This is a genomic window from Streptomyces sp. NPDC058796 (genome assembly GCF_042745235.1).
GTDB lineage: Bacteria > Actinomycetota > Actinomycetes > Streptomycetales > Streptomycetaceae > Streptomyces.
Genome location: NZ_JBHYOP010000021.1, coordinates 1 through 49805, shown reverse-complemented (window position 1 = coordinate 49805; position 49805 = coordinate 1). Strand labels below are relative to the sequence as shown.

45 protein-coding genes and 10 pseudogenes are annotated in these 49805 nt (G+C 69.7%); 21 read left to right on the top strand and 34 right to left on the bottom strand.

Going from position 1 to position 49805, the window contains the following annotated elements:
• Positions 1–91: 91 nt before the first annotated feature.
• Positions 92–502: an IS5 family transposase gene (locus ACFW47_RS33785; protein WP_386308127.1), complete on the bottom strand. Its 411-nt coding sequence runs from the start codon at positions 500–502 to the stop codon at positions 92–94.
• Between the two features lie 1004 nt (positions 503–1506).
• Here ACFW47_RS33785 and ACFW47_RS33780 point away from each other — a divergent pair.
• Positions 1507–1761: a hypothetical protein gene (locus tag ACFW47_RS33780; protein ID WP_386288045.1), complete on the top strand. Its 255-nt coding sequence runs from the start codon at positions 1507–1509 to the stop codon at positions 1759–1761.
• Here the strand turns inward: ACFW47_RS33780 and ACFW47_RS33775 are convergent.
• The 5 genes and pseudogenes from ACFW47_RS33775 to ACFW47_RS33755 all read right to left on the bottom strand — a co-directional run bounded on the left by ACFW47_RS33775 (position 1758) and on the right by ACFW47_RS33755 (position 4878).
• Positions 1758–2234 carry an ABC-three component system protein gene (locus ACFW47_RS33775; RefSeq protein WP_386288046.1) on the bottom strand — a complete coding sequence of 159 codons (477 nt, stop codon included), beginning with the start codon at positions 2232–2234 and terminating at the stop codon, positions 1758–1760. The genes ACFW47_RS33780 and ACFW47_RS33775 overlap by 4 nt on opposite strands.
• A gap of 363 nt (positions 2235–2597) precedes the next feature.
• Positions 2598–2765 carry a hypothetical protein gene (locus ACFW47_RS33770; protein ID WP_386288049.1) on the bottom strand — a complete coding sequence of 56 codons (168 nt, stop codon included), beginning with the start codon at positions 2763–2765 and terminating at the stop codon, positions 2598–2600.
• A 6-nt stretch (positions 2766–2771) separates the two neighbouring features.
• Positions 2772–2924: pseudogene (locus ACFW47_RS33765) on the bottom strand (hypothetical protein); the annotation flags it as partial.
• Between the two features lie 765 nt (positions 2925–3689).
• On the bottom strand, positions 3690–4148 hold the full coding sequence (locus tag ACFW47_RS33760; RefSeq protein ID WP_386288051.1) for a DUF4383 domain-containing protein: 459 nt from the start codon (positions 4146–4148) through the stop codon (positions 3690–3692).
• A gap of 160 nt (positions 4149–4308) precedes the next feature.
• Positions 4309–4878, bottom strand: a complete 570-nt coding sequence (locus tag ACFW47_RS33755; RefSeq protein ID WP_386288053.1) for a hypothetical protein — start codon at positions 4876–4878, stop codon at positions 4309–4311.
• Positions 4879–5332: 454 nt separating this feature from the next.
• On the opposite strand from ACFW47_RS33755, the pseudogene ACFW47_RS33750 reads away from it, so the two are divergent.
• Positions 5333–5789 (top strand): annotated as a pseudogene (locus tag ACFW47_RS33750) (ATP-binding protein); the annotation flags it as partial.
• A gap of 837 nt (positions 5790–6626) precedes the next feature.
• Here the strand turns inward: ACFW47_RS33750 and ACFW47_RS33745 are convergent.
• The 3 genes from ACFW47_RS33745 to ACFW47_RS33735 are packed head-to-tail and all read right to left on the bottom strand — an operon-like array spanning position 6627 to position 9054.
• Positions 6627–6905, bottom strand: coding sequence for an STAS domain-containing protein (locus ACFW47_RS33745; RefSeq protein ID WP_386308126.1), 279 nt, complete (start codon positions 6903–6905; stop codon positions 6627–6629).
• A 50-nt stretch (positions 6906–6955) separates the two neighbouring features.
• Positions 6956–8251 carry a PP2C family protein-serine/threonine phosphatase gene (locus ACFW47_RS33740; RefSeq protein ID WP_386308125.1) on the bottom strand — a complete coding sequence of 432 codons (1296 nt, stop codon included), beginning with the start codon at positions 8249–8251 and terminating at the stop codon, positions 6956–6958.
• Complete coding sequence (locus ACFW47_RS33735; protein ID WP_386308124.1) at positions 8251–9054, bottom strand: alpha/beta fold hydrolase; 804 nt, start codon at positions 9052–9054, stop codon at positions 8251–8253. Before ACFW47_RS33735 ends, ACFW47_RS33740 begins: the two co-directional genes overlap by 1 nt.
• Positions 9055–9063: 9 nt before the next feature.
• Here ACFW47_RS33735 and ACFW47_RS33730 point away from each other — a divergent pair.
• Positions 9064–9518 (top strand): annotated as a pseudogene (locus tag ACFW47_RS33730) (GTP-binding protein); the annotation flags it as partial.
• Here the strand turns inward: ACFW47_RS33730 and ACFW47_RS33725 are convergent.
• Positions 9514–9820 (bottom strand): annotated as a pseudogene (locus ACFW47_RS33725) (hypothetical protein); the annotation flags it as partial. The pseudogenes ACFW47_RS33730 and ACFW47_RS33725 sit on opposite strands and share 5 nt — an antisense overlap.
• A gap of 306 nt (positions 9821–10126) precedes the next feature.
• Between ACFW47_RS33725 and ACFW47_RS33720 the strand changes: the two are divergent.
• Positions 10127–10282 carry a hypothetical protein gene (locus ACFW47_RS33720; protein ID WP_386288066.1) on the top strand — a complete coding sequence of 52 codons (156 nt, stop codon included), beginning with the start codon at positions 10127–10129 and terminating at the stop codon, positions 10280–10282.
• A gap of 100 nt (positions 10283–10382) precedes the next feature.
• Here the strand turns inward: ACFW47_RS33720 and ACFW47_RS33715 are convergent, their stop codons facing one another.
• The 5 genes and pseudogenes from ACFW47_RS33715 to ACFW47_RS33695 all read right to left on the bottom strand — a co-directional run bounded on the left by ACFW47_RS33715 (position 10383) and on the right by ACFW47_RS33695 (position 13761).
• Complete coding sequence (locus ACFW47_RS33715) at positions 10383–11009, bottom strand: hypothetical protein (protein WP_386308123.1); 627 nt, start codon at positions 11007–11009, stop codon at positions 10383–10385.
• Positions 11010–11445: 436 nt separating this feature from the next.
• The gene (locus tag ACFW47_RS33710) at positions 11446–12249 is read right to left on the bottom strand and encodes an SAM-dependent methyltransferase (protein ID WP_386288070.1); all 804 of its coding nucleotides are present in this window, start codon (positions 12247–12249) and stop codon (positions 11446–11448) included.
• A 411-nt stretch (positions 12250–12660) separates the two neighbouring features.
• Positions 12661–12840 (bottom strand): annotated as a pseudogene (locus ACFW47_RS33705) (ABC transporter ATP-binding protein); the annotation flags it as partial.
• Positions 12822–13042: pseudogene (locus ACFW47_RS33700) on the bottom strand (nuclear transport factor 2 family protein); the annotation flags it as partial. The pseudogenes ACFW47_RS33700 and ACFW47_RS33705, both read right to left, overlap by 19 nt.
• A gap of 137 nt (positions 13043–13179) precedes the next feature.
• Positions 13180–13761: a TetR/AcrR family transcriptional regulator gene (locus tag ACFW47_RS33695; protein ID WP_386288072.1), complete on the bottom strand. Its 582-nt coding sequence runs from the start codon at positions 13759–13761 to the stop codon at positions 13180–13182.
• Positions 13762–13858: 97 nt separating this feature from the next.
• Here ACFW47_RS33695 and ACFW47_RS33690 point away from each other — a divergent pair, with 97 nt between their 5' ends.
• From ACFW47_RS33690 to ACFW47_RS33670, 5 genes are all read left to right on the top strand, one after another.
• Positions 13859–14296 (top strand): VOC family protein, encoded by a 438-nt coding sequence (locus ACFW47_RS33690; protein WP_386288074.1) that lies wholly within the window; start codon positions 13859–13861, stop codon positions 14294–14296.
• Between the two features lie 894 nt (positions 14297–15190).
• Positions 15191–16633 (top strand): wax ester/triacylglycerol synthase domain-containing protein, encoded by a 1443-nt coding sequence (locus ACFW47_RS33685; RefSeq protein ID WP_386288076.1) that lies wholly within the window; start codon positions 15191–15193, stop codon positions 16631–16633.
• 25 nt (positions 16634–16658) lie between these two features.
• Positions 16659–16934 carry an acyl carrier protein gene (locus ACFW47_RS33680; protein ID WP_386288078.1) on the top strand — a complete coding sequence of 92 codons (276 nt, stop codon included), beginning with the start codon at positions 16659–16661 and terminating at the stop codon, positions 16932–16934.
• A complete protein-coding gene (locus tag ACFW47_RS33675) occupies positions 16931–18139 on the top strand; it encodes a beta-ketoacyl-[acyl-carrier-protein] synthase family protein (protein ID WP_386308122.1) in 1209 nt (402 codons plus the stop codon). Before ACFW47_RS33680 ends, ACFW47_RS33675 begins: the two co-directional genes overlap by 4 nt.
• 57 nt (positions 18140–18196) lie before the next feature.
• Positions 18197–19450, top strand: a complete 1254-nt coding sequence (locus ACFW47_RS33670) for a wax ester/triacylglycerol synthase domain-containing protein (protein ID WP_386308121.1) — start codon at positions 18197–18199, stop codon at positions 19448–19450.
• Here ACFW47_RS33670 and ACFW47_RS33665 read toward each other — a convergent pair.
• Together ACFW47_RS33665 and ACFW47_RS33660 are read right to left on the bottom strand one after the other, a co-directional pair.
• Positions 19438–20637 (bottom strand): MBL fold metallo-hydrolase, encoded by a 1200-nt coding sequence (locus ACFW47_RS33665; RefSeq protein WP_386308120.1) that lies wholly within the window; start codon positions 20635–20637, stop codon positions 19438–19440. The two genes, ACFW47_RS33670 and ACFW47_RS33665, sit on opposite strands and share 13 nt — an antisense overlap.
• 741 nt (positions 20638–21378) lie before the next feature.
• Positions 21379–21762, bottom strand: coding sequence for an STAS domain-containing protein (locus ACFW47_RS33660; RefSeq protein ID WP_386288085.1), 384 nt, complete (start codon positions 21760–21762; stop codon positions 21379–21381).
• Positions 21763–22012: 250 nt separating this feature from the next.
• On the opposite strand from ACFW47_RS33660, the gene ACFW47_RS33655 reads away from it, so the two are divergent.
• Both ACFW47_RS33655 and ACFW47_RS33650 read left to right on the top strand, forming a co-directional pair.
• Complete coding sequence (locus ACFW47_RS33655; protein WP_386288087.1) at positions 22013–22372, top strand: helix-turn-helix transcriptional regulator; 360 nt, start codon at positions 22013–22015, stop codon at positions 22370–22372.
• Between the two features lie 268 nt (positions 22373–22640).
• Positions 22641–22790: pseudogene (locus ACFW47_RS33650) on the top strand (transposase); the annotation flags it as partial.
• Positions 22791–24062: 1272 nt separating this feature from the next.
• Here the strand turns inward: ACFW47_RS33650 and ACFW47_RS33645 are convergent.
• From ACFW47_RS33645 to ACFW47_RS33625, 5 genes and pseudogenes are all read right to left on the bottom strand, one after another.
• Positions 24063–24746 carry a hypothetical protein gene (locus ACFW47_RS33645; RefSeq protein WP_386308119.1) on the bottom strand — a complete coding sequence of 228 codons (684 nt, stop codon included), beginning with the start codon at positions 24744–24746 and terminating at the stop codon, positions 24063–24065.
• 291 nt (positions 24747–25037) lie between these two features.
• Positions 25038–26252 (bottom strand): phosphatidylserine/phosphatidylglycerophosphate/cardiolipin synthase family protein, encoded by a 1215-nt coding sequence (locus tag ACFW47_RS33640; RefSeq protein WP_386308118.1) that lies wholly within the window; start codon positions 26250–26252, stop codon positions 25038–25040.
• 130 nt (positions 26253–26382) lie between these two features.
• Positions 26383–26880 carry a hemerythrin domain-containing protein gene (locus ACFW47_RS33635; RefSeq protein WP_386308117.1) on the bottom strand — a complete coding sequence of 166 codons (498 nt, stop codon included), beginning with the start codon at positions 26878–26880 and terminating at the stop codon, positions 26383–26385.
• A 235-nt stretch (positions 26881–27115) separates the two neighbouring features.
• Complete coding sequence (locus tag ACFW47_RS33630; protein ID WP_386308116.1) at positions 27116–27490, bottom strand: ATP-binding protein; 375 nt, start codon at positions 27488–27490, stop codon at positions 27116–27118.
• A 184-nt stretch (positions 27491–27674) separates the two neighbouring features.
• Positions 27675–28016, bottom strand: a pseudogene (locus ACFW47_RS33625) (flavin-binding oxidoreductase); the annotation flags it as partial.
• A 28-nt stretch (positions 28017–28044) separates the two neighbouring features.
• Here ACFW47_RS33625 and ACFW47_RS33620 point away from each other — a divergent pair.
• Positions 28045–28354 (top strand): annotated as a pseudogene (locus tag ACFW47_RS33620) (NAD-binding lipoprotein); the annotation flags it as partial.
• Between the two features lie 88 nt (positions 28355–28442).
• Here the strand turns inward: ACFW47_RS33620 and ACFW47_RS33615 are convergent.
• The 5 genes from ACFW47_RS33615 to ACFW47_RS33595 all read right to left on the bottom strand — a co-directional run bounded on the left by ACFW47_RS33615 (position 28443) and on the right by ACFW47_RS33595 (position 32362).
• Entirely contained in the window at positions 28443–28979 is a 537-nt protein-coding gene (locus ACFW47_RS33615; protein ID WP_386308115.1) for a GNAT family N-acetyltransferase, read from the bottom strand.
• Between the two features lie 409 nt (positions 28980–29388).
• Positions 29389–29583: a sulfurtransferase TusA family protein gene (locus tag ACFW47_RS33610; protein WP_386308114.1), complete on the bottom strand. Its 195-nt coding sequence runs from the start codon at positions 29581–29583 to the stop codon at positions 29389–29391.
• Positions 29580–30842 carry an MFS transporter gene (locus ACFW47_RS33605; RefSeq protein WP_386308113.1) on the bottom strand — a complete coding sequence of 421 codons (1263 nt, stop codon included), beginning with the start codon at positions 30840–30842 and terminating at the stop codon, positions 29580–29582. The genes ACFW47_RS33610 and ACFW47_RS33605 overlap by 4 nt, the downstream gene beginning before the upstream one ends.
• A complete protein-coding gene (locus ACFW47_RS33600) occupies positions 30839–31441 on the bottom strand; it encodes an aminotransferase class V-fold PLP-dependent enzyme (RefSeq protein ID WP_386308128.1) in 603 nt (200 codons plus the stop codon). The genes ACFW47_RS33605 and ACFW47_RS33600 overlap by 4 nt, the downstream gene beginning before the upstream one ends.
• Positions 31442–31684: 243 nt before the next feature.
• Entirely contained in the window at positions 31685–32362 is a 678-nt protein-coding gene (locus ACFW47_RS33595) for an ArsR/SmtB family transcription factor (RefSeq protein ID WP_386288107.1), read from the bottom strand.
• On the opposite strand from ACFW47_RS33595, the pseudogene ACFW47_RS33590 reads away from it, so the two are divergent.
• Positions 32340–32969 (top strand): annotated as a pseudogene (locus ACFW47_RS33590) (hypothetical protein); the annotation flags it as partial. The gene ACFW47_RS33595 and the pseudogene ACFW47_RS33590 sit on opposite strands and share 23 nt — an antisense overlap.
• A gap of 56 nt (positions 32970–33025) precedes the next feature.
• Here ACFW47_RS33590 and ACFW47_RS33585 read toward each other — a convergent pair.
• Positions 33026–34759, bottom strand: coding sequence for a SpoIIE family protein phosphatase (locus tag ACFW47_RS33585; RefSeq protein ID WP_386288109.1), 1734 nt, complete (start codon positions 34757–34759; stop codon positions 33026–33028).
• Between the two features lie 288 nt (positions 34760–35047).
• Between ACFW47_RS33585 and ACFW47_RS33580 the strand changes: the two genes are divergently transcribed.
• Entirely contained in the window at positions 35048–35461 is a 414-nt protein-coding gene (locus ACFW47_RS33580; RefSeq protein ID WP_386308112.1) for an FtsX-like permease family protein, read from the top strand.
• 170 nt (positions 35462–35631) lie between these two features.
• On the opposite strand, the gene ACFW47_RS33575 is transcribed toward ACFW47_RS33580, so the two are convergent.
• Positions 35632–36612, bottom strand: a complete 981-nt coding sequence (locus tag ACFW47_RS33575) for a GlxA family transcriptional regulator (RefSeq protein ID WP_386308111.1) — start codon at positions 36610–36612, stop codon at positions 35632–35634.
• A 53-nt stretch (positions 36613–36665) separates the two neighbouring features.
• Between ACFW47_RS33575 and ACFW47_RS33570 the strand changes: the two genes are divergently transcribed.
• The 5 genes from ACFW47_RS33570 to ACFW47_RS33550 all read left to right on the top strand — a co-directional run bounded on the left by ACFW47_RS33570 (position 36666) and on the right by ACFW47_RS33550 (position 41323).
• Positions 36666–37319 (top strand): HD domain-containing protein, encoded by a 654-nt coding sequence (locus ACFW47_RS33570; protein WP_386288116.1) that lies wholly within the window; start codon positions 36666–36668, stop codon positions 37317–37319.
• 2 nt (positions 37320–37321) lie between these two features.
• Positions 37322–37966: a DJ-1/PfpI family protein gene (locus ACFW47_RS33565; protein ID WP_386308110.1), complete on the top strand. Its 645-nt coding sequence runs from the start codon at positions 37322–37324 to the stop codon at positions 37964–37966.
• Positions 37963–38694, top strand: coding sequence for a DJ-1/PfpI family protein (locus ACFW47_RS33560; RefSeq protein WP_386308109.1), 732 nt, complete (start codon positions 37963–37965; stop codon positions 38692–38694). The genes ACFW47_RS33565 and ACFW47_RS33560 overlap by 4 nt, the downstream gene beginning before the upstream one ends.
• 793 nt (positions 38695–39487) lie before the next feature.
• A complete protein-coding gene (locus ACFW47_RS33555) occupies positions 39488–40735 on the top strand; it encodes a cation:proton antiporter (RefSeq protein ID WP_386288122.1) in 1248 nt (415 codons plus the stop codon).
• A gap of 33 nt (positions 40736–40768) precedes the next feature.
• Entirely contained in the window at positions 40769–41323 is a 555-nt protein-coding gene (locus tag ACFW47_RS33550) for a hypothetical protein (protein WP_386308108.1), read from the top strand.
• Between the two features lie 172 nt (positions 41324–41495).
• Here ACFW47_RS33550 and ACFW47_RS33545 read toward each other — a convergent pair whose 3' ends face one another.
• Together ACFW47_RS33545 and ACFW47_RS33540 are read right to left on the bottom strand one after the other, a co-directional pair.
• Positions 41496–42197, bottom strand: coding sequence for a hypothetical protein (locus ACFW47_RS33545; RefSeq protein ID WP_386288125.1), 702 nt, complete (start codon positions 42195–42197; stop codon positions 41496–41498).
• 81 nt (positions 42198–42278) lie between these two features.
• Entirely contained in the window at positions 42279–42785 is a 507-nt protein-coding gene (locus ACFW47_RS33540; protein WP_386288127.1) for a MarR family winged helix-turn-helix transcriptional regulator, read from the bottom strand.
• 123 nt (positions 42786–42908) lie between these two features.
• Here ACFW47_RS33540 and ACFW47_RS33535 point away from each other — a divergent pair, with 123 nt between their 5' ends.
• The gene (locus ACFW47_RS33535; protein ID WP_386308107.1) at positions 42909–43427 is read left to right on the top strand and encodes a nitroreductase family deazaflavin-dependent oxidoreductase; all 519 of its coding nucleotides are present in this window, start codon (positions 42909–42911) and stop codon (positions 43425–43427) included.
• A 763-nt stretch (positions 43428–44190) separates the two neighbouring features.
• Here ACFW47_RS33535 and ACFW47_RS33530 read toward each other — a convergent pair.
• The 3 genes from ACFW47_RS33530 to ACFW47_RS33520 all read right to left on the bottom strand — a co-directional run bounded on the left by ACFW47_RS33530 (position 44191) and on the right by ACFW47_RS33520 (position 48514).
• The gene (locus tag ACFW47_RS33530; protein WP_386308106.1) at positions 44191–46536 is read right to left on the bottom strand and encodes an FdhF/YdeP family oxidoreductase; all 2346 of its coding nucleotides are present in this window, start codon (positions 46534–46536) and stop codon (positions 44191–44193) included.
• Between the two features lie 164 nt (positions 46537–46700).
• The gene (locus ACFW47_RS33525) at positions 46701–47834 is read right to left on the bottom strand and encodes an aromatic ring-hydroxylating dioxygenase subunit alpha (RefSeq protein WP_386288131.1); all 1134 of its coding nucleotides are present in this window, start codon (positions 47832–47834) and stop codon (positions 46701–46703) included.
• 53 nt (positions 47835–47887) lie between these two features.
• Entirely contained in the window at positions 47888–48514 is a 627-nt protein-coding gene (locus tag ACFW47_RS33520) for a sarcosine oxidase subunit gamma (protein ID WP_386308105.1), read from the bottom strand.
• Positions 48515–48797: 283 nt separating this feature from the next.
• On the opposite strand from ACFW47_RS33520, the gene purU reads away from it, so the two are divergent.
• Positions 48798–49670, top strand: a complete 873-nt coding sequence (purU, locus tag ACFW47_RS33515) for a formyltetrahydrofolate deformylase (protein ID WP_386308104.1) — start codon at positions 48798–48800, stop codon at positions 49668–49670.
• The last annotated feature ends 135 nt before the right edge of the window (positions 49671–49805 follow it).

Here is a 49805-nt window from a genome sequence, read left to right as displayed (position 1 = left end):
GGGAGAGACGCGACGACATCCACGAAGCATTCCTCGGCCTCGCCGTCTGCCTGATCACCCACCGCCACGTCCAACGCCTTTGTTAGGACCTTTAAGCCTTGTCCGCGATGACCTGGTCGGGCCTGCACCGCGGCCGGCCCGGGCCGGTGCGGGGAACACGGATCCGTTCCAGCAGAGGACGTGCGCAGACACTCTCGTGGCGTTGGCCGGGCGTCACCAGGATCGCGAGCGGACGGCCCTTGCCGTCACAGGCGAGGGTGATGCCGCCCCCTTTTCGACCGGTGGCGGCGGCGTGCTGGTGGGCGCGGACGATGGTGGAATCGATCTGGACCAGCCAGTCGATTTCGCCGGCCGCGTCGGCGTGGGCCTGGATCTGCTGCAGGGCTTGGGTGAACACTCTGTCGAGGGCGTAACGGCGGAAGCGGGTGTACACGGTCTTCCACGGCCCATAGCGTTCCGGCAGGTCACGCCAGGAGACCCCGGTGCGGATCTTGTAGACCATCCCGTTGTGACCTGCCGGTCCTCCGCGCGAGGCCGCCCGGTCGCGGCCCGGGGTATCAGCGGAGCGAGTAACTCCCACTCCTGGTCAGTGCCACCTTCGGTGAATGGCGCCGCGAGGCCGGTTCCGGGTGCACCGGCTCTGCCGGTGCCGGCCGAGACATCCGTTTCCGGTCTCTGTCAAATGTCCCGGGGCAGCGGCCGGGGAGGGGGTAGACGGATGTCATGGACGGCACGCGACTGCGGCAGGACGAGCGGAGAGCACGGGAGGCCCGTGCCCGAGGGGCTATGCGTATCTGGCAGTGGGCCAGATGGGCGGCACTTCTCCTCGCGGTGAGCTGGTTGGTCAGTTGGGCCGTGCATCTCAGCTGGGGCGAACGTGGGTGGGACCTGTGGTGGCCCCTGGTCAGCACGGTCATCTGGACGGCATGGGCCGTGTACGGCTTCGTGACCTGTCGCCGTATCAGGACCACGACCCTGCCGGCCATCACGGGCCGGACGCCTGCCTGACCGACGGCGGTCGACGGGCCCTGTCGGACGACGGTCCGACAGGGCCCGTGGGCAGCCATCAGCCGAGGCCGAGGAGTCCGAACAGCAGCTGGAGAAGGCCGTACTGGTCGTTCTGCATGGCAGGCACCCCCTTTCGGGATCAGCGAAGGGTCGGGCTGTGACTCCTACCAGGAAGGCCGCACTTTGATGTTCGTCCACACGGGGGAAGACGACGGCCCCCGCCGCCCGAGTCCGCGAGAGCGGGCAGCGAGACATGAACCTGGCGGCGCTCACAGCGGCAGCCAAGAGGTGACGCGGACGGGCCTGGCCCATCAACAGCCATGTTCTGCCGTGGTGATGAGCTGGAATCGATGTTTTGTTCACGCGTTCTGGACCGGGGATCGAGCCCTGGGAGGGCAGCAGCCTCCGGCCCGGATGCAGAAATGGGCGGCCCGCCACCTCCTGGGCACTGGCCTCTGCGCGGCTGCGCCTTCACGCTCTTCTACATGGCCCTGTCCGATGAACAGGAGGCCGACGGCTTTCTGTTCGCTGTGCGCCCCCGCCGAGACCGCCAACGCGACCGTCTACCAGCGCATCGTGACCGCGTTCAACGATCACCCCGAGAAGGTGTTTCGCGTCCATGACCTGCACGAGCCCCTCGGCCTGCCCACCGACGAGCCCTCGATCAACGTCACCCGCCTCCGCCTGGGACGACTCGTCCGCCAGGAACTCCTCGAACAGCCCGGACGCGGCCGCTATCAGAAACGGACTTAACGCTCTCTGAGGTCGATGACTTCCACGACGGGGGCGAGGATGTTGTGTGGGTTGGGCTGGTGCGCTGCGGCGGCGTCCAGGCGGTCGTGTCCGCAGCTGTAGTCGCGGTCCTCGATGTCGACCACGGCGTTGTACAGGTTCGTTTCGATCTTCTTGTAGGTGGCCTCGGGGACGCTCTCGCAGGCGAAGACCCGCAATGCGTCTGCGTGGAAGAACGCCTCTCGCTGCCGGGCCAAGTCCCGGTTGGTCCGCTCATGCTCGCGAGCGTGGGCAAGGGTCTGGAGGCTGAGGCCGTACTTCTCGTTGTAGACGTCCAGGAGCTTTTGCACGTACACGGCCTCGTCAGCCCTCTGCTCTGCGGGCGCCGGATCGGCCTCTGGACGCGGCCTGAGCTGTTCCGGAAAGCGCCGCACGTGGTGCGGGGTCGTCGCGTGCAGCTCCAAGATGTTGTCGATGTCCGCGGCCTCGAACATCGAAAAGTCCGTCTACCGAGCGAGGTCCCCGACAGCCTGCCGGACGGGCGGGTCAAGATCGGTCCCGAGTTTGGAGTCCGCCTTGTCCCAGGCTTCGAGGAAGTCCTTCTTCAGTCTTGGAGGATGGAGGAGGAGCCGATCCAGGGTCTGGCCGATTATCGGTGCCACGAAGACGTACCGAGTAGGCAGCTCGTACCCGCGCAACACTTTCGCCGTGAAGATCTTGACCATCTCGGGCCACGCATCGCTCTGCGTCAGCGCCTTGCTGTAGTGCTTGCACTGGTAGCAGTGCCACTCCCCGGCAGTGCCTTGTCAGACAGGCCGCGACGTCCGCTCCTCGGTCTCCTGCCCCGCCCATTCTCTTCACCCGGAGATAGGGTCGCCCGTTCCATAGGTCGAATGCGCCCGGACCCATTCGACGGTGAAGTCCTCCCAGTCGTCGGCCTTGTAGACATGGGCCAGGACCGTCTCCACGCGGCCCAGCGCGTCGTAGGTGTAGGTCGATTCCCCGAGCGGCGCCGGCGGCTTCACCTTGATCAGGTTGCCGTGGTCGTCGTAGGTGAAGGAGGTGACCTTGCCGTTCCCGTCCTCCGCCGTGCAGCGCTGGCCCTCGAAACCGCCGCACGTCGGGGCGTCCTTGTTGTAGGTGTACTCGCGGGTCGCGCCCGCGCCCGTGGTGGTGACCGACAGGGTGTTGCCGTTGGTGTCGTACTTGAAGGTGTCCTTGCGGCCGTCTCGATGGACAAGAACGACACGTACCGCGCGCCGAAGCGCTCGCGCAGATTATGCGCCACGATGTCCAGTGAGCGCACCGGCGCGGCATCCTCCGCCGCCGCCAGCACAGCCGCCAGCCCGATCCGGTCCCGCACCTGCAGGGCTTCCACCATGTGAATGCTGCTTCCACCGACACGGCAGGCATCGCCACTACAACCCTCGCCTCACTCGCATGTGCGCCGGGTGGAGAGCCGATCGACCTCCTTTACCCCGGACGCGAGCCCTCATCCGTCTTCACAGCCCGCGGCCGTACGGATACATCACGCACTGCATGGCCCTGCCCCCGGCCGTCGCCTCGCAGCCAGCCCCGCTCTGCCGGCCCAGAACCATGCATCGGCCAGGGGACCGGGGTCGGTGCGGGAAGACAAGCCTGCCGACGAAAACGGGTGAGGCGGCTGCCCTGTCCGGGGCAGCCGCCCCACCCATGCAGCAGATCTCAAGGGGGTGCGGAAGGCTGTGACGGCGTCCAGGCCCCGGGGTGGTGAACGCGTGCTTCGTGGGCGAAAGCACGTGCCGCACCCGGCAGAGGTAACGAAGCCTGAAGTGATCGGACACCCTGGTGCACTCCCCTGGCGCATCCGCATGATGCTGCGCGGCCACTGCCGCCACCGCGCCCCATGCCAGCGGCTATGACGGGTGGCCGAACTGGGTCGTAAGGGCGTGATCAGGTGCCCGTACCGGTCAGTGAGCATTCCGTGTCGGGGCGGGCCTGCGGGTGAGCAGCGCGCCCAGCGCGATCATTCCCAGGCCGAGCACGAGGTGGAGCCAGTTGTCGGCGGTGTTGAGCGGGACGAAGTTCGCGGCGCTGTCGTGGTCGATGATCAGCCCGTACAGCCACAGGACCAGATAGATGACACCGCCGGCCAGGAGGTACAGCCGTGCTTGCGCAGCGGTGCGCGCCAGTGCCAGCCCGGCGACGCCGAAGGCCAGGTGCACGAGGTTGTGCAGGACGGACACCTGGAAGATGCCCAGTAGCTTGGCCTCGGAGTGGTGCGCGGCGAACTCCATGGTGTCGTAGTTCGTGGTGATGCCCGGAATGAAGCCGAGGACACCGACCAGAAGGAAGACCGCGCCCACGACCATCGCGGCCTGCTGTACCGGAGTTCGGGCTGTGCGGGCGGCACGTGCATGTGTGGACATGGCAACTCCCTGTTTCACTGTCGGAGGCAGGCCCCGGCGGTCCGCCTTTAGCCCTCCCTGAGTGCCCCCAGCCGTCGCAGACATGTCACGACAGCCGCCCAAGAGCGCGCAGGTGCAGGCGTTGACGCTGCCGGTCGCCTCCCCTGCGTACTGCGGGCCCTTACGACATCAGGTGCGTTGCGGAGCGTGCCCGCTCCCACATGCCGGGCATCTGCTCGCTCGGCCGCTGCTGTTCGCCGTGCAGAGCGTTCAGTGTGATCAGGCATCCGGTCAGGGCTGGCACCGCCCACTGCGCCAGGTGCAGCTGCCGCCGCGCCTTGTCCACGTCGATCGGGTGCTTGGCCGCCTTCTCGGCGTCATCGGGGTCGGTGGAGGAGGCCAGCTCGATCTTCTTGCCCAGGACGCGGGCCCAGGCGGTGGCCGCCAGAGCCGCGGCGGTGACGACGGTCTTGGCCGTGGTGGAGGCGGCCACGCCCTGCTGGGTGGCGACCCGGTGCGCGTTCACGGCGAGCAGTCCGCCGCCGCCGAAGAGGTGCGCGCCGATCGCGGCGGCGTTGGCCGGCGCCCACTTCGCCCAGCCCGATGAAGAGATCCGGTCCCGGGTCGCCTCGCTGCCACCTTCGTCCTCGGCCGCACCGTTGAGGCCGACCGCCCCCATCAGCGAGCCACCGAACCAGGCCGCCAGACCAAGATCGTGCAGACTGCGGATGGCGGTATTGCGTTCAGACATAGCGGAGCTCCTTCAGGGGCGCAGGCTTGGCCGACGTGGACAGTGCCTCCCACCCTTCCCAGCCTCCGCAGACCCCGCCACCACAGCAGTCCAGATGGGTGCAACCCAAGACGACGATCATTCAGTTCCGCTGTCACATCCACGGCGAGGACGGCTGCACCAGTTGCGGCGGCGCCCGCCAGCGCTGCCGGGCGCCGCCGGGACAGTCATTCAGGCGAAGGACCTCACGACGTCCGTGATGATCGCGCTCGTGCAGGCCCTCGTTGCACACGGCACCACGTGCGTGACCATCCGCCCCCGCGGATACGTGAGCGCCGGGAAACGTGACGTTTCTGCACGAGTGGCGCCTTGCCCACCTGCCGCCGGACACCAGGCCGCTGCCCTCGGTGACCTATGACCAGTTGCTCCGACGCCGTCGCGTCAGCAGCAGCGCCCACCGAGAGGAAGAAGCCCAGTGACCCTGCCCCGCCAGCGAGGCTTGACCGAGCAGGCCGTCGACGCCCCCATCGACACCGCCTGCCGCATGCTGCGGCTGCCGTCGATCCGCAACGAGTTCTCCGACATCGCCGACCGGGCGATCAAGGACCAGATGACCTACCGCGGCTTCCTCGCCGAACTGCTGATGGCCGAGTGCGACGACCGGGCCCGTCGCCGCTCGGAACGCAGGGTCAAGGCGGCCGGCTTCCCGCGGGAGAAGTCGCTGCGGACTTTCGACTTCGACGCCAACCCCAACATCGACCCGGCCACCATCCACACCCTCACCTCCTGCGAGTGGATCAGGAAAAGGGCAGCCGCTCTGCCTGATCGGCGACTCCGGCACCGGCAAGTCCCACATGCTCATCGCCCTGGGCACCGAGGCCGCCATGAAGGGCTACCGCGTCCGCTACACGCTGGCGACGAAGCTGGTCAACGGTGCATTGGTCGCAGTGCACCCAATGGCCCCCGGACGTAGACATCGAAGCCCGCAAAGCCCGCTCGGACGAGACGCCGCCTGGAAGCGGGATCTGGTTCGTCCGGTCCGAAACCACAACCATCCGCGACTTTGCCGATCTGAGATGAGAGGCCGATCTCAGTCAGCACGCGGTGTGTGCAGACACCTGCCTGACCGGCCAGCGAGGTCCCGGAGGAGGCACCGTCTACGGCTGGTGGCAAGGTTCTACCAGCCGCCTACTGGTGAAGAGGCAGTGTTCTGACCTTGCACTATTCGGTCCTTGAGCCGGTTCGTGATCATGAGAGCCGGATGCCGCCCGCGGAAGGTCGGCGGACTGCTTCATCGGCTGGCCGCGTTGCCAACAGACCCCCTAGCCACCTACGGGAGGTGACGTGCCCAAGGGCTCTGGCAGAGAAAGTGGCTGTGTGTGTGGTTGGCCGAGCAACGGACACGGGGCGGCCCAGAGCGAAGAAGCCCGAAGGCCACAGGCACACTGCAGGGAACCGCAGGGAGAAGTCCGATGTCACGGGCCGTCCGGGAAGAGCGCACCGTCCAGCAACGGCATCCTCCCGGACCAGAAGCAGGTCCTGCCCTGCCCCGGCTGCGGAGCCCAGTTCATCCGACCCGCGGTCAGCCCACGCAGTGCCTGTTCACCCCGCTGCCACGGCAGGAACGTTCGTGCGCAACAAGCCGAGCTGGCTCTCTACGAGAACCCGGACGCCATCGAAGACGACAGCACGGAACCAGGTGAGCCGACCGGGTTCGCCCCTACGATTCAGCATCTGCCTGGCGAGCTGTCGCCCAGTGCTCCTCGAACTCACTCCGGCTGATGGTGGCGCCCGGCACTCCGCGCGACTCGTTCGAGTCCGACCAGCCGCAGCACGCGCAGGGTGTGGCCGGGGACGGCCGCGAGTGCTACGTCGGCCTGGGCGGTGTGAGCGTGGTTGTGGGCGGCGATCGCGGCGGTGATACCGCTGGAGTCGCAGAACTCAAGGCCGGCCAAGTCCAGCACGAAGCGCTGGCCAGGCTTGAGGGTGAGTGCGGTGATCAGTGCACGCAGTTCGCCGGCGGTGGTGTAGTCGAGGTCGCCGCTCATCTCCAGGACAGGTCCGGTTGGAGCGTGACGGGTGCTGGTCTACAGCGGGTTCATGCGGTGGCTTCGGTCCGGGCGGTGAGAACGGGGACGCCGAGGGCGAGGAGGGCGGTGTCGTCGTCGAGGCCGTCACCGAGGTCGTCCAGTAGGCCGGTGAGTGCCTGGATCACGTCCTGGGCGGGGCGGCCGGCGTAGGCGGTAGCGAATTCGAGCAGAGCCTCTTCTCCGTAGAGGGCGGTGCGGTCATCGCCGGTACGGGCCTCGGTCAGGCCGTCGGTGTAGAGCAGCAGCGTGTCCCCGGGTTCCAGCACGGTCGTGGCGGCAGTGAAGGTTGCGGCGGGCAGGACGCCGACGAGGAGGCCGCCGGGAGTAGGGAGGTATTCAGTCTTCCCGTTGCCGCGCAGGACAAGGGCCGGAGGGTGGCCGCCGGAGGCGAGACGGACGGTGACCCGCCCCGTGGCGGGGTCGGGGTCCAGGGTGCCGTAGATCGTGGTGCAGTAGCGCGGGTCACCGCCGGTGTAGCGCTCATGGAGCACCTTGTTGAGAGTCTGAAGGGCGGAGACGGGATCGGGGTCGTGCACGGCGGCGGCGCGCAGGGTGTAGCGGGTCAGTGAGGTGACCGCGGCGGCTTGAGGCCCTTTGCCGCACACGTCGCCGAGAAAGAAGGCGCAGCGATCGGCGTCGAGGGGAAAGACGTCGTAGAAGTCGCCGCCGAGCCGGTCCGGGGAGGCAGTGCGGTAGTGGGCAGCCGCCTCCAGTCCCGGCATCGACGGCAGGGTGGCGGGCAGCAGCGACTGCTGCAGCACGGCCAGTGCGTCCTGCAGCCGGACGCGGTCCGCCTCCGCCTCCTTGCGCGCCTCCTCGGCCGCTTTGCGGGCTCTCAGGAGTTCCTGCTCGTAGGCGCGGCGGTCGCGGGCGTCGAAGACGGTGGTGCGGATCAGCTGGGGTTCTCCGCTCCTGCCGTGTTTGACAACGGAGGAGACCAGGACCGGCATGCGCCCGCCGCCGGCCTGTTTGATCTCCAGGGCGATGCCGCTGATCTCGCCCTGCATCCGCAGCAGTGGCGCGAAGTGTGTCTCGTGGTAGAGCTTGCCGCCCACGGTCAGCAGGTCGGTGAACCGCATCCGGCCCACCACAGCCTCACCCTCCAGACCGATCCAGTCCAGCAACGTGGTGTTGATCTTGGCGATGGTGCCGTCCATCAACGTGGACAGGTATCCGCAGGGCGCGCTCTCGTAGAGTTCCTCGACGCTGTCCTCCAGCAGCGAGGCGAACGCCGAGGCTGGTCCTTCCTCGCTGTTCTCGTTGTCTGCGTCGTGTGGGCCGGACTCCTGCCCGGTGCGGCACATCACCGCAGGCGCGCCAGGAAGTCGGTGATCGCTTCGTTGGTGGCCTCGGGCGCGGAAAGGTGTGGGCAGTGCCCGGTCGCCTCGAGTGTCACCAGTTTCGAGCCGGGGATCGCCTGGTGGACGAAGGCGCCGACCTCACGTGGGGCGATGACGTCCTGGGTGCAGTCCAGGATCAGCGTCGGCACCGCCACCGCCTTCAGGTCGTCCCGCGAGTCCGACAGGAACGTGGTCCGGGCGAAGACGCGGGCCATGTCCGGGTCGGTGGCGCAGAAGCTGTTCTTCAGTTCCTCACCGAGTTCGGGCCTGTCCGCGTTGCCCATGATCACCGGAGCCATGGCCGCCGACCATCCCAGGTAGTTCGACTCCAGAGAGGTCAGGAGTTCGGCGATGTCCTCGGCGCTGAATCCGCCCCGGTAGCCGTCGTCATCGATGTACCGCGGGGACGGAGCGACCATCACCAGCGCCCCGAAACGCTCCGGCGCCATACCAGCCGCCAGCACGCCGATCATCGCGCTGACCGAATGCCCCACAAACACCGCATTCCGCAGATCGAGCGCCTCACAAACCTCGACCACATCCTTCGCGTAACCGTCCAGCGAGGCATAGCGGTCCTCCGAAAACGCGGACAGGTCCGAGCGGCCCGCACCGACGTAATCGAACAGCACCACCCGGTAGTCATCGACCAGGGCGGGCACGGTCAGACGCCACATGTTCTGGTCACAGCCGAACCCATGAGCCAGCACCACCGCCCGCCCCGTCGGATTACCGGTGACCGTGACATTGTTCCTGCGTTCGATATCCATCCCCCCACTCTCTCAGGCTCTGTCCACTCCCCGGCACGGCCACGAGCAACCTGCCCGCACACCGCCATCCGGGACGGCATCTCTGCCGACCTCGAAGCGGTCGAGGAACTCGGGCAGACCCCGCACCCGCTCGACCTGATCCTCATCGAGTCCGGCGGAGACGATCTCACCTCGACCTTCTCCCGCGGCCCCGTCGACACCCAGGTCTTCGTCATCGACGTGGCCAGCGGCGACGACATCCCCGCACGGGCGGCCCCCGGCATCACCACCGCCGACCGCCTCGTCGTCAACAAGACCGACCTGGCCCCCTATGCCGGCGTCGACCCGGACACCATGGGTCCGACATCCGCGAGCAGCGCAAGGACCTGCCGTACGCCTTCACCAGCCTCACCTCGCCCGACGGCGTCCAGCCGGTCGCCGACTGGGTCACCGGCTGCCTTGCCGCCTGGCACGCCGAACGATGAAGGGCAGCTCGGGCAGCCCCAGGACGGGTGCGACGAAAACGTTGGCTTCCTCCCACGTGGTCGCCCACACCAGCTCGAAGGGGAGCGCGTTCAATGCCTGGCCGTGAGCCGGGTTGAGCCATACCCGCAGCGGTTCCACCGGCTTGCTCGGCAACCCCCACTCAGCCAGCCGACGCCGCCGGCGGCCTCCCAGCAAGGCGCACAAGCCGGTGCGTCCGATAACCCTCCGGCCGTCGATGCGGCTTCGCGGCATACGGATCCAATGGCCCGTCCACATCCACCAACAGCACTGGGCGCACCAGCCCACCCCTTCCCCCATTCTGCATCGCACGGTACCGCTCGCCCCCCAGGTCGGCCTCCGTGCGGACGAGGGGCTGGTGACCGACTTCGCCCAGGACGAGAACCGTGCGCCGTCGGCGCCCGGGAAGTCTCCGACTGCATAGACGCCGCAGAGCCGGGCACGAGGACGTCGTCGCACAGTACCTGCGACAGGTAGACGCCCATCAGGACAAGCCGGTCCTCGGACGCCTCTCCAGGACCCCCCGTGCGCCTTCGCAGTGGCGAGCGGAGAGACCGGCCGAAGAAGAAAACGAAGGTGGCAACCCGACATGCTCATACTCGGCGTCATTCTGCTTCTCATCGGCATACTGGTCGGCGTTCCGATCCTGACCACCATCGGCGGCATCCTCCTTGTCGTCGGCGCCGTCCTGTGGATCCTCGGCGCCACTGGCCGGGCCGTCGGCGGACGAAAGCATTACTTCTGACCTGCTGTCTCCATGCCTGCACATGGGCGTGGGGCCCATCGCGCAACCCGTCGCGATGGGCCCCACGTGAGCGTTGCCTCGGAGATCATCCACGCTGCCGTTACCTGCGCCGACACACCTGCAGGCCGTTCCCTGTGGGCCTTCGCTTCTCGTCAAGAGTTGCTGGGGGCTCTTGGCGTGCCTGAGCATGTAGGGCACGCCCCACGGCCTCCATCCGCCGTCGTTGCCGACGCATGGACAGAGGATTGATCAGCATCAAGCCTCCCACAAGAAGGCTGAAGCAGGCGTACCCGTAGTTGTGGGCGAACAGCTGGGCCACCGCGTTCGCGAGCCACAGCAGCGCCGCAGCTCCCAGGAGCCACCACACCCTGCGACGGCTCTGCACGCTCAGCACGCGGCGCTGTCGCGTCGCGATGCCGATCGCGGCCGGCCGCTCGGCGGGGTCTTTCGGCAACTTTCCACGCTGGATCTGGCGGCCGACCCGCATGTATCGACTCGCGCTCAGCCCGAACCTCGCCGCCCGGCGACGAGTCCACCACCAAGCCCCGGCAGTCGCCACCATCGCCAGCACGAACACGACGGCGGCGAAGGACCGTCCTGCGGCGACGTCCAGTTCCTCTTCTCCTGCGACAGCTCCCGCCATGAAATCCGACAGCGCCGCCACCAGCAGTACGGCGAAGAGGCTCCCCGCCGCAGCCACACGCGCCTTACCGACCGACCCGCTCATGCCCACCCTCCCTTGCCCCGTCCCTGTGATCGACCGACTAGCCTCGATACCTCTCGGCACCCGCAGCACGGGCGCATGGGCGCGAAACCAGCCGGTGCGGGACGTTCGGAGCCCGGCCGGTGATCGCCGACGCGAGGCCGTCTGCCCGAGGTGGCCGTGCGAAGGTTCAGGTACGCGGGCTGCCACCGAGCACGGGCCTTGCCCACGACCTCCGATGCGAGGTCCCCGACGGCATCCCCGTCGAGACGGTCTGCCAGGGCCAGAAACCCCGGAAAACGTACGGCCGCGCAGTCCGGGCAGGCGGCCCACCCGCCCGCAGCCGGGTGCTGAGCGTGATCATGGACGAGCGGCGCGCCTGCCGACCGCGCCTTCCTTCAGCCGTGCCTCTCGTCGGCGGCACGGTCGCATGCGCGGGACTGACGAGCGGCAGGCCGGGTCACTTCTTGACCGCGACACCGCAGACGGAGACGTCGACCATGCCCTCCTCGGGCTGGTCGGCGTCCGGTCGCCAGGTGACCGTGGGCACGACCCCCGGCTCCACCAGCTCCAGCCCGGTGAAGAAGGACGCGATCTGCTGAGGCGACCGCAGGCGGTAGGTATTGGCCGACTGCGCGTTGTAGGCCCCGACCGCCGTGTTGAGCGCCTCGTTGGTGTTCGTGCCGTCGCTCAGGGCCAGGTAGCTGCCCGAGGGCAGGGCCGACATCAGCGTGCTCACCAGCTCGGCGGGGCGTTCGGCGTCGGAGACCTGCCCGACGATGCCCAGCATGGTCAGGGCGACCGGGCGGCCGAAATCCAGGGTTCTGGCGGCCTCGGCCAGGATGTGTCGCGGGTCCCGGACGTCGGCGTCGACGTAGGCGCAGGCGCCCTCGGAGGTGCTGGTGAGCAGGGCCTGCGCGTGCACCAGGACGAGGGGGTCGTTGTCGACGTACACGACGCGGCTCTCCGGCGCGACGCGCTGGGCCAGTTCGTGCGTGTTGTCGGCGGTGGGCAGGCCGGTGCCGATGTCGAGGAACTGGCGCACACCGGCCTCGCCGGCGAGGAAGCGCACGGCGCGCCCCAGGAACCGCCGCTGCTGCCGCGCGACGGCGGCGAACTCCGGGAAAGTTTTGAGGATCATCTCACCCGCCTCGCTGTCGACGGGGTAGTTGTCCTTGCCTTCGAGCAGGTAGTTCCAGACACGGGCGGAGTGAGGGCGATCGGTCTGCAGCCTGGCCCTGACGTCTTCACGTGGGTGAGTCACAGGGAAAGCTTCACACAGAGGCGCGGCTCCGTAGTGACTTAGCGGAAATCGGAGTCGGCTTCCCGGACTGTGGATGCCGGCGGGGCCACGACGGCCCGGCCGGTCGGGCACGACGGCGGCATCGCCGAGGATGTCCGAACGGTGTGGTCCCGGGGAGCGGCGCCATGACCACCGCCGATCAGTGGCCGCGCCGCGGGGCGGCGCAGGAGGCCAAGGGCGACGGCAGGCCGTACGGCCACAAGGGCCGGGTCGCCGACGCCCGGCCCGGCGACCTGCGAGCGGGCGTGCGGTGTTCCGGGCGATCAGCACAGAAGCTTGTAACCGGGCCGGCCGGGCCGACGCCGCGGCACCGGCCCGGCTCGGCCGCCGGCGCGTGCGTCCGTACTTTCATCCGGCCTGGGCGAGGGCGGCTCATTGCTCCCGCCGCCTGCGTGGTCCGGTGACGTCGGCGATGGGGGCCGACAGCAGGAGAGTGCGGGTGTAGGGGTGTTCCGGTGTGCGGGTGAGCGTGTCGGCATCGCCGGACTCGACGATCTCCCCGCGGTGGATCACACAGACGCGGTGGCTCATGAAGCGGACGACCGACAGGTCCTGCCGGTCCCCGCCGGGCAGCGCCGGATGTCCAGCACGAACCCTTCCACCGCCTCGATGCCCTCACTCCAGCCCAACGGGCCTCAGAGAACCACGTTCGAGGTAAGGGCCTGGGAAGCAGCCCAGTCACCCAGCCGTCGTCCGAGGCATCGAACGCGGAGATGAACGTGTCGATCGCGGACTGCGCAGTCTCTTCATGCATGCACCGGTGACATCAGTCCGCTCGCGACTCGCTCGTCCTGCGAGCCGGACGGAGCCGACGTTGGCGCCGGTAGTGATCCTCTCCTCGGACTACCGCCTTCACCGCACCAGCTCGGAAGGCCGAGCGTCCGCGTGAGATCAGGCCGAGGTGCGCAGCCCCGCCAGGAGCCGGTCGAGTGTCTGCTCCGCGGCCTGCGTGTCCCCGCCCCGGGCGATCCAGAGTGCGGCCTCGTTCATCGCCCCGGAGAGCAACCGGGCCAGAGGTTCCACGGGCTGGTCAGCGATGATCCCGGCTGCGGCGAGCGCCGTCAGGGCCTCCGCGAGGTGCCGGGCGGAGGACTCTTCGTCCAGGGTCCGCCACTCGTCCCAGCCCAGCACGGTCGGCGCGTCGACAAGCAGTACCTGTCGCACCGCCGGGTCCGCCCCCGCGGCCAGGAAGGCCCGGCAGCCGGCCCGGAGCTGCTCCCACAGGTCCTCGTGGTCTTCGGCTGCGGTCGCGACCCGCTCGCCCAGTTCTTGCTGCACCTCGCGGACGACGGCCCGGAAGAGCCCGGCTTTGTTGTCGAAGTGGTGATAGGCGGCCCCCTTGGTGACCCCGGCGGCCTGCGCCACCTCCGCCAGCACCACGTGGTGGTACCCGTCGTTGGCGAACCGCCGCCGCCCTTCGGCCAGCAGCGCGTGCCGCGTGGCCGCCCGCTGCTCCGCCCGGCTGACTGCCATCGAGCGCACCGCCCTTCCCGTTCCGCGTACCGAGGGTACGCTAGCGCTACGATTCACATACCTTGGGTATGTGAAATGCTACTGGAGGACCTCCGTCATGACGAATTCACCCACGACCAAACTCAGCGGCTTCTACCCGGTGCTCGCCAGCCGGGACGTGGCAGCCTCCCGCGACTTCTACACCCGCCACCTCGGCTTCGACGCGACCTTCGAGTCGGACTGGTACGTCAGTCTCCGCCGGCCCGACACCCCCCAGTACGAGCTGGCCCTCCTCGACCACACCCACCCGACCATCCCCGAGGGCCACCGGGCCGCGCTCCAGGGCGGTCTGCTGCTGAACTTCGAGGTGGACGACGTCGACTCCGAGCACCAGCGGCTAGTGGGTGAGGCCGGCCTGACCGAATTGCTGCCACTGCGGACGGAAGAGTTCGGCCAGCGCCACTTCATCATCGCCGCCCCGGACGGTGTGCTGATAGACGTCATCACCGTCATCCCGCCCAGCGAGGAGTTCGCCGCCCAGTACACCAACACCTGACACCCAGGCCAAGGGACCTTGGACACCGGAACAACTCGCGGCCCCTGGGGCCTGAGCTGTCCCGATTCTCGTGGCACCTGGTGATCGTGTTTTGGACGGAGTGCGGGGCGGTCTCCTGCTGTCGCGACCAGCCGCACAACGGAAAGGTCAGGACCTCTGAGCCTCCAGGTGTTCAGCCTGCGCAGATCCCGCTACTGCGGACTCGCCAAGACCGACCCGACTGCAACACCACTTCGCCGGCGCCGCCGTCAACCTCTCCCGCCTCGATGCCCGGCTCACCGGCAGACCCTCGCTCGCACCCGCGCCTCACCCTTCGCAGCACTCCGCCCCGCTGGATGACATCCAGCGGGGCGGACTTACCAACAGCGTCCGTCTCCGGAAGGGGGCACCCTTTCGTTTCCCCCCGGGGCGTCCCCGTGTTCCTCACGGGGAGACGGGGAGCAGGTCACCGAGGCGGCGCGCGGTTCATTCCTGTGGGGGACTGCGCAGCGTCGGAGGCTTCGACACGATGCTCATATGATCAAACGCGTACTTGGCCGTGACAGCCCTGGCCATCTACTCCACGATCCTGACTCTGGGCGCGCATCGGCCCCTGGGCGCTTCGTCTGATCGGCATGCCGGCCTGCTTGCCGAGCGGGCTCCCTCGGCCTGCACCGTCAACACGTGGCCGCGCGGGCCCTGGTCGCTGGACGGCGCACCTGGAGACGGTGATCCCCCTGGGACCATTGCAGACCCGCGGAACGGTCCGTCTGGCGCGCACGGACTATGCGCGCGCCTTCACCCAGACCGAGACGGGCCACGCCCCTCAAGGCCACGCCAGGGACTTGGCCGACGCGTTCGGGCGGGAACTGGCGTTGCTCGCGCACGGCGTGCCCGCGTTCAGCGCCCGGCACGATGACCGGCCCGCCACCGGTCTCGGACATCGGCCCGGACGATGCCCCATGGACGTTCCTGACCGACCGGGAGAGCCATGAGTTTCACCTCTACACCGCCCGGCACCAGGGAAATGTACCGACGGAAGACAGACAGGCGGTGCAGCACATGAGGTTGTCCCTCGCCGACGAGATACTCCTGCGCAACGGATACTCCGGCGTCACAGGCCTGGCGGCAGTCTTCACCGGGGAGCCACCTGCGCCGGAGGAAGTCCGGCGGCGGGCAGTCGAACGCTGGACGGCCCTGCCACGGTTGAACCAGGTGCTCCACTTCACGCCCGGCGCCGGGGAGGACGGGCGCCGGCCGCTGCGGCGGCGCCGCGCGCACTGGACCGTCCCGGGACCTTTCCGCCCTCAGGAGCACGTTCTCACCGCGGACTGTGAGTTGGACGAGCTGTGGGCGCAAGTCGTGAACCGCCCGCTACCCGAAGGTGCGCCGCTCTGGCGGCTGTTCCTCGTCCCGGGCAAAGCGGAAGGCGGCTTCGCGCTGGCACTGGTGGCCCAGCACGTGCTGCTGGACGGGCACTCCCTCGGCGTTGCGATGCGCGTACTGATGGACGGCGCCGATCCTGTGCGGACCACCGGCCACGTGCCACGACCCCGCCTCCCGCTCGGCGCTGTGGCCAGGGAACTCAAGGCGCTGACCCTTCCCGGGCAGGCCCTCCCCACGCCCTCGCCGCACCGGACGGCACCCTCGGTCGCCGTCCGCACGCTGCCGGTTGCCACTCTGCGCGCCGCGAGCCGGCACCCCCATGGCACACGCGGCGCCACCCCGAACGAACTGCTGACCAGCGCGGTGGCCGGAGCGCTGCGCACGCTTCTCGGCCCCCCGAAGGACTGGCCGTCCACCCGGCCCGTCTACACGTGTGTACCGTGCGACCTGCGCACGCGGGAAAATCAGGACGAATTGGGCAACGTCGTCACGGCCGTGCGCGTCGCGCTGCCCCTCGGCCTCGCCGACCCCGTGGCCCGCCTGCGGGTCTGCCAGGGCGCACTCCAAGCGGTGCCCGAACGAGCCGCCGTCCACGCCGCGCTGTCGCCCCTGGCTGAGAACGTTCGACGGATGGCCCCCTGGGCGGGCGAACTGACCGGTACAGGAGGCCGACCGTCCTACATGGCGACCGTGACGACCAGCGCGAAGTGGCGTGCCAGTTCGACCACCTTCCACGGCCGCAAGCTACGGCACATGGCGGGCCTGCCCCCGTTGTCCCATCCGGGCGGTGCCAGCTTTTTGCTGCTGCAAGCTCCTGACGCGTGCGCGCTCACCGCCGTGTGCCATCTCCTGCCCGGCAGTGCCCACCGGTTCGCCGACGCCGTCGCTCAGGAGATCCAAACCTTGGCACAGATGGCAGAGCCAGGCCACCACGCCGGCCACACGGGTTCGAACCGACCAGGCCCCTCATGACGGCCCCGGAGCAAGGGAAGACACCATGAACACATCACAGCTGGACCACTGGGACGAGCTGCGCGCCCTGTGCGCGAACTGCATGTCCGTGCCGGTGGAGGACGTCGTACCGCAAGCCCGGCTCGTGGCCGACCTCGGAGCCGACAGTTTGGACATCACCGAGCTACGGGCTGCCTCGGAGGAACACTTCGACGTGTCGTTCAAGGGCGTCGATCCCGCCTCGGTACGCACGGTCGGTGACCTGGCCGAGCTCATCGGGAGGCTGCGCACCGCCCGTGCCTCGGGTGTGGTCACCGGATGACACACGAGAACGCCGTCGCGGTCACGGGCCTCGGTGTCCGCTGCGGGGCAGGGACGAGCGTGGGCGCCCTGTGGGAGAACCTGCTCACCTCCCGCTGCCCGGCCCAGATGCACGCCTTCGACGCCGAAGGCACCGTCGTAGCCCCCGCATGCCCCATGCCCGAGTTCACACCGGAGGGCTACCTCACCGCGAAAGAAGCGCGGCGGACGGACCGTTCCGTGCAGTTGGCCGTGTGCGCCGCCATGGACGCCGTCGCGGATGCCGGAGGCCTTCATGTCCCCGCGGGCCGCAGGGCGGTCGTCACCGGCACCGGCTACGGCGGAGTGATCGCCCAGGAGTCCGGCATCGGGCGGCCCGACGTGCTGTACGTGCCCCGGGCCATGCCCAACGCCGGCGCACACTGGCTCAGCGTCAAACTCGACGCCACCGGCCCCACCCTGACCCTCTCCACGGCCTGCGCCTCCGGCAGCCACGCGGTGGGTGAGGCGATGGATCTGATCCGGGCCAGGCGCGCGGACGTCGTCATCGCGGGCGGTCACGAAAGCCCGATGACCGCGACGACCGCGCTCTCCTTCGGACGATCCGGTGCCATGATCACCGAGTGCGACGACCCCGCCCGCGCCTTGTGCCCCTTCGGCACGGACCGACAGGGATTCCTGCTCGCCGAGGCCGCGGCATTCCTGGTGCTCGAGCGGCTGGATGACGCCCGCCGCCGCGGCGCCCGGATCTACGCCGCCCTCACCGGATACGGGAGCACCTCCGATGCCCATCACCTCACGGCGCCGCACCCCGAGGGCGCCGGTGCACGAGCGTGCATGGAACAGGCGCTCGCCGACGCCGGCACCCCCGCCGACGCCGTCACGCACATCAACGCGCACGGCACCGGTACCGCGTTGAACGATGTGGCCGAGGCCCGCGCCCTCACCGCCCTGTTCGGCCCTGCCGCCGTCCCGGTGACCGCCTGCAAGTCGGTCACCGGGCACTCCCTCGGGGCGGCGGGGGCCCTGGAAGCCGTGATCACCTGCCTGTCACTCCACGAGGAGATCGTGCCGCCGACCGCGAACACCGTGCACCTCGATCCACAGTGCGATGTGGACCTCGTGACCGCCCGGCCACGCAAACTGCCCGCCGGACCGGCCCTCAGCACCAGCTTCGCCTTCGGAGGCCACAACGCCTGCCTCGTCTTCGACACCCCTCGGCCCTGACTCGCCGTCCGAGTTCAAGACGACGACCCTACCCGTCACCAGCACAGGGAGATCTGCATGCGGCTGTCAGGGAAAGAGGCAAGCTTCCTGCGCCCGGGGCTGCCCGGAACAATGGGATGCGCCACGCTGTACACGGGCAAGCCGTTCGACCTGCCCGAACTCCGCTCCCGTGTCGGTGAGCGGTGGGGTGTGCTGGAGCGGATGCATCAGATCCTGGAGCCGCCTTCCCGACCCACGGCGCTGTCCGGCCACCGCTGGGCGTACGCCGGGCCGTTCGATCCGGCCGCACACGTCACCGCCTGTACCCAGGAACTGCGCTCGCTCTTGGCCGCGGCGGCAGTACGACGGCTGCCTGCCGACCGGCCCCCCTGGCAGCTCCTGGTATCCCAAGCCGCACCGACCGGTGAACACTCCCTGGTACTGCTGGCCCACCACGCACTTCTCGACGGCGGCTCCCTGGCCATCCTCCTTCGCCTCCTCATGGACGAGGCCAGCGTCCGCACCCATGCACCGAAACCCGCCCAGATGCCGCCGCGGCCCCGCGTCCCGGTCACCGACCTGCTCGAAGAGTGGCACGCCAGCAGCGGCCGGGGACAGCGCCTGCCGCCAGCACCTGGCGAATGCCGGCCCTCCCTCACCGTCACCCGACTCGACCCCACCGTGATGCGCTCGGCACGGCGTCAGCCCCCAACCGGCCGGGGCGCAACGTTGAACGAGCTACTCCTCAGCGCCCTGGCCGGTGCCTTCCCTTCCTGCTACGGCACCCTCTCATCCCGGCCGGCCGGCTCCGCTCCCCTGTACGCGAGAGTGCCCGTGGACCTGCGCAGCACCAACGAGGCCCACAGGCTCGGCAACCTCAGCACCGCCGTCCGCCTCCCGCTACCCGTGGACACCGACTCCCCCGCCGACCGCCTGCGAACCTGCCAGCGCCTGCTGTCGGCCGTGAACCGGCGATGCCAAGCCCACCGCGCGGCCCTGCCCGTCCTGGACGGCATCTCCCGCGCGGCACCCTGGCTGACCACAGCACTGACCAGGCACATGATCCAGCCCGACATGAGCACAGCGGTATGCACCGCGGGCAAGTGGCGAGGCGGCCCGAGCCACCTGCACGGCCGCCGCCTGATCGGCGCCACAGCCCTGCCTCCCCTCCCTCCACCGGGCACCGTCAACCTCGACCTCGTCCAGTACGCGGACATCTACACCCTCACCGTCGTCAGCCACCTCCGCCCCGATGACTCCCAACTGATCGCCGACGCCGTGACAGGAGAGCTCACAACGCTGGCCGCAATGAGCACCTCTCACATCGAATGAACGGTTGAGTCGGCAAGCTCGGATTCCCTCGTCCCGGCCACGCCCTCGACAACCCGGGGACGCCGCCACGGGTGCGCGATCGGACCCGACACCGACCGCCACCACGCCTCCGTAGGCAGCTTCCCCGCCGGCTCGAACGGCTCACCCGGCCGCGGGAACGCCACCGCCTGACCGGCCTCCCCGGCCGCGTCCTCCGTCCACTCCCCCGGCTCCGCCCACGCGTGCGGCGCCAGGTTGAACGTCCCCCAGTGGATCGGCAGCAAGGCACCGTGCGGCCGACCGCCCTGAAGGTCGAGGTGGGCACGGACCCCCTCCTCGGGGGTCATATGGTTGTCCGGCCAGAACTCGGCATACGCCCCGAGCTGGATCATCGTGGCGTCGAACGGACCGTGCGCGGCACCGACCTCCCGGAAGCCGTCGAAGTAGCCGGTGTCCCCGCTGTGGTAGACGCGGTGTTCCTCCCCGACCACGACCCAGGACGCCCAGAGGGCGTGCTGGGTGTTGCGCAGCCCCCGTCCGCAGAAGCGGCGGGCCGGGGTGGCGGTGAGCGTGAGACCGCCGACGTGGGCCGACTCGTGCCAGTCCAGCTCGCACAGCCGGTCAGCGGGGACACCCCAGTGCTCCAGGTGGGCGCCCACCCCGAGCGGCACGGCGAATACGGTACCCGTCCCGGCCAGCGCCTTGACCGTCGGCATGTCCAGGTGGTCGTAGTGGTCGTGGGAGATGATGACGACGTCGACGGGGCCGAGAGCGTCCAGGGGCAACGGGACGGGGTGCATACGCCTGGGGCCGACGAAGGGGAACGGGGAGCAGCGATCGCCCCACACGGGGTCGAACAGCACCCGCTGCCCGTCGATCTCAGCGAGCACGCTGGAATGACCCATCCAGGTCAGACGCAGACCGGTGGCAGATGGCCGGGCAAGATCGGCGAGGGTGGTGGCGTGCACCGAGACCGGGCCCTGCGGGGCCCGCAGGAGCCGCGCCTCCTTGTTGACGTAGGCCCTGGCGAGCTCGACAGCCGAGCCGGAGGGCCAAGTCCGAGCTCTGCCCCCGGGATTCTGAAAGGCCCCGTCACGGAAGTGGGGCGATCTGCGAATGCGCGCCATACGCTCGCCGTACGGGTCCACGCCGAAGGCCGCGGGCCGCGGCACGCTGAACCCCGGACTCGGGAAACGGAGAGCGGCCACGGTACCTCCAGGTGAAGTGGTTCAGGCTCTTACTGAGTTGGGTACTGCCGAACGAGCGGGGCAACTGAGGCTGTCGTACTTACCGAGCATTTCCACAGAGGCCACCGGTCGGGTGACGGGGCGACCTTCCGCAACGCACGAAGCTCCTGTGCCGTTGAGGAAGGTGTTCGACGTCTCAACTCATCAGCACAGAAGCCTCGTTGGTTCCCCATTCTGCTCCACTCGACGTCCCGACACGCCCTGGTCGAGTGAGTAACCAGGCACATCGTCACCCGTGAGGGTGACCGCCACTGCAAGCTGTCACCTCACCAGCATGCTCTCGTCGGCCTGGTCTCCCTCCACCGACACGACACACTCGCGCAGATCGCCACCCGTCTCGGCATACCCGTCAGCACAGCCCACACCCACCCCACCACCGTCGTCGCCCATCCGGACCCCCGGACGCCCGGGCTGCTGCAGGTTCCGCGGGAGACGGGTCCGAGCATTTCGGCTCATGGAAGGGCGCCCACAACCGGCTGCGGAAGTGGGCCGTCGACGGCACCTGAAAGAAGGTCTTCACCGCCTTGCTGGCCCAGGCTGACGCCGAAGGCGACCTCGACTGGGTCGTCGCGGTCGATTCCACTCAAAGGGGCCGCCCGGCCGGCGAGCCGCAAGCGGCGCGGTCGGCTCGGCGGCCGTTCCCCGGCCTTCGACCGCGAGGCCTACTTCATCTGGTCGGCGAGGTGATACGAAGGAAACGGCCTAGTCGGCAGCGGCCTCCTCCACCGTCGCCCGCAGCGTCAGGACGGTGTCGACGCCCGCGATCTGCAAGAGCCGCAGCATCTGCCGCGTCGGCGCGGCCACCCGGAAGTCGGTCGCCTGATGAGTGATGATCAGCAGATTCAACAGGGCAGAGTCTGCGAAGGCGATGCCCGAAGCGTCCAGAACCACCTTCGGATACTCCTTGGCCGCGGCTTGTAGCGCGCCGGCCAGCGGCCCGATCGAGTACATGTCGTACGCGCCCCGCGCGCTGACGACCCAGGCGCCACGTGTTTCGTACTGCGCGTACGTGGGCTGGTCCAGGGCCGGGAGCCAACTCTGGCCGACATGGCCCGAGCAATCTGCGACCCCTTCATCCAAAGACACCTCGGGTCCCTCCTATGTCTCACACCGGACGGAACACGTCTCGTTTAGCGCGAAAAGTATGTCATGTATCAGCTGTCACGCAAAGAAGGTCCCCCAAGCTTCGGCGAGCACCCGGCCCGTACAGCCGGAACCCGGCGTCGGCCCGCCATGGGGCGCCTCACGCCGCCGCCGCGCCCCACCTGCCACCCATTGCCCGACACTTATGTCACGTATAGAGTGTCACGCAAAAGCAGTCCCTAGAATGTGGTGCATGGTCGAAGTGCCTGAATCTCACTCCGGATGGACGTTCGTCACCAACCACGCGCGCGTGCTGGCAGCCATCGCCGACAATCCGAATGTGCGAATCCGCGACATCGCCGCTCACTGCAGACTCACCGAGCGGGCCGTACAGCGGATCATCTCCGACCTGGAACAGGACGGTTACCTCTCCCACACCCGTGACGGACGCAGCAACACGTACCGCATCGAACCGGACAAGGTGCTGCGGCACCCTGCGGAAGCCGGCCTCACCGTGGCCGCTCTGCTGTCGCTGCTCGTGCGCGACGAGACCGACCACGGACGCCATGGCGGCTCCGCCTCCCGCCCCGCTCCCGCCAGCACCCCTCAGTAGGCGGATGCTGCTGCGTGCACGATCCCTGACCGGGCGGCGGGCTCGGTCTCGACCGAGGGCGGCATGGCGGGGCCTTCGATCAGTCGGCGTTACTGCCCCGCTCCTCGAAGGCCCGGCGGGCCGCCGCGCCCAAGTCCTCGGTGAGCCCCGCGTCCTCCCGCAGATCCAGGACACTGCCACAATGCTCGCGCAGCCTCCCGTCCCCGGCGGCCGTACCGCAGGCGACGCGCACTCGGCTGTGGCTCGGGTCTCGATCTTCTCCCTCACGAAGTACCGGGCGATTGTAAAGCTGTGGGAAAACGCGTGGGAGGAGTTTCCCTCCGTTCCTGCGGTTCGCACCGAGACCCGCCGCACCGTCTGCACCACCAACGCGATCGAGTCGGTGAACGCCCGAATCCGCCGGGCGGTCAAGGCGCGGGCGCTTCCCCGATGAGCAGGCGCCCTGAACGCCTTCGACTCGCCTTCGACGGCTGACTCTCAGCAGCCCGCCAGCAACCCAACCACTCTGGTCCACCGCTCGTTTGACAGACCCCGCCACCGACTTGCCCATCAAGCCGCAGGCACCGTGGTGGCATACCGTGTGCACGTTGGAACGACCGTCCGCATGCCCGAAATCTGAGTGATGCACCGGTCAGACAGCCGCCGAGAAAGGCCCATCCAGTTCGCTGGTCGCGGCAGGCACCACAGGGGTACGTCATCTGGATCCCGCATGTGGCGCGGGCCGGCCGCAAAGGCGGCAGCCGTGATCACGCGAGCTCGTGACAACCCAGAAATCGGGGCGAGGTTGTAAGCGGCCGATCCGTGCGGCTACGTGGAGCCCGTCGAGACGGTGTCCGGGATCTACACCCCTCTCGGCGATCGCCCCGGGATGGGCCTGCCCCTGGCCGCTGGGCGGGCAGGGGTCTGCCGGGTCCTGGCGCACGTGGTCGGTGCCGACGGCAGCACGTCCGAGATCCGCCCCGGCGTACTGGTATACGGCATTTCAGTGATCCTCGTGGATATGCGAAATCCTCGACCTGACCTGCCGTGTGGGGGCGCTCCGGGACGCGGGTCGTGCAGGGGCCTCGGCCAGCGGGAGAGCTCAGTGGACAGGGCCACGCCGTCGTCGACGTCCTCGGTCCGCCATCCGTGGATGCCTCGCAGTAGGCAGTCCAGCGGGCCGTCGATCAGTCGGCGTAGCGCGCCAGTCGGGACGCGGTCGGGGTGATCGTGGTCGGCGTTATGCACCCCGGTGGCCTAGCAGCTGCTCGTCATCACGGTCCACCGTTCAGCCTGGCAGCCGCCACTGACCGCCCGGTGCGGTCGCGTCACCGTCGGAAGGCCCGTTCTGACGGATGTACCCGGACGAGCTGATGTCGTCGTACGGGAGTCCCGACGAGGCCCGTACGGGGCTGGCCACCGGACCACTGGGCCAGCCGCCTTGAGGATTCGGGCTTACCCCAGTACCGGCCGACGTTGTCCAGGAGGTACGAGAGCAGCTTGAACCCGGTGGGCGAGAGCTGTACGTAAGGAGACGGTGCCCGCCAGATCCTCAGAGGTGGTGACGGTGGCGTCCGGAACCGCCTTGAGCACCGCGGACTCCACCGTACCGAGCTGCTGCGGCCGTGCGATCGTCCCGCCGGTGGTGAAGGACGGCGAGGGCCGGAGTGCCCGGGAACCGGGGGGACGGACCGGCTCCCGCCGCCTCCGGTCAGAGCTCGTTGCCCCAGCAGTACCGGGCGATCGTCTCGACCAGCACCTTCTTGCGGCGCTGGTCCTCGGCGTCGAGCAGCGGCCGGGCCGCGACGTCCGCGAAGCCCCGGGACGGGGTGACGGCCGCGTCCTCCAGGTCGACGAACGCCTCCAGCGGATCGATGCGGGACATCACCGTGCCGATGTCCTCCAGCTCCGGCCGGGTCGCGTCGACCACGCCCAGGCAGAAGTCCCGCCCCTGGAGCAGCGCCCGCACGAGGTCGGTCTCGGCGACGGTGCCCTGGTCGAACGGCAGCACCCAGCGGTCGGCCGGGATCGCGGCGTACATCCGCTCGGCGCGGGCCCGGTCCACCGCGTCCGGGGCCGCCCAGCCGGGCGCCACCCCGACACGTACGCTCTCGGGGCGCTCGTCCAGGCGTACCGCCGCCGCGTCGACGGCGAGAGCGTCCTCGAAGGCGAGGGCGCCGCCGGGAGCCGGTTCGGTGCCTGTCTGGCCGAGCAGGAGCGGGCTGTTGAGCTGGATCAGGCGGACGCCGCCTGCGACCAGCAGGGCGATCTCCGCCTGGATGATATCGGCGAGAGCCTCGCCCAGTTCGCGGGCGGAGGAGACGCCGAGATCCGGCTGGTACGTGGTGGCCGCGAGGTACGCGGGCAAGGGCAGGGAGGCCTTCGGGGCGATCACCGTCTGCTCGGGCGAGCCGGCCGGCCCAGTCGGCGAGCAGTGGGCCGTCGGCCTTGGGCAGCGACTCGTTTTCCGCCGGCCGCGACTGACGGTTTCCCATATCCAGACATACGAGCAGAGTCCGGCAGCCTCCTCATGATCAACAGCTTTCGCCAGACCCGGTAAGAGCCGGGAACCGACCCTGCGGCCGGTTCAAGACGCCGGGTGCCGCTGATCTGGGCGAAGCGAACCCGATCAGCGTCGCCTCGACAGCTTGATCGCCGCACGGAGTTGTTCGCCGTCGGTGGGTCGTCACAGGTAGCGGCGAATGGGCTGGACAGCGTATTCACGGGTGCGTTGGAGCAGGGAGCGTCTTCTCCAGCGGCCGGCCCGCATGGATCGGCTCGCCGCCAGGTCGGCGTCGAAGTGGGCGTCGAGGGTCGCGGTGAACTCTTCGTCCAGGACGGCCAGCATGACTTCCTCGTCATGGGCGAGCGAGCGCCGGTTGAAGTTGGTCGAGCCGACGAGAGCCGCCGTGCGGTCCACGGTGATGACCTTGGCGTGCATCATCGTCGGCTGGTACTGGTGCAGTTTCACCCCGCACGCGAGCAGGTCCTCGTAGTGGTGCTGCCCGGCCAGCTGGCAGACCCGCTTGTCGATGTGCGGGCCGGGCAGCAGGATCTCCACCTCGACGCCCCGCCGCGCGGCGGCGCACAGCAGCTCGACGAAGTAGGTGTCCGGCGAGAAGTAGGCGGTGACCAGCCGAAAGCGTTCCTCGGCCGATTCGGCCATGACCCGGATCAGCGTCTGCATGTCCTGCCAGCCGAAACTGGCCGAACCGCGGACCACCTGCACCACGGCATCGCCCTGCGGGCGGTGACCCGTGAACCGGTCGCGGTCGTCGAAGAGGTCATCGTGACACTCGGCCCAGTTCTGCGCGAACGCCGCCGCGATGCCGTCCACGGCCGGCCCGCGCACCTGCACATGGGTGTCCCGCCACTCGCGCGGATTGCGGGCGTTCCCACACCACTCCTCGGCGATGCCGACACCGCCGGTGAAGGCCACCTCCTCGTCCACGACAAGCACCTTGCGGTGGCAGCGGTGGTTCTGCTTGAGGGGCGACAGGTACAGCGGCTTGCGGAACCAGGCCACGTTCACTCCTGCCCGGTCCATCTCCTCCAGCAGGTCCTTGTCGATCAGCCGGCTGCCGAAGCCGTCCAGCAGCAGCCGCACCCTGACCCCGTCCCGAGCTCGTTGTGCCAGTGCGTGCGCGAACTCGCGGGCTATGGCGCCTTTCCAGTAGACGAAGGTCATCATGTCGACCGTGTGCTCGGCCGAGCGGATGGCGTCGAGCATGGCCGGGAAGATCTCGTCGCCGTTGCGGAGGGCTACCAACGCATTCCCTTCGGTGGCCGCGATACCGATCAGACGCTCCAGGCGGCGCCGTATCCGCACGGCCCGCTCACCGACAGCCCCTCCACCGCGTGAGCCGTACGCGGTATCCGGTATGTGCTCGGTACGGGTCATTCTTTTCCTTCCGGGCTCGACGAGAGGCAGAAGCACGCCCACTGCCGCCTGCTTGCAACTCCGACGTCACCGATCGCTGACCACGCGGTGGGGGCCTACCGTGCTCTCGGCGCAGTGGGTGAAGCGCGGGTCAGTCGTTGGCGGCGGTGACCAGCTTGCGCACGTTCTCGACATTGCCGCAGCCGGACTCCAGATACTGCGCGCGCGCCTTTTGGAACTTCCGTCCCAGTTCCCTGCGGCGGTCATCGACGACGGTCTCCCGGGCATCGTTGAGGAGTGTGCGTTCCTCCTCGTCAGCGTGGTGGTTGACCGCCGTGACCAGCTCTTCGAGCTTATCCTCCCACTCGTCGGAAGCCGTGTCCTCCACCTCCAGCAGTGCCAGCAGCGCTTCATTCGCTTCATGGTGCTCGTGGACGCTGTGGTCGACGTCCTCGCCCTCGACGTTCTTGTACCGACGCAGGGCGGGGTACACCTCGCCCTCCTCGGCCGAGGCGTGTGCGATGAGCAAGTCCGCGAACTCCTTCAGGGCCGCGGCACGATCCGCTTCGACATTGCGCATGGTGCGGAAGAGTTCCTCCATGCGGCGGTGGTCCCGCAGGATGAGCTCGACGACATCAGTGGTCGGCACGGGAATTCTCCTTGCTGCGTGTGACGGTGATCCGGTCTCGCGGATACCCGGGTTTCCGCAGATGAGACGCGTCGGCTTTCGTCCGCTGCGTGCGTGCGGCCGCCTTCATCGTCCCGGGCAGAGCCGGCGGACCACCCCTCCTCGAAGGCCCGCGTCTGGCCGTGTGCGGAGCGACGGTTCACCTGCTGACGACCGACGGTTCCCGGGGTGGTGCTCGCTTCCGCCGGTGCACGCGTCAGTCTGCGTCGTCCGAGGTGGGCGACGGACAGAAACAGGCAGTCACCGACTTGCCGTGAGGGCACGGGCGCACTTCCCAGGCATCGGCCAGGGCGTCGACGAGGAACATGCCGCGTCCGCCGAGGCGGTCGCGGCTGGGCTCGCGGGGGCTGGGCAGGGCGACGCTGTCGTCGTGCACGGTGATGTGCAGGCACTGGCCGTCCCAGGCCATCACGAGCCGGGCGCTGGAGTGGGCGTGGATGTGAGCGTTGGTGACCAGTTCGGAGACGGTCAGCAGGACGTCATCCACCGTCCGCGACTGGCTGTCCGACCAGCCGAGGGCCCTCAGATGCTCGCGTGCCCAGTCGCGTGCCGCCTTCGGCTCGGTATTCATGGGCAGCGAGCGCGCCCAGCCCACCGCCCGCACTGACGACTCGTCCACTGTGATTCCTCCCTGCCCCGCGCTCGCCGAGTACAGACGGCTGCACGCCTTCGTACCGGGTCCGGTCCTACTGCCACGCCTTCCCCCGTTCAGCGGTGGCATAGCCGACGCACGGCTTCCGTGTGTCCCGCTGCTGCCTCCTGGGCGAGCGGTCGAACCGACCATTCTTGCGCACGCGTTCCAGCAGGGCGTCCGGCAGTACGGCCGCCGTGCCGCTCTCCAGCTCGTAGAAGGGCGTGTCCGGGCTGATGAGGCAGGAGCCGATGAAGCTGTGGATGAAGGGCGGAGGGAGGCGCGAAGTGAGGTTCTCCAGGGTGCCGATCAGGTCGATGGCCCGTTCGTCCAGGCCGGTGTACTCGGTGAGGAAGCAGAACTTCGACCAGTCGCCGAGCCCCTGTACCACGCGGGCCCAGCCCCGTGGCCGCTCGGGGAGCCGCCTGTCGATCCGCTTGCCGTTGCGGTCGACGTGACTCAACTCGCAAAAGGCCACCGGGCGCTAACTGCCGGTCGTCACCGAGCTGATCGACGACCGCAACCGGGCACTGGCCCCCATCAGCCCCGGGGCCGACGTGATCATCAGCGGCAGGCTCATCGGCCTGCTCATGTCCCAGATCTCCCAGAACCGGCACCAGGCAGCGGTGTTCGAAGAACTGTTCTCCACCGAAGGGGCCGGGGTCCGCCTGCGGCCGGCGAACTGACTACGTGCTGCCGGGGAGCGAGACGTCCTTCGCCACGGTCGTGGCCGCGGCACGCCGTCGCGGAGAATGCGCCATCGGTTACCGCAGCCACGATGACTCGACGACGAGCCCCCGCTACTGACGGACGGGGTGTGCCCTCGCCGCCATCACCAAGGCTCGGCCACCGTTGGCGCGGCGTCGTGCGGACCGCGGCCGGGCACCGCGCTCTATTCCTGGTACTGCGTCAGGTCGATCCCGAACACCTTCAGGTCGTAGCCGTGGACCGGGTGCTGTATCACGGCACCTCCCGCCTCCATGCCAAGCTTGTCGACCACGGCCGCGGAGGCGCTGTCACCCGTGTGCAGTACTGCGATCACCCGCTCGAGACCCCGGTCCTGCAAGGCGAACTCCAAAGCGGCGTGCGCCGCTTCGGAGGCGTATCCCTGGCCCCAGAACACCCGCCCGAGCCGCCAACTGATCGCGACCTGACCGGCTACCTCGTCCGGCTCGGCGGCCACGGACAGGCCCACCGCACCCGCCAGTTCACCTGATCCCAGTAGCTCGACCGCGAACACGCCGAATCCCTCGTCGTCCCACTCCTCCTCCCACGCCTCGATGTCCCCGGCGGTCTGCCCCGTCGAGCGCGGCCTGCCGTCACCGACGTTCTGCATCACCGCCGGATCGGCGTGGATCTCGGACAGTGGAACGAGGTCGTCATCCAACCATCGGCGCAGAAGGAGACGAGGCGTGCGGATCTCGGTCATGCTCCCATCCTGCCGATGCGGCGACCGGAGCGCGAACTGCGGCATCGTACCCAGGTATCACCGTAGCGATCCGGCTGACTGGTGACTGGCCTGTCCACGCATGAACACCGTAATCGGTACGTGGGACGGAGGGCTCCTTGCACTCCGTCTGCCCGGCGTGCGCGGCCATGCTCTCACTCGCCTGCTGGCTGCTCGTGTTGGCGGCATCGGCCGTCGTCGCTCATGGGCTCACACTGGGTTGGCTGCGGGCACCGCGCGGCGTGTGGCTGTGGTGAGGAAGGCAGCGGACCCGGTGCTGACGAGCCTGTTGCCGCTTGTCCTGGTGAGCGGTCAGGCGGAGCGGCGGCGATGTCGTCGCCCACCTCCAGCAAGGTCAGCCATGGTCCGTACGCCAGGACCGTTGGTGCCTTCAGTGGCCGGTCACGTGGCACCAGGCGGGCAGGCCGAGCGGGGCTGCCGGGTCGGTGGCGACGACGTGGACCACGGCACCAGGCTCGGCACCGTCGATCTCTTTACGCAGGCGCAGTAGGAGGGTGACGCAGAGCAGGCCGGTGGCGTCGACGGTGATGCCAGGCGCGGGGATGTCGGGGCCGGTGTGGTTCATCGTCGGTAGGCGGTGGCGGCGATGGCCGGCAGGAGGGCGAAAGAGAGAGCTCCGCCGGTGAGGGCGAGGGCGGGGTAGCTGGTGGCGGCGACCATGATGCCGGAGGCCATGCCGCCGGTGGCGCCGGCGATGGCGATGGAGACGTCGACCAGGCCCTGGGTCTTGGCACGGGTGGCGAGCGGCACGGTGTCGGTGATGATCGCGGTGCCGGCGACGAGGCCGAAGTTCCAGCCCAGCCCCAGCAGGGCCAGGGCCAGTGCGAGGAGGCCGACGGAGTCGCCGGGCGCGAGCGCGGCGAAGATTCCTGCGGCCAGCAGCGTGATGCCGGATGCGATGGCGATCTTCATGCGGCCGTAGCGGTCGACGAGCCAGCCGGTCAGGGGTGAGGGCAGGTACATGGCGCCGATGTGGATGCCGATGACGAGGCCGGAGGCGGAGGTCGAGTGGCCGTGGTCGTGCATGTGGACCGGTGTCATCGTCATGATCGCGACCATGACGAGCTGGGTGAGGACCATGACCAGGGCGCCGAGGACCACGCCTCCGCGGCCCTGCCCGGCACCGGCCTCGGCGACGGCCGGGTTGGCTGCGGCGTCGGCTGCCTTGGCCTGGGCAATGGTGCGGGCCAGCAGAAGCGGGTCGGGTCGCAGCCAGAGGGCGAGGACAAGCGCGGCCAGGGCGTAGGCGGCGCCGGAGACCATGAAGAGTCCGGCGAGGTGGGGGATGCCGAGCTGTTCGGCGAGGGTGCCGGCGGGGGCGGCGAGGTTGGGGCCTGCGACGCCACCGAGGGTGGTGGCGACCAGGACGGTGGAGACCGCGCGGGCGCGGTGGCCGGCCGGGGAGAGGTCAGCCCCGGCATAGCGGGCCTGGAGGTTGGTGGCGGTGCCCGCGCCGTAGACGAACAGGGCGATGAACAGCAGGACAGGGTTGTCCAGGACGGCGGCGGTGATGACGCCGGCCGAGCCGATGGCGCCGGTGAGGTAGCCGGTGGCAAGGCCGGGACGGCGGCCGCGGGCCTGGGAGATGCGGCCGACGGTGACGGCGGCGAGGGCGGAGCCGGCGGTGAACAGGGCGCTGGGCAGTCCGGCGAGGCTGGTGGTGCCGAGCATGTCCTCGGCTAGGAGAGCGCCGACGGTGACGCCGGCGGCGAGACCTGCGCCGCTGAGGATCTGGGAGGCGACCAGGACGCGGAGGATCCGGGGCTGGGCCTGGGCGGGGTCGGGTATGGAGGCCGTCGTGCTGGTGGGCGCAGTGCTGGTCATGTCTCTCTTCCGAAACGGGCGGTGAGCGGCGCGGGACCGGCCGGGCGGGCCCGACCGGTCCCGGTAGGGGGGTGGCCGTGGCACCGGCCCGGCGCCGGATGAAGGGCGCCATGGTCCGGTTCACGGGGTGGGTTCAGTCGGCGTCGAGGGATTGGACGAGGTCGGCGATCAGGTCGTCGGCGTCTTCGAGGCCGACGGACGCGACGGCCGGGGCGACGTTCTCCGTGCCGGCCCGCAGGCCGCACTCTGCCCTCCGCCGTAGCGACCGGCTCCAGCCGTACCTCGTCGCGCACGTACGGGGCGGCGGCGCCCTTGGGCGCGTACATCTTGAGTCCCACGACCGTGAGCACGTCTACGCCCAGTCCGCCGACATCGAGGGGGATCTTGCCGACGGTCCGGGCGGCTTCGCAGTGGGACGGCGCCCCGCGCTCACGGGCGAGTGCGGCGAGCTCCGCGACCGGCTGGAGGGCGCCGGTCTCGTTGTTCGCTGCCATCACGGAAATCAGCACCGTGTCCGCGGTGAAGGCTGCGGCAAGGGCGGTCGTTTCGACGAGCCCGTCGCCGTCGACCGGTAGCACGGTCACCCGCGCACCGTGCAGCCGCTCCGGGGCCGGGCACGTCCCGAGGACAGCAGAGTGCTCGGTGACCTGACCTCGAGCCTCGGCCAGGGCCCGCCGTGGCGGCGCAGGGGTGGTCGCTGGAGCGGTTGCCGAAGTAGCAGGCCAGGTAGAGGGCCATCGCCTCGGCGACGCGCGGGTCGACCGGGTTGGTGGCGTAGTAGTCCAGGTAGGCCGGCTCCTCGGCCAGAGCCGGGTGCGGCTGGCGGTGGCCGCCCGGGCCGGTCACGTCAGGTCCGCGGCGTCGACGGGCAACTCCGACAGGCGCCACTCCAACATGCCGTCGTCGAGGCGGATCGCCCGCCGTCCGCGGTCGGTCAGCAGGCGCACGGCGTCGTAGGCCAAGACGCAGTACTTGCCGCGGCAGTAGACGACGATCTCCAGGTCCTCGGGCAGCTCGTTGATCCGGGCGGCCAGCTCGCCGACCGGGATGGAGACGGCTCCGGGAATGTGCCCGGCCCGGTACTCCTCCACCGGCCTCACGTCGAGAACGACAACGTCCCCGGCGGCGATCCGGATCCGCAGTTCCTCGCGGCTGAGCTCGGCTGAGGCGTCCTCGCCGAGGTAGGCGTCGCGCGCGGCGGGCACAGTGGGCTGGTGGCGGTCGGCGACCTTGCGCAGCAGGGCGAACAGCTGGGCGACGTCGTCGCCTGCGAGCCGGTAGTGGATGCGCACGCCTTCGCGGCGGGTGACGACGAATCCGGCTTGTTTGAGGGTCTGCAGGTGCGCCGAGGCGGTGGTCAGGTTCAGCCCGGCCGCCTTCGCCAGCGCGTCGACGGTGCGCTCGCCCTGGGCCAACAGATCCAGCAGTTCCAGGCGTTTTCCGCTGGCCAGCGCCTTGCCGCTGCTCGCGAACGCCTCGTACAACCGCGCCTTCGTAATGCTCTTGGTGTTCTCCGACATGACATCCTCCATGAATCCATGGATTACGGTAGTCGAGTCGGGTGGGTGTGACCACACGCCCCGCCCCGAGGTCTTGGAGGACGCCGTGGGCTTCTCGGACGATCACCTCATACCGCTCGACGAAGGACTGGGCCACAGCGCCCACCTGCTCGACCTCGGCCATGGACGCGCCCCGGCCATGGACGCCAGCCGCGGCCTGCGCTCCCTGCGGGCGGCAGCCGAGCGGCACGGGCTGCGCGTCGCGTTCGCCGCGGACGCCGCCCGCACCGACCTCGGCCCCGACCGCACCGAGGAACTCGCCCGCGCCCAGAACCACTCGCTCAAGCGGCTGGCCGCGCTGCCGGACGCCACCGAGGTGTGGCCCACGCACGGTGCGGGCTCGTTAGGCGGCCACGTCGTCGGCGTCCGCCCGGCAGCCGCCTACGCCGCCGGGCGCATCCCAGGTTCTCTGCCGATCCCGCTGCGCGACCAGTTCGCCACCTGGCTCGGCTGGCTCCTGCCCGACACCGCGCCACTCGCTTTCGTCGTCAACGACGACCAGGATCTGAGCGGGATCGTCTGGCAGGCGTACAAGATCGGCTACGAGCACCTCACCGGCGGCATGGACGCCTGGTTCGCCGATGGCAAGCCCAGGCGCCACCACCGCGTTCTGCTGCTACTGGATCACCGCGAGGCGTCTCCCTCCGCATTGCCCGGCCAGGGCTGGTTCGGCATGCGCAGCGTGAGAAGGGCGACGTCGTCGAGTCCAGGGGGCTGGACCCGGCTCAGAAGCTGGTCGGTGAAGGACGGCAGGGGGCGGTGAGCGAGGACCGCGGCGTGCTGTCGCAGGCGGTTCAGACCGTCGTCGATGGTTCGCCCGGGTGCCTCGATGAGACCGTCGGTGTACAGCAGCAGCGTGCAGCCGGGCGGCAACACCACCGTGGCGTCGGGACGGCGCGTGCTGATTCCGGTTCCCAGCAGCAGGCTGTGCCCGCCTGTCAGGTACTCGGTCAAACCGTCACGGGTGACGAGGAGAGGTGGGGGGTGGCCCGCGTTGCTCCATGTCAGCTGCCAACTCCCGTCGTCCGCCCGAGTGACTCTGGCGCAGACGAGGGTGGCCATGGTGACGTCGGTGATCGGCATGATCGCCTCGTCGAGGCGCTCCACGATGCGGCTGGGCGGTGTCTGCTGGGACCACGCGTAGGCGCGCAACATGTTCCGCAGCTGGGCCATACCGGCCGTGGCCTCCAGGTCGTGACCGACCACGTCACCGATGGCCAACGCGGTCGCGCCATCGGACAGGGTGAAGGCGTCATACCAGTCCCCGCCCACCTGTGAGGCGTCCGGCGCGGGCAGGTAGCGCACGGCCAGTTGCAGCCCGGGCACACGGGGCATCTGCGGCAGCAGGTGATTCTGCATGGTCTCGGCGATCGCGCGCTGGCGCTGGTAGAGACGCGCGTTGTCCAGCGCCAGGCTGGCACGGCGGGCGATGTCCTCGATCAGGGGCAGGTCCGCGGCGGTGAAGCTCTCCAGCTTGTCCGCCCGGCCGAGAGTAAGGGCGCCCAGCACCTCCCTGGTGCCACGGAGCGGGACGACCACGGCCGACCGGATGCCGGTGGCGTCGAACAGACGACGCTGCTCGACGGCGATGCCCGAGTCCGGGGGGCTGCGGTAGACGTCCGGCTCGACCAGCGCCGAGGCCACCCCGCGCAGGGCGCGCGACAGCGGCATCGTGGAGTGCTCGGGCACGGGCGGCATCGGCCCCTGGAGTTCCTCATACGGCACGAGACGGCCCCCCTCGGAGTGGACGACGGCGGTTCGCCACACTTCGTCGTGCTCCGTGATCAGGTCGATGACGGCCCAGTCCGCGAGCCTGGGCAGAACCAGGGCTACCAGCCGGTGCAGGGCCTCGTCGACGTTGAGGGTTGAGGTCAGCCGGGTCGTCGTTTCGGCCAGCAAGGCCAGTCGTTCCAGTTCGCCCATCGGTTCCGCGGTCCGCTCCGGGCGCGCTCCCGCGGGGCGCTCCTGCTCTCGCGGGTGGAAGATCACCAGCGTTCCGGCGCCTCGGCCCTCCAGGGCGTAGGGGGTGATGAGCCAGGAAACGGACAGGACGGAGCCGTCCGCACGGGCAAAGTAGTCGTCGTCGCCCTGAGCCGGGTGACCGGCGTGGAACGCCTGCCGCATGGCGCACTGGCTGACGTGCAACGGCTGGCCCCGGGCCCCGCGGTGCAGCAGTTCATGGGCGTCCTGTCCGACAAGCTCTTCGGCCCGGCGGCCCAGCATCCGCTCGGCGCGGCTGTTGGCGGCGATGATGTGACCCTGCTCGTCGACGAGGTACGCACTGGCCCCGATGGCCTCCAAGGCCACGGTGAATCCTGGACGCACCGCATGCCTGGCCTCATCATGTGCCCCTGTCATCGTCCGGCCTCCTCCTGGTCGCGTGCTGCCCGGTCGCTGCTGCCCTGAGGAGTGTCTCTCCGGGGCCCCTGAGTCCTACCCTCCATATGCCCCTCGAAGGCGATAGGCTCTCACGCCTTCTTGGCGCCCGAGGCCGCACATCCTGCCGCCCGAGCGGCTTCAGCAGGCCGCGAGGCCGGCCGGCGGCGCCCTCCCTCCGGGCAGCTCCGGGCCACTCGCGTTCTCGACGCCCGGGGGGGCGACGCAACGACCCGCTCCGAGTCGGGGCAGGACGGCATCATCCTCATCATGTCCGCGATGGCGGTGCTGCTCACCTTCGTGCTGATCACCGTGGCCGTTCTCGGCGTGCTCAACTCCGTGCTCCTCGACACCCGGGAAGGCATCCACGACCTGGGCGTCTGCAGGGCGATCGGCATGACGCCGCGGCAGACCATGGGCCTCGTGCTCGCCCCGGTGGCCGTGATCGGCGTGATCGGCGGGCTGATCGGCGTCCCTGCGGGGTACGCGCTGCATCACGTCGTCATGCCGGTGATGGGGCGGGCCGTAGGCACCAGCCTGCCGTCGCCCGTCCTCGACGTGTACGGGCCTTTCCAGCTGCTCCTGCTGGGGCTCGGCGGGGTCGTGATCGCGGTGCTGGGCGCGCTGCTCCCGGCCGGCTGGGCGGCCAGGGCCCGTACGGCCACGGCGCTGCGCACCGAGTAGTGCCCGGTGGAGCGCCAGCCGCTCGGCCCCTCCCGCGCCCGGCCGGCGGGACACGTCCGACGGCCTGAGCTGCGGAAGCACCATGCCGCCCCGGTTCCGGTACGACGACCGGGACCCACATGGGCGGGGCAGTCGAGGTATGCCTGACAGCACGCCCGCGACGGCCGCCATCAACTCCTGGGTGCCGTCGCGGCGAACGCCGCCCGGTACGCGGTGGGCGTCGTGCCCAGGACGCGCCGGAAGTGCAGCCGCAGGTTGGACGGGCTGCCCAGCCCGCACCGGTCGGCGATGTGGTCGACGGCGAGTCCGGTGGTCTCCAGCAGTTCCCGGGCACGGTCGAGCCGGGCGGCGAGCAGCCACCGCAGGGGCGTCGTGCCGGTCTCGGTGACGAACCGCCGGGCGAAGGTCCGCGGAGCCATGTGCGCGTGGGCGGCGAGCCGTGGGACCGTCAGCGGTTCGTGCAGACGGGCCAGGGCCCACGCCCGGGTGGCCGCGAGGGTGGCGCCGGGTTCCTCAGTGGCCAGCGGCCGTGTGATGTACTGCGCCTGCCCGCCGTCGCGGTGGGGCGCCGAGACCAAGGTGCGCGCCACCTGGTTCGCCGTCCGCGCGCCCAGGTCACGTCGCACCAGATGCAGGCACAGGTCGATGCCGGCGGCGACGCCCGCCGAGGTCAGTACCTGTCCCTCGTCCACGTAGAGCACACGCGGGTCCACCGACACCTTGGGGTGCCGCGCGGCCAGTTCGTCGGCGTACTTCCAGTGGGTGGTGGCCTTGCGGCCGTCCAGGACGCCGGCTGCCGCCAGCGCGAAGGCGCCGGTGCAGATCGACACCAGTCGCCGGCCCCGGGTGTGGGCCTCGGCCAGTGCGGCGAGTACGTCCTCGGGGAGCTCTCGCCGGTGCGGCGCGTACCCCGGGACGATGACGGTGTCCGCCTCGTGTACGGCCTCCAGTCCGGCGGTCACCGTGACCGCGAAGCCCGCGGCGGTCGTGACCGGGCGCGTGGTCCGTCCGCACAGAGTCAGTTGGTAGGGGTCACCGGGTACGGCGATGAAGACCTGGGCCGGGATGCCCAGATCCAGGGGCAGTACGTCGTCCATGACCAGCACCGCCACTCGATGCGGTGCGACAGTGGTGGCAGCTTCCTCGCGCATAATGGCAAGTCTGCCACTTTCAGGCGGAGTTGGTGCGGGCGATCGTTTGTGCCATGACCGATGTGACGACCACCGGCGTACCGCCGCTGCCCGACTCGCCCGTCGCCCGCCGCGCGCTGGCCCTGGTACGCGAGACGGAGTCCACCGCGACCGCCAATCACAGCGTCCGCAGCGCGCTGTTCGCCCGCATCCGTGCCGATCACGAAGGCGCGGAGCCGGGACGTGACTATGATCCGGAGCTGCTGTTCCTGGCCTGCGTCCTGCACGACATCGGCCTGACGCCGGCCGGTGACCGCCACCAGCGGTTCGAGGTGGACGGCGCCGACACGGCCGCGGAGTTCCTCACCGCGCAGGGCCTGCCGGCTGTCGATGTCGACGCCGTGTGGGAGGCCGTCGCCCTGCACACGACACCGGGCATCGCCGAGCGCCGCGGCACCCTGTGCGCCCTGGTGCACCAGGGGACCGGCATGGACTTCGGCCTGGACACCGATTGCGTGGACGACGCCACCGGCGCCGCAATCCACGCCGGCTATCCGCGACTGTCCATGGCCACCACCCTCACCGACGAGATCACTGGTCAGGCTCGCAACCGCCCGGAGAAGGCCCCGCCCTTCAGCCTCGCGTCCGAACTCCTGCGGGAGAGGTCCGTGCCACCGCACAGGACTCGCATGGAGACCATGGCCGACGCCGCGCGCTGGGGCAACTGAGCATGACCACGTACGGAATCCTGCTGTTCGACTCGGCGCAGGAACTCGACTTCACCGGCCCGTGGGAGGTGTTCACCACCTCCGCCGGACTGCGGGGCGGCGCGGACGACGTCCTGCTCATCGCCGAGCGCGCGGCCCCCGTCCGGTGCTCCCAGGGCATGCGCGTCCTGCCGGACCACACACTCGGTGACCACCCGCCTCTGGACGTCGTCCTCGTCCCGGGCGGTCACGGTGCCCGGGAGGCCGAGACCCGCAACGAGCGGGTCACCGGCTGGCTCACCGGCACCGCCGAGCGCGCGGCCTGGGTGGTCGGCGTCTGCACCGGGACCTTCCTGCTGCACGCCGCCGGCCCCGCCCGAGCCCGCCGGGTCGCCACACACTGGCAGTACGAGGACGCGCTCGAAGAGCGCGGTGACGTCACCGTCGTACGCGACGCCCGCTATGTCGTCGACGGCAACCTCCTCACCAGTCAGGGCGTCTCCGCCGGCATCGACAGCACCCTGTGGCTCGTCGGCCACCTGCACGGACGCGAGCACGCCCGCGCCGTGCGCCGTTCCCTCCAGTACGACCCGGCTCCTCCCTACCTGGCGGACGAACCCGCCGCCCCGCCCCTGCCCGACCGAGAAACGGAGTACCGACCCACATGAACCGCCGGACCCTCCTGCACGCCACCACTGCCCTCGGGACCGCGGCACTGATGGCCGGCGCCACGGCCCGGGCCGACGCCGCCGAGCCCGAGGCCCCCCGACGGGACCGGCCGCTGCGCGTCCACGTGGTCATGTTCGACGGCGTGGAGGAACTCGACTTCTCCGCCCCCTACGAGGTGTTCTCCGCCTCCGGCTACTTCACCGACCGGGAAGTGGAGACTCGCTATGTGACGCTCGACGGTCCGCGTACCGTCAAGGCTGCCTACGGCACCCGACTGCGCGTGGACCACGCGTGGGCACCCGAGCAGGCGGACCTCCTCGTCGTCCCCGGCGGCGGCTACGCACGCCGCGAGGATCCCGGCGTGTGGGCCGAGATCCGGCGCGGCTCACTGCCACGGGCCCTGGCCGCCGCCGCCCGCCCGGGCCTGACCGTCAGCGCGCTGTGCACCGGCGTGATGCTGCTCTCCGCCGCCGGACTGACGTCCGGGCGCCCCTGCACCACCCATCACCGGGCGCGGGCCGACCTGGAGCAGCAGGGCGGCGTAGTGAAGAACGCCCGCGTGGTCGACGACGGCGACCTGGTCACCGCGGGCGGGGTCACCTCCGGACTGGACCTCGCCTTGTGGCTGGTACGCCGCGAGCTCGGAGCGGATGCCGCGGTCGGTCTGGAAGAGATGCTCGAGTACGAGGCACGCGGCACGGTGTGGACTGCGCGAAGCGGTCGGTGAAGGGGCTCCTTTGACGCCTCCTTCCCACGCCGAGCCCCTCGCCCCGGCGGTTCAGGAAGCCGTTTCGACAGGGCGGACCAAGCAGTACTCGTGGCGGCTGTGGCCGGATGTCACCTCTGTGGTTCGTCGTCTCTTCCGCAGGATTCGCCGACCCACGACACGTGCGCACCAGTGTCGCGGTGGCGCCCGTGCCCGGCAGGCCGCCTCGGTGCTGTCAGACGCGAGTCCGGAACGCAGACGGGACAGCAGCAGCCGGCGGACGGCAACGGCCTCCCTCCGGGCCGCGCGAGGGCCGCGTTTCGGTCGGGCAGGCTCATTGGCGCCAGGTGCTTCCCCGCGTCGGGCAGGGACGGGCGGGCGCCGCTGTCCGCGCGACCAGGCGCCTGCCGCGTACCGGGTGGCGTCGGTTGCCGCGCATGCCGCTCCGGTCGCGGCCACGGAGCACCGCGTCGGCCAGAAGACGTCCTCGCGTCCGGTTCGTCTCACACACGGTGGCTGTCCGGTTTCCACGGCGAACGACGAGACCACGGACTCGTCCTGGCACTGAGGCTGACGCAGCGGAAGGCCACCGACAGCCCCACTGGGAGAGGCCGCGGCCCACCGCCCCAGCCGTCAGACCTGCGACCCCGGCTTTCGCGCGCTGTGCCGGAAGACGGCGGTGTTCGGCCGCCGACGCTGCCCGCCAGGCACCTGTCAAGGGCGCGCAAGAGACGTGTAAGGTCCGTTGCGGGGTGCCGGGAAGTCTGGTCGGCGATCAGGGAACAGCGGTCTTCGTCAATCGGGGTTGGTCTTCATGGTGCTCGTCGCGGTCTTCGGCGCCGCTCTGCTCATCGCCGTCCTCCTTTCCGGGCTCGCTGCCCGCACCGTGCTGTCCACCTCCCTTCTTTTCCTCGTCGGCGGTGCCCTCGTCAGCGACGGGTTCCTCGGCCTGATCCACATCTCGCCGGAAAGCGACATCGTCGCGGTCACCGCCGATCTGGCCTTGTTCGCGGTGCTGTTCACCGACGGTATGCACGTGTCCTTCCCCAAGCTCAAGGAGAACTGGAGGAATCCGGCCCGCGCTCTTGGTCTCGGCATGCCGCTCGCCTTCGTCGGGATGGCGCTGATCACCCACTACCTGGTCGGGCTGGACTGGACGACTTCCTTCCTCGTGGGCGCCGTACTGGCACCCACGGACCCCGTGTTCGCCTCGGCGATCGTCGGCCGCAAGGAAGTGCCGGCCAAGCTGCGGCAGTTGCTGAACGTGGAAAGCGGCATCAACGACGGGCTCGCCCTGCCGGTGGTTCTCGTCCTCATCGCTGCCGCCGGCCCGGCCGGCGGCCACGCGGAGTCAGCTTTCGGGACGATCGCTCTTGAACTCGGGCTGGGCCTCGCCTTCGGTGTGGTGCTGCCGTTGCTGGTGAACGGGCTCGTGCGGTTCCGGCTGCTGGGAGCGGAGCCCAAGTTGCAGCCGCTGCTGCCCCTGGCCACCGGAATCATCCTGTACGCCGCCTGCCATCTGACCCACGCCAACCCTTACCTGGCCGCCTTCTCCGCAGGAGCCGTGCTCACCGCCGTGTCACCGGAGGCGAAGACTGCTTTCGAACCGCTGGGTGAGGCGCTCGCGGAGCTGGCCAAGTTCGCCGCGTTGCTGGTCTTCGGGGCGCTGCTGACGCCCCAGCTCTTCGCCGACCTGTCCTGGACCGGCTACGTGGCGGTGGTCCTGGCGATCCTGCTGGTGCGGCCCGCCTCGATGATGGTCTCGCTCGTCGGCACGCGGTTCGACCGACGGGAGAAGCTCGTGGCCGCGTGGTTCGGGCCCAAAGGCTTCGCCTCCGTGGTCTACGGGCTTCTCGTGCTGCAGGCCGACATCCCGCAGGGGGAGCAGGCGTACACGCTCATCGCGGTCTGCATCGCCTTCTCAATCATCGCTCACAGCAGCACCGACGTGCCCATCGCGAAGATCTTCGAGGTCGAGGACCTGGCCGGCATCCCGGAGTCGGCGAGCAGCGCGCGGACGCGGGTCGCGAGCGAGGAGGACGGGCAGGGCCACCGGTCGTGAACACCACGTGCGCCGGCCAGGATGGAGGAGAAAATGAGCGTGGGGCCCGCGGAACCGCGTGTGTGGCGTGCGGGCTGGCTGGCCCGCGTGGCGGCCGCGGGAACGTGCCTGTCGTTCGTGACGTTCGTTGAGCGTCCCGCCGGGGGCACGCTGGCCGACCCGCAGCCCGGCACGTTGTTCTTCGCGGTGTGGACGTCCCTGGTGGCTGGGTGGCTGTGCTGCCGAGTGGGACTGTGGCGCCTCGCCGCGGACCGGGACGGGGTGCACATCCGCAGGATGTGGACCGTGACGTTCCTGCCGTGGTCGAAGATCGGGCGAGTGGAGCTGCGGCGCGATGGGTTGCTCGAGTTCTCGGGGACGACGGAATTTCCGCTGGCGGGCCTGTTCGTGCCGTCCTGGGCCGACAGGCTGATGGGACGCCGACGAGCCGGAGACCGAGCGGCACAGTTGCTGACCGAGATGGCCAGAAGTCCCGATACGCGTCCACAGGCCCGGGCTGGGCGGGCCACGACCGGCTCGGCATTCGCCCTTAGGGCGTTGCCGCTGGCCGGCGCCCTGTTTGCCGCGGCGGAGTGGGTGAACCACTGACCCGTCTCTCTGCGGGAGGGCTGCGGCGAGTTGATGCCTGACCGGTTTCACCACGCGGTGGCCGCCCTTCGGCCGTCCGGTGCCGCGACCGCACGCCTCCGTGTCCACGTCACCTCGGGCCTGAACGGTCGCTGGGCGCGCCGGGCGCGGTACGGGTGATCATGCCCGGCCCTCAGATCGGCCGCTGAGCAGCCGGGTGGTCAGGTAACCGGAAGGAGCGCACTACCGCGGTGGCGCAGGCGATCACCAGACTGGTGGCCCACCCGGCCAGCCCCCTCAACGCATCGACAATGCTTGTGCCGCTCTCGACGCCGCGCGGAGGGACCAGCCCTTGCGGGTCGTAGACGAGTGTCAGCGCGTCCCCGGGACGGGTGGACTGTGTGCACCCTCGCCAGATCCGGGCTGTGGAGGGGGCTCCGTCACGGCTTGCCACCGAGCAGAAGTAGCGGTCCCGCGCCTCGGATGCGTCCTGGCTCTCCTGGACGGACGTCACGACCACGGATCGTTCCTGCCCCCGTGCCGTCAGGACCACGCCGACGGCCGCCTGAGGCGTGTGCAGTGCGAGGCCCACGGCCAGGACCGCGACGACACCCACCAGTGCCCGGCCGGCACGTACCAGGAGCAGGTAGAGGACAAGGCTCAGCGCGCACACCACACCCACGTCGCCCGCGCGGAACGCCGCATTGCCGGTCCAGGCACCGAAAAGGCCGGCGCCCACAATCAGTCCCGTGCCCAGGACTCCGGCGACGAGGCCCTCTGCGATCAGCCACCGAGGCGGCAGACCCGTGAACTCCGCCGGCCCCCAGACCATGGCGCGTACACGAGTTGCCGCCTGCGACTCGGCTGCGGACGGGTCCCCGCGCCGTCTGCTCATTCGTCGTACTCCTCACGCCCGCAACGGGCGCGAGCCCCCGACTCCAGTTCTTTGCATTATGCAAAACACGGAACGGTCTCGTCATTCCCAGCCGAGAGGGGACAGCTCGGCGTCGGCGACCGAAGCGGGGGGCTCTGCGCCCGCCTCGTTGAAGGCGGCCAGGGCGTCGATCAGTACCCGCCGCTGCTCCGGACTCAGGCGTTCGACGATGACGGCGATCTCCGTGCGCCGCCGGACGGTGACCTCCTCGACCGTGCGTCGCCCCTCCGGCGTGAGCCGCAGCAGGGTCTCCCTCCGGTTGCCCGGATTGACCTGGCGGTCCGCAAGTCCGGCGGCGATGAGCCGGTCCACCATGCGCATGGCCGTCGAGGGGGCGACGCGGAGGTGCTCGGCGAGAGCGACGAGTTTGGTGGCGCCCCGGGTGGACAGGACGACCAGCATCCTGAACTGCGGCAGCGTGACCCGGTCCTCCACAGCGGACAGGGAACGGGCGGAGACCGCCACCAGCAACCGTGAGGCGGTCAGCACCTCACGCGTGACCGCTTCGACGTCCTCCATGGTCCCCTCGCGGGACTCGTGCTCCACCATGGGTCCTTTCTACCCGGCCCCTTCATTTAGACTGTGCAAAATTTTGTCTGCCGAAGTGACAGCCAGTGGGTCCTCTGCCCCGTCGGGACAGGAGGGAGCCCCGGCCACCCCTGGAAGGCGAGCATGACACGCAAGGAAGCAGACCCCGCCAGACCCCACGTTCCCACCGGTTGGCGCCGACTGGCCGCTCGTGCGCCCATCCTCCTGTTCCGGGTCGGTCTGGGGCCGCTCCTCGGCCGACGGTTCCTCCTGCTGCGCCACGTGGGCCGTATCAGCGGAAGCGACCGCCAGGTGGTCCTCGAAGTGGTGACGTACGAGGCGCCGTATCGCTGCTGGACGGTCGCCTCCGGCTTCGGGCCGGGCTCCGACTGGTACCGCAACCTGCGCGCCCAGCCGAAGACGGTCGTGCAGTTCGGCAACCGCCACCACGCCGTCACCGCCCACTTCCCCACTCCGGAGGAAGGCGCCGACATCATGGCGGGCTACGGACGAGAACGCCCCCGCACCGCCCGTCGCCTGTGCACGTACCTCGGGCTGCCCGCCGAGGGCACCGAGTCCGCGTTGCGCGAGGCCGGGCGCGCGATCCCCTTCGTCCGCCTCGTGGCGGACGTCCTTCCACCGGACTCGCCCCGCCGACCGTGACACCACGCCACCATGGAAGTGAGTGACAGTGCCGAACCCCACTCCCGACTCGATATGGCTGCGCTTTCTCACAGACAGCGAAGAAGCCATCGCGCGGTCCGCGCCGAAAGAGCCGTCGGCACGGGAAAGGTCTCGGCATCCGGAAGGCAACGCCCATGTCGGCGAAACCTGGTGCCGTGACGACGCCCTGGGCGAACCCTCATGGCACCGTCTCGATACCCGCGGGAGGGTACGCCGCCTCGGGCGCATCCTGGGAGGCGCTGCCGCGCTCGCCGTTCTGCTGGGGCTCTTCTCCTGCCTTCCCGAAGCTCCGCCAGGCCTGCCCGGGGTGCCCGAGGAAACGGTGCCGCCCCAGACGACCAGTGCCGTAGTCGAGTCACCGGGCCCCGTTCGCCCGTCCTTGCGGGCGCCGGAGGCGACGTGAGACGGCTCCGGGACCGACACACGGGCCGGCTCCGCCCCCGAACCCCGGAACGCCAACCCCAACGTGCTCGCCAGGGCCCAGGGGACGGGCGGCCGACGGGAAGTGCGTCACGAGTGCACGACTCGTCCCAGGGGGCGGTGTGGGAGGCAGGGAGACGGCCGGGAGGCGTGTGACCGGCTATGGCAGGTTTTCAGGAGAGCGCCTCCCCCGGGCGTCGGCTGACTTGGGCGGGCCGGTGAGCACCCGGCCCCCGCACTGGCCGTCTGACCTCGCTCCTCCGCACCTGCCGACCGGACGTTTCCCGCCGTCCACCAAATGACCGGCGCGTGCCCCGGGGGCTCACTGCCTGCCTCGGGAGCGATCCCGAGGACTCGCATCAGCCCCTCCACACCGCTTTTTCGATTCGAGCCGGACCACGATGGACTTGGACGTGGGGGTGTTGCTCACCTCGGCCGTGGAGTCCAGGGGGACGAGGACGTTGGTCTCCGGGAAGTAGGCCGCACAGCAGCCGCGGGGCGTGGAGTACGCGACCGTGCGGAATGACGGTGCCCGGCGTTCGACGCCGTCGGAGAACTCGCTGACGACATCGACCAGGTCGCCGTCGGACAGACCGCGTGCGGCGAGGTCGTCCGGGTGGACGAAGAGCACCCTGCGGCCCTGGTGGATGCCGCGGTAGCGGTCGTCGAGGCCGTAGATGGTGGTGTTGTACTGGTCGTGCGAGCGAAGGGTCTGGAGGATGAGCCGTCCCTGCGGCACGCGCAGCACGTCCAGTGGGTTGACGGTGAAGTTGGCCAGCCCGGTCCTGGTGGGGAAGCGCCTCTCGTCCCTGGGTGGGTGGGGCAGCGCGAAGCCCCCCGGCTCGCGCACGCGGGCGTTGAAGTCCTCGAAGCCGGGGACGACCCGTTCGATCCGGTCCCGGATGCGGTCGTAGTCCGCCTCGAACTCCGCCCAGGGCACCCGCGGAGCGTCGTCCCCGAGGGCCGCCCGCGCCATCCGGCAGATGATGGCGACCTCGCTCAGCAGGGCTTCCGACGCCGGCGCGAGCCGCCCTCGCGAGAGGTGGACCATGCCCATGGAGTCCTCGACCGTCACCAGCTGGGGCCCGGTGGGCCGCAGGTCCGCCTCGGTGCGCCCCAGGCAGGGCAGGATGAGCGCCTGGCGGCCGGCCACCGCGTGGGAGCGGTTGAGCTTGGTGGAGATCTGCACCGTGAGGTCGCAGGTGCGCAGGGCCCGCTCGGTGAGGTCGGTGTCGGGGGCCGCGGCGACGAAGTTGCCGCCGAGCGCCACGAAGACCCGGACCCGCCCGTCGCGCATCGCCCGTATGGTCTCCACCGCGTCGTGGCCGTGGTGGGCGGGCGGCACGAAACCGAATTCGGCACCGAGCGCGTCGAGGAAGGAGGGGTCCGGCTTCTCGTGGATGCCCATGGTCCGGTCGCCCTGGACGTTGGAGTGGCCCCGCACCGGGCAGAGGCCGGCGCCGGGGCGCCCCACGTTGCCGCGCAGCAGGAGGAAGTTGACGACCTCGCGGATGGTCGGCACGGAGTGGCGGTGCTGGGTGAGGCCCATCGCCCAGCAGACGACGATCTTCTCGGCGGCCAGTACGTCCTGGAACGCCTCCCCGATCTCCTGCGCCTGGAGACCGGTGGCTTCCAGGATGTCGTCCCAACGGGCCTTGCGGGCCTGCTCGGCGAAGGCTTCGAAGCCGTGGGTGTGCGCGGCGATGAATTCGCTGTCGAGCACTGCTCCCGGAGCATCGTCCTCGGCCTCGAGGAGCATGCGGTTGAAGGCCTGGAACAGGGCCTGGTCGCCGCCGAGCCTGATCTGCAGGAACCGGTCGGACAGCTGGGTTCCGCCGCCGACCACGCCGGAGGGGCGCTGGGGGTTCTTGAACCTCAGGAGCCCCGCCTCCGGCAGCGGGTTGACCGAGACGACGCGGGCCCCGCACTCCTTCGCCTTCTCCAGGGCCGAGAGCATCCGGGGGTGGTTGGTCCCCGGGTTCTGCCCCACGACCAGGACCAGGTCGGCCTCGTACAGGTCCTCCAGCCGGACGCTGCCCTTGCCGATGCCGATGGTCTCGACCAGGGCGGAACCGCTGGACTCGTGGCACATGTTCGAGCAGTCCGGCAGGTTGTTGGTGCCGAACAGCCGGACGAAGAGTTGGTAGACGAACGCGGCCTCGTTGCTCGCTCGTCCGGAGGTGTAGAAGGCGGCCTGGTCCGGTGAGTCGAGCGTTCGCAGTTCCCGGGCGATGACCTGGAACGCGTCGTCCCAGGAGATCTCCCGGTACCGGTCGCTGCCCGCGGGGCGGTACATGGGACGGGTGAGGCGTCCCTGCTGGCCAAGCCAGTAGTCGCTGCGTTCGGCGAGGGCGTCCAGGGTGTGCTCGGCGAAGAACTCGGGGGTGACCCGGCGCACGGTGGCCTCCTCCGCCACCGCTTTGGCGCCGTTCTCGCAGAACTCCGCACGATGCCGGTGCTCGGGCTCCGGCCAGGCGCATCCCGGGCAGTCGAATCCCTTCTTCTGGTTGACGCTCAGCAGGGTGAGCAGACTGCGGCGGGCACCCATCTGCGTGTGGGCGTGGCGCAGCGAGGAGGTGACCGCCGGAATGCCTGCGGCGTAGTCCTTCGGCGGCCCCACCCGCAGACGGGAGTCACCAGGGTCCTCGGCAGGTGCCTTGCGGGTCATCGGCAGCGCTCCGCTGTGTCGGGAAAGGGGGTACGGGGGTACGGGAGGGCAGTGGGCGTCGCGGGGAACGAAGCGGGAGTGGCCGGGGCGGCCTGTGCCGGGCGGAGCGGGAATCCGGCTCTGCGCCCGGCACCGTTCCCGGGCTGCCGGCTCGCCCCTGACGGCTACTGGGACAGCTGGGTGCCCAGTCGGGCCTGGACCCACTCGTGGAACTCACCGATGTGGTGCTCGCTCGGCACCAGGACGCCGCCCTTGGCGTACAGACGGGAGCCCATGGCCGGCTGGCAGCGCTCACACGCGTCGAAGTCCTGCCGGTTGACCCGGTCGAACAGCTCCACCGACCTGCTGACGTCCTTGCCGCTCTCCACGACGTGCGGCAGATACAGCCAGTCGCACTCCACGATGGTCCGGTCGACCGCCACCGGGTACATCCGGTGGAAGATCACGTGATCGGGGACCAGGTTGATGAACACCTGCGGCCGCACCGTGATCGCGTAGTACCGGCGGTCCTGGTCCTCGGAGACCGTGGGGATGCGGTCCAGGCCCTCCGATCCGTCGACCGTGAACCCCTGGACGTCGTCCCCGAACTCGGCGCCGTGTCCCACGTAGAACTGGGCGGCGTAGCCGTCGGCGAACTCGGGCAGGACCTCGGTGAGTTCTGGGTGGATCGTCGCGCAGTGGTAGCACTCCATGAAGTTCTCGATGATCAGTTTCCAGTTCGCCCGCACGTCGTAGACGATCCGCCTGCCGACCTCCAGGCCCTCGACGCCGTAGCGGTCGATGGACTCCACGTCGCCCAGGCGCGCCATGACGTCCGCGATCACCGACTGCTCGAAGGAGGGCGGGTTCTCGGCCAGGCACACCCACACGTAGCCCAGCCACTCGCGCACCGCGACACTCGCCAGGCCGTACTCGGTCCGGCCGACGTCGGGCATCTTCGTCAGGTTCGGAGCCGCGACGAGCTTGCCTTCGAGGTCGTAGGTCCAGGCGTGGTACGGGCACTGGAACGCCCGCTTGACCTCGCCGGACTCCTCCGTGCAGAGCTTGGCGCCCCGGTGCCGGCACACGTTGAAGTAGGCGCGGACGGACTTGTCCCGCGACCGGGTCACCAGGATGCTCTCGCGCCCGACGTCCACGGTCCTGAAGGCGCCGGGCTTGGCCAGGTCCGACGAGCGTGCCACGCAGAACCACATGGCCTCGAAGATGCGCTCCTGCTCCAGCCGGAAGATCTCCGGGTCCGTGTAGTGATCACCGGGGAGGGTCGCGATCAGGCTCTCCGGCAGGTCGGTCGTAGTCATTGTTCACCTCGAGGGATATGTCGTGGGCGGTAGGTCGTCCGACGGCAGGGAGGTCAGGGGCCGCTTCGGCCCGCCTGGAGGATCGGCCGCCCGACGTGCTCCGTGGCGGCGTCCAGGAGCCAGTCGGCGAGGTATCCGGCGAAGGAGGAGCGGACCAGCACCCAGAGCCCGGGCCTGAGGCCGTCACGGGCGACGAGGACGACCTGCGCGCGGGCCAGGGTGGTCTGCGCGCAGCGGCCGGCCCCGAAGACCCGTGGGTGCAGGTCGAGAGAACAACCGCGGGCGAGGAGGTCGCGGGAGCGGGCCCCGGCGACCAGCAGCGCGGTGCGCTGTGCGGAGACGTCGACGACCGCGCCGTGTTCGTCGCCGATCGCGGACCGCAGTCGCTCGGGCAGGCCGGTCGCCGCGCCGGCCCCGACGACGAGCCACTCGTCGGGGCCGAGCCACAGCACGGCCAGTTCACCACCGCGGTTGACGGTGTTCGGCGCCAGGGGCAGCGGCACCCCCAGAGCCAGGCCGACGGCCTCCGCGGCCGGACTCTTCGGGTCGAGTCGGAGGGTGACCTGGGCGAGGAACGGGAGTCCCGCCAGGCGCAGGGATCCGCGCGAGTCCCGGGTCACGGCGGCGAAGCGATCGGCGGCGTGTTCCAGTGGACTGCGACGGGTCATGGTGTCAGCCATCGCGGCCGGCCCCCTCGGAGTTCATGGCTTGGTTGCCTTATGCGCAACCCACATCAACTTGCGCAACAAACAGTGCAGCCCGTCCGGACCGCTGTCAAGGGGTCTCGACGGGCGGGCGCCACACGACCCCGGGGAAGGCGCAAGCCGTGGCGGCCGAGAGGACCCGGCGCGCCAACTCCTCGCGGACCAACGCCGGATCCGCCCCTTGACCATGAGCCGCTGCGACCGGACTATGTTGCGTATCAGTCTCACTGTTGCGTAATGCGCACTTCAGGAGGGCTCAGTGTCTCTTCGACCCCACCTCGACCGCGAGTTCGTCCTCACCCTCTCGTGTCCTGATCGCTTTGGCCTGGTCCACGCCGTCACGAGCTTCCTCGTCCGGCACTCCGGCAACATCCAGGAAAGCCAGCAGTTCGACGACCGGCTCCAGGACCGCTTCTTCATGCGCGTGCACTTCGAAGTCTCGGACGCGAACACGACGCTGGAAGCCCTGCGGGCCGGCTTCGCACCGGTGGCGGAGGCGTACCGGATCACCTGGCAGCTGCACCACTCGGCGACCCCCACCCGCACGCTGATCATGGTGTCGAAGTTCGGCCACTGCCTGAACGACCTGCTCTTCCGCTGGAGCATCGGCGCGCTGAACATCGAAGTACCGGCGATCGTCTCCAACCACCGCGACTTCGCGCCGCTCGCCGAGAGCCACGGGATCCCGTTCCACCACGTCCCGGTGACTCCGGAGACCAAGCCCGAGGCGGAGGCGCGGCTGCTGGAGCTCGTGGACGAACTCGACGTCGACCTCGTGGTCCTCGCCCGCTACATGCAGATCCTGTCCGACGATCTGTGCAAGCAGCTCGAAGGCCGGGCGATCAACATCCACCACTCGTTCCTGCCGAGCTTCAAGGGCGCACGCCCGTACGCCCAGGCCCACCAGCGGGGGGTCAAGCTCATCGGAGCCACGGCTCACTACGTCACCCCGGACCTCGACGAGGGTCCCATCATCGAGCAGGACGTCGTCCGCGTGGACCACTCGCACAGCCCGGACGACCTGGTCACCCTGGGCCGTGACGTCGAGGCGCAGGTCCTCGCCCGGGCGGTGGAGTGGCACAGCCGGAGCCGGATCATGATCAACGGCAACCGCACGGTCGTCTTCCGCTGAACGACCGCTACCGGAGGAACAGCACACGGAAGGGCGCCCCCCCAGCGGCGCCCGAGCGGGGGGGGGACGGCCGGGGGGGGGAAGGGGGGCGGGGGGGGGGAAAATGCGCCGAACCGCAAACAAAAACCACCCCCG

Bases quoted from the DNA above. Each gene is read 5' to 3' on its own strand.
- ACFW47_RS33540 (WP_386288127.1), bottom strand. From the start codon at position 42,785: ATGGTGGAGCACGAGTCCCGCGAGGGGACCATGGAGGACGTCGAAGCG.
- ACFW47_RS33530 (WP_386308106.1), bottom strand. From the start codon at position 46,536: ATGACCCGCAAGGCACCTGCCGAGGACCCTGGTGACTCCCGTCTGCGG.
- ACFW47_RS33525 (WP_386288131.1), bottom strand. From the start codon at position 47,834: ATGACTACGACCGACCTGCCGGAGAGCCTGATCGCGACCCTCCCCGGT.
- ACFW47_RS33655 (WP_386288087.1), top strand. From the start codon at position 22,013: ATGGTCGAAGTGCCTGAATCTCACTCCGGATGGACGTTCGTCACCAAC.
- ACFW47_RS33745 (WP_386308126.1), bottom strand. From the start codon at position 6,905: ATGAGCGGCGACCTCGACTACACCACCGCCGGCGAACTGCGTGCACTG.
- ACFW47_RS33610 (WP_386308114.1), bottom strand. From the start codon at position 29,583: ATGAACCACACCGGCCCCGACATCCCCGCGCCTGGCATCACCGTCGAC.
- ACFW47_RS33785 (WP_386308127.1), bottom strand. From the start codon at position 502: ATGGTCTACAAGATCCGCACCGGGGTCTCCTGGCGTGACCTGCCGGAA.
- ACFW47_RS33630 (WP_386308116.1), bottom strand. From the start codon at position 27,490: ATGAATACCGAGCCGAAGGCGGCACGCGACTGGGCACGCGAGCATCTG.
- ACFW47_RS33760 (WP_386288051.1), bottom strand. From the start codon at position 4,148: ATGTCCACACATGCACGTGCCGCCCGCACAGCCCGAACTCCGGTACAG.
- ACFW47_RS33615 (WP_386308115.1), bottom strand. From the start codon at position 28,979: ATGACCGAGATCCGCACGCCTCGTCTCCTTCTGCGCCGATGGTTGGAT.
- ACFW47_RS33690 (WP_386288074.1), top strand. From the start codon at position 13,859: ATGACGAATTCACCCACGACCAAACTCAGCGGCTTCTACCCGGTGCTC.
- ACFW47_RS33675 (WP_386308122.1), top strand. From the start codon at position 16,931: ATGACACACGAGAACGCCGTCGCGGTCACGGGCCTCGGTGTCCGCTGC.
- ACFW47_RS33545 (WP_386288125.1), bottom strand. From the start codon at position 42,197: ATGAGCAGACGGCGCGGGGACCCGTCCGCAGCCGAGTCGCAGGCGGCA.
- ACFW47_RS33560 (WP_386308109.1), top strand. From the start codon at position 37,963: ATGAACCGCCGGACCCTCCTGCACGCCACCACTGCCCTCGGGACCGCG.
- ACFW47_RS33695 (WP_386288072.1), bottom strand. From the start codon at position 13,761: ATGGCAGTCAGCCGGGCGGAGCAGCGGGCGGCCACGCGGCACGCGCTG.
- ACFW47_RS33605 (WP_386308113.1), bottom strand. From the start codon at position 30,842: ATGACCAGCACTGCGCCCACCAGCACGACGGCCTCCATACCCGACCCC.
- ACFW47_RS33550 (WP_386308108.1), top strand. From the start codon at position 40,769: ATGAGCGTGGGGCCCGCGGAACCGCGTGTGTGGCGTGCGGGCTGGCTG.
- ACFW47_RS33570 (WP_386288116.1), top strand. From the start codon at position 36,666: ATGACCGATGTGACGACCACCGGCGTACCGCCGCTGCCCGACTCGCCC.
- ACFW47_RS33585 (WP_386288109.1), bottom strand. From the start codon at position 34,759: ATGACAGGGGCACATGATGAGGCCAGGCATGCGGTGCGTCCAGGATTC.
- ACFW47_RS33715 (WP_386308123.1), bottom strand. From the start codon at position 11,009: ATGAGCGGGTCGGTCGGTAAGGCGCGTGTGGCTGCGGCGGGGAGCCTC.
- ACFW47_RS33680 (WP_386288078.1), top strand. From the start codon at position 16,659: ATGAACACATCACAGCTGGACCACTGGGACGAGCTGCGCGCCCTGTGC.
- ACFW47_RS33685 (WP_386288076.1), top strand. From the start codon at position 15,191: ATGACCGGCCCGCCACCGGTCTCGGACATCGGCCCGGACGATGCCCCA.
- ACFW47_RS33595 (WP_386288107.1), bottom strand. From the start codon at position 32,362: ATGTCGGAGAACACCAAGAGCATTACGAAGGCGCGGTTGTACGAGGCG.
- ACFW47_RS33580 (WP_386308112.1), top strand. From the start codon at position 35,048: ATGTCCGCGATGGCGGTGCTGCTCACCTTCGTGCTGATCACCGTGGCC.
- ACFW47_RS33670 (WP_386308121.1), top strand. From the start codon at position 18,197: ATGCGGCTGTCAGGGAAAGAGGCAAGCTTCCTGCGCCCGGGGCTGCCC.
- ACFW47_RS33720 (WP_386288066.1), top strand. From the start codon at position 10,127: ATGCTCATACTCGGCGTCATTCTGCTTCTCATCGGCATACTGGTCGGC.
- ACFW47_RS33565 (WP_386308110.1), top strand. From the start codon at position 37,322: ATGACCACGTACGGAATCCTGCTGTTCGACTCGGCGCAGGAACTCGAC.
- ACFW47_RS33780 (WP_386288045.1), top strand. From the start codon at position 1,507: ATGAACAGGAGGCCGACGGCTTTCTGTTCGCTGTGCGCCCCCGCCGAG.
- ACFW47_RS33520 (WP_386308105.1), bottom strand. From the start codon at position 48,514: ATGGCTGACACCATGACCCGTCGCAGTCCACTGGAACACGCCGCCGAT.
- ACFW47_RS33555 (WP_386288122.1), top strand. From the start codon at position 39,488: ATGGTGCTCGTCGCGGTCTTCGGCGCCGCTCTGCTCATCGCCGTCCTC.
- ACFW47_RS33535 (WP_386308107.1), top strand. From the start codon at position 42,909: ATGACACGCAAGGAAGCAGACCCCGCCAGACCCCACGTTCCCACCGGT.
- ACFW47_RS33755 (WP_386288053.1), bottom strand. From the start codon at position 4,878: ATGTCTGAACGCAATACCGCCATCCGCAGTCTGCACGATCTTGGTCTG.
- ACFW47_RS33735 (WP_386308124.1), bottom strand. From the start codon at position 9,054: ATGGATATCGAACGCAGGAACAATGTCACGGTCACCGGTAATCCGACG.
- ACFW47_RS33640 (WP_386308118.1), bottom strand. From the start codon at position 26,252: ATGACCCGTACCGAGCACATACCGGATACCGCGTACGGCTCACGCGGT.
- ACFW47_RS33740 (WP_386308125.1), bottom strand. From the start codon at position 8,251: ATGTGCCGCACCGGGCAGGAGTCCGGCCCACACGACGCAGACAACGAG.
- ACFW47_RS33575 (WP_386308111.1), bottom strand. From the start codon at position 36,612: ATGCGCGAGGAAGCTGCCACCACTGTCGCACCGCATCGAGTGGCGGTG.
- ACFW47_RS33775 (WP_386288046.1), bottom strand. From the start codon at position 2,234: ATGTTCGAGGCCGCGGACATCGACAACATCTTGGAGCTGCACGCGACG.